General features: G+C 34.1%; 57 protein-coding genes and 1 riboswitch (1 of these 58 running past the window's edge). Of the genes, 19 read left to right on the plus strand and 38 right to left on the minus strand.

What is annotated here, in order from left to right; genetic code table 11:
• Nucleotides 1-111: 111 nt before the first annotated feature.
• From LC076_RS16620 to LC076_RS16660, 9 genes are all read right to left on the minus strand, one after another.
• Entirely contained in the window at nucleotides 112-1,311 is a 1,200-nt protein-coding gene (locus LC076_RS16620) for an MDR family MFS transporter (protein WP_226670230.1), read from the minus strand.
• 170 nt (nucleotides 1,312-1,481) lie between these two features.
• Nucleotides 1,482-1,964 carry a GNAT family N-acetyltransferase gene (locus LC076_RS16625; protein ID WP_226670231.1) on the minus strand — a complete coding sequence of 161 codons (483 nt, stop codon included), beginning with the start codon at nucleotides 1,962-1,964 and terminating at the stop codon, nucleotides 1,482-1,484.
• A gap of 193 nt (nucleotides 1,965-2,157) precedes the next feature.
• Nucleotides 2,158-3,507 carry an ABC transporter permease gene (locus LC076_RS16630; protein ID WP_226670232.1) on the minus strand — a complete coding sequence of 450 codons (1,350 nt, stop codon included), beginning with the start codon at nucleotides 3,505-3,507 and terminating at the stop codon, nucleotides 2,158-2,160.
• Nucleotides 3,494-4,195 carry an ABC transporter ATP-binding protein gene (locus LC076_RS16635; protein ID WP_226670233.1) on the minus strand — a complete coding sequence of 234 codons (702 nt, stop codon included), beginning with the start codon at nucleotides 4,193-4,195 and terminating at the stop codon, nucleotides 3,494-3,496. Before LC076_RS16635 ends, LC076_RS16630 begins: the two co-directional genes overlap by 14 nt.
• A 25-nt stretch (nucleotides 4,196-4,220) precedes the next feature.
• The gene (locus tag LC076_RS16640) at nucleotides 4,221-5,174 is read right to left on the minus strand and encodes an ABC transporter permease subunit (protein ID WP_226670234.1); all 954 of its coding nucleotides are present in this window, start codon (nucleotides 5,172-5,174) and stop codon (nucleotides 4,221-4,223) included.
• Entirely contained in the window at nucleotides 5,168-6,046 is an 879-nt protein-coding gene (locus LC076_RS16645) for an ABC transporter ATP-binding protein (protein ID WP_226670235.1), read from the minus strand. The genes LC076_RS16640 and LC076_RS16645 overlap by 7 nt, the downstream gene beginning before the upstream one ends.
• A complete protein-coding gene (locus LC076_RS16650; protein WP_226670236.1) occupies nucleotides 6,012-6,428 on the minus strand; it encodes a GntR family transcriptional regulator in 417 nt (138 codons plus the stop codon). The genes LC076_RS16645 and LC076_RS16650 overlap by 35 nt, the downstream gene beginning before the upstream one ends.
• Nucleotides 6,429-6,856: 428 nt before the next feature.
• The gene (locus LC076_RS16655) at nucleotides 6,857-7,024 is read right to left on the minus strand and encodes a glycogen biosynthesis protein GlgD (RefSeq protein ID WP_226670237.1); all 168 of its coding nucleotides are present in this window, start codon (nucleotides 7,022-7,024) and stop codon (nucleotides 6,857-6,859) included.
• The gene (locus LC076_RS16660; RefSeq protein WP_226670238.1) at nucleotides 7,021-7,293 is read right to left on the minus strand and encodes a YtzC family protein; all 273 of its coding nucleotides are present in this window, start codon (nucleotides 7,291-7,293) and stop codon (nucleotides 7,021-7,023) included. The genes LC076_RS16655 and LC076_RS16660 overlap by 4 nt, the downstream gene beginning before the upstream one ends.
• A gap of 178 nt (nucleotides 7,294-7,471) precedes the next feature.
• Here LC076_RS16660 and LC076_RS16665 point away from each other — a divergent pair, with 178 nt between their 5' ends.
• Together LC076_RS16665 and LC076_RS16670 are read left to right on the plus strand one after the other, a co-directional pair.
• Nucleotides 7,472-8,437 (plus strand): TIGR01212 family radical SAM protein, encoded by a 966-nt coding sequence (locus LC076_RS16665; protein WP_226670239.1) that lies wholly within the window; start codon nucleotides 7,472-7,474, stop codon nucleotides 8,435-8,437.
• The gene (locus tag LC076_RS16670; RefSeq protein WP_226670240.1) at nucleotides 8,434-9,006 is read left to right on the plus strand and encodes a class I SAM-dependent methyltransferase; all 573 of its coding nucleotides are present in this window, start codon (nucleotides 8,434-8,436) and stop codon (nucleotides 9,004-9,006) included. Before LC076_RS16665 ends, LC076_RS16670 begins: the two co-directional genes overlap by 4 nt.
• Nucleotides 9,007-9,088: 82 nt before the next feature.
• Here the strand turns inward: LC076_RS16670 and LC076_RS16675 are convergent, their stop codons facing one another.
• Together LC076_RS16675 and LC076_RS16680 are read right to left on the minus strand one after the other, a co-directional pair.
• Entirely contained in the window at nucleotides 9,089-10,168 is a 1,080-nt protein-coding gene (locus tag LC076_RS16675) for a tetraprenyl-beta-curcumene synthase family protein (protein WP_226670241.1), read from the minus strand.
• A 42-nt stretch (nucleotides 10,169-10,210) separates the two neighbouring features.
• Entirely contained in the window at nucleotides 10,211-11,017 is an 807-nt protein-coding gene (locus tag LC076_RS16680; protein WP_226670242.1) for an alpha/beta hydrolase, read from the minus strand.
• Between the two features lie 178 nt (nucleotides 11,018-11,195).
• On the opposite strand from LC076_RS16680, the gene LC076_RS16685 reads away from it, so the two are divergent.
• The 3 genes from LC076_RS16685 (at nucleotide 11,196) to LC076_RS16695 (ending at nucleotide 14,123) form a co-directional block, all read left to right on the plus strand.
• Nucleotides 11,196-11,720: a gamma carbonic anhydrase family protein gene (locus LC076_RS16685; RefSeq protein WP_226670243.1), complete on the plus strand. Its 525-nt coding sequence runs from the start codon at nucleotides 11,196-11,198 to the stop codon at nucleotides 11,718-11,720.
• A 611-nt stretch (nucleotides 11,721-12,331) separates the two neighbouring features.
• Entirely contained in the window at nucleotides 12,332-12,886 is a 555-nt protein-coding gene (locus LC076_RS16690; RefSeq protein WP_226670244.1) for a phosphatase PAP2 family protein, read from the plus strand.
• A gap of 94 nt (nucleotides 12,887-12,980) precedes the next feature.
• Nucleotides 12,981-14,123, plus strand: coding sequence for a glycosyltransferase family 4 protein (locus LC076_RS16695; RefSeq protein WP_226670245.1), 1,143 nt, complete (start codon nucleotides 12,981-12,983; stop codon nucleotides 14,121-14,123).
• A gap of 568 nt (nucleotides 14,124-14,691) precedes the next feature.
• Here the strand turns inward: LC076_RS16695 and LC076_RS16700 are convergent.
• Entirely contained in the window at nucleotides 14,692-15,498 is an 807-nt protein-coding gene (locus LC076_RS16700; RefSeq protein WP_226670246.1) for an RDD family protein, read from the minus strand.
• Between the two features lie 155 nt (nucleotides 15,499-15,653).
• Here LC076_RS16700 and LC076_RS16705 point away from each other — a divergent pair, with 155 nt between their 5' ends.
• Nucleotides 15,654-16,625: a stage II sporulation protein M gene (locus LC076_RS16705; protein ID WP_226670247.1), complete on the plus strand. Its 972-nt coding sequence runs from the start codon at nucleotides 15,654-15,656 to the stop codon at nucleotides 16,623-16,625.
• On the opposite strand, the gene LC076_RS16710 is transcribed toward LC076_RS16705, so the two are convergent.
• The 7 genes from LC076_RS16710 to metK all read right to left on the minus strand — a co-directional run bounded on the left by LC076_RS16710 (nucleotide 16,620) and on the right by metK (nucleotide 24,633).
• The gene (locus tag LC076_RS16710; protein WP_226670248.1) at nucleotides 16,620-17,978 is read right to left on the minus strand and encodes a DUF58 domain-containing protein; all 1,359 of its coding nucleotides are present in this window, start codon (nucleotides 17,976-17,978) and stop codon (nucleotides 16,620-16,622) included. The genes LC076_RS16705 and LC076_RS16710 overlap by 6 nt on opposite strands.
• On the minus strand, nucleotides 17,929-18,855 hold the full coding sequence (locus LC076_RS16715; RefSeq protein WP_226670249.1) for an AAA family ATPase: 927 nt from the start codon (nucleotides 18,853-18,855) through the stop codon (nucleotides 17,929-17,931). The genes LC076_RS16710 and LC076_RS16715 overlap by 50 nt, the downstream gene beginning before the upstream one ends.
• Nucleotides 18,852-19,994 (minus strand): DUF4350 domain-containing protein, encoded by a 1,143-nt coding sequence (locus tag LC076_RS16720; protein WP_226670250.1) that lies wholly within the window; start codon nucleotides 19,992-19,994, stop codon nucleotides 18,852-18,854. Before LC076_RS16720 ends, LC076_RS16715 begins: the two co-directional genes overlap by 4 nt.
• Nucleotides 19,995-19,996: 2 nt before the next feature.
• Entirely contained in the window at nucleotides 19,997-20,668 is a 672-nt protein-coding gene (locus tag LC076_RS16725; protein WP_226670251.1) for a DUF4129 domain-containing protein, read from the minus strand.
• Nucleotides 20,669-20,720: 52 nt separating this feature from the next.
• A complete protein-coding gene (locus LC076_RS16730) occupies nucleotides 20,721-21,644 on the minus strand; it encodes a hypothetical protein (RefSeq protein WP_226670252.1) in 924 nt (307 codons plus the stop codon).
• 760 nt (nucleotides 21,645-22,404) lie between these two features.
• Nucleotides 22,405-23,178, minus strand: coding sequence for a FixH family protein (locus LC076_RS16735; RefSeq protein ID WP_226670253.1), 774 nt, complete (start codon nucleotides 23,176-23,178; stop codon nucleotides 22,405-22,407).
• 258 nt (nucleotides 23,179-23,436) lie between these two features.
• Nucleotides 23,437-24,633, minus strand: a complete 1,197-nt coding sequence (gene metK / locus LC076_RS16740; RefSeq protein WP_226670254.1) for a methionine adenosyltransferase — start codon at nucleotides 24,631-24,633, stop codon at nucleotides 23,437-23,439.
• A gap of 260 nt (nucleotides 24,634-24,893) precedes the next feature.
• Nucleotides 24,894-25,074, minus strand: a riboswitch (SAM riboswitch).
• A gap of 274 nt (nucleotides 25,075-25,348) precedes the next feature.
• Between metK and pckA the strand changes: the two genes are divergently transcribed.
• A complete protein-coding gene (pckA, locus tag LC076_RS16745) occupies nucleotides 25,349-26,932 on the plus strand; it encodes a phosphoenolpyruvate carboxykinase (ATP) (RefSeq protein WP_226670255.1) in 1,584 nt (527 codons plus the stop codon).
• A 300-nt stretch (nucleotides 26,933-27,232) separates the two neighbouring features.
• Here the strand turns inward: pckA and LC076_RS16750 are convergent, their stop codons facing one another.
• Together LC076_RS16750 and LC076_RS16755 are read right to left on the minus strand one after the other, a co-directional pair.
• Nucleotides 27,233-27,475 (minus strand): DUF2584 domain-containing protein, encoded by a 243-nt coding sequence (locus LC076_RS16750; protein ID WP_226670256.1) that lies wholly within the window; start codon nucleotides 27,473-27,475, stop codon nucleotides 27,233-27,235.
• A gap of 219 nt (nucleotides 27,476-27,694) precedes the next feature.
• Nucleotides 27,695-28,474: an alpha/beta hydrolase family protein gene (locus LC076_RS16755; RefSeq protein WP_226670292.1), complete on the minus strand. Its 780-nt coding sequence runs from the start codon at nucleotides 28,472-28,474 to the stop codon at nucleotides 27,695-27,697.
• 219 nt (nucleotides 28,475-28,693) lie between these two features.
• Here LC076_RS16755 and LC076_RS16760 point away from each other — a divergent pair, with 219 nt between their 5' ends.
• The 3 genes from LC076_RS16760 to LC076_RS16770 are packed head-to-tail and all read left to right on the plus strand — an operon-like array spanning nucleotide 28,694 to nucleotide 31,268.
• Complete coding sequence (locus LC076_RS16760; RefSeq protein ID WP_226670257.1) at nucleotides 28,694-29,683, plus strand: ABC transporter substrate-binding protein; 990 nt, start codon at nucleotides 28,694-28,696, stop codon at nucleotides 29,681-29,683.
• Between the two features lie 12 nt (nucleotides 29,684-29,695).
• Entirely contained in the window at nucleotides 29,696-30,466 is a 771-nt protein-coding gene (locus LC076_RS16765) for an ABC transporter ATP-binding protein (protein WP_226670258.1), read from the plus strand.
• Complete coding sequence (locus LC076_RS16770; protein WP_226670259.1) at nucleotides 30,444-31,268, plus strand: ABC transporter permease; 825 nt, start codon at nucleotides 30,444-30,446, stop codon at nucleotides 31,266-31,268. Before LC076_RS16765 ends, LC076_RS16770 begins: the two co-directional genes overlap by 23 nt.
• 223 nt (nucleotides 31,269-31,491) lie before the next feature.
• Here the strand turns inward: LC076_RS16770 and ytkD are convergent, their stop codons facing one another.
• Nucleotides 31,492-31,965, minus strand: coding sequence for an RNA deprotection pyrophosphohydrolase (gene ytkD / locus LC076_RS16775; protein ID WP_226670260.1), 474 nt, complete (start codon nucleotides 31,963-31,965; stop codon nucleotides 31,492-31,494).
• Nucleotides 31,966-32,033: 68 nt separating this feature from the next.
• Nucleotides 32,034-32,366 carry a hydrolase gene (locus tag LC076_RS16780; protein WP_226670261.1) on the minus strand — a complete coding sequence of 111 codons (333 nt, stop codon included), beginning with the start codon at nucleotides 32,364-32,366 and terminating at the stop codon, nucleotides 32,034-32,036.
• 151 nt (nucleotides 32,367-32,517) lie between these two features.
• Here LC076_RS16780 and LC076_RS16785 point away from each other — a divergent pair, with 151 nt between their 5' ends.
• Nucleotides 32,518-32,730 (plus strand): hypothetical protein, encoded by a 213-nt coding sequence (locus tag LC076_RS16785; RefSeq protein WP_226670262.1) that lies wholly within the window; start codon nucleotides 32,518-32,520, stop codon nucleotides 32,728-32,730.
• A 223-nt stretch (nucleotides 32,731-32,953) separates the two neighbouring features.
• On the opposite strand, the gene LC076_RS16790 is transcribed toward LC076_RS16785, so the two are convergent.
• Nucleotides 32,954-33,394: a Dps family protein gene (locus LC076_RS16790; protein WP_226670263.1), complete on the minus strand. Its 441-nt coding sequence runs from the start codon at nucleotides 33,392-33,394 to the stop codon at nucleotides 32,954-32,956.
• Nucleotides 33,395-33,590: 196 nt separating this feature from the next.
• Here LC076_RS16790 and ytzI point away from each other — a divergent pair, with 196 nt between their 5' ends.
• Nucleotides 33,591-33,776: a YtzI protein gene (gene ytzI, locus LC076_RS16795; protein ID WP_226670264.1), complete on the plus strand. Its 186-nt coding sequence runs from the start codon at nucleotides 33,591-33,593 to the stop codon at nucleotides 33,774-33,776.
• A gap of 20 nt (nucleotides 33,777-33,796) precedes the next feature.
• On the opposite strand, the gene LC076_RS16800 is transcribed toward ytzI, so the two are convergent.
• Both LC076_RS16800 and LC076_RS16805 read right to left on the minus strand, forming a co-directional pair.
• Nucleotides 33,797-34,762 (minus strand): TIGR03943 family putative permease subunit, encoded by a 966-nt coding sequence (locus tag LC076_RS16800; RefSeq protein ID WP_226670265.1) that lies wholly within the window; start codon nucleotides 34,760-34,762, stop codon nucleotides 33,797-33,799.
• A gap of 16 nt (nucleotides 34,763-34,778) precedes the next feature.
• Nucleotides 34,779-35,786 (minus strand): permease, encoded by a 1,008-nt coding sequence (locus tag LC076_RS16805; protein WP_226670266.1) that lies wholly within the window; start codon nucleotides 35,784-35,786, stop codon nucleotides 34,779-34,781.
• Nucleotides 35,787-36,010: 224 nt separating this feature from the next.
• On the opposite strand from LC076_RS16805, the gene folE2 reads away from it, so the two are divergent.
• Nucleotides 36,011-36,913, plus strand: a complete 903-nt coding sequence (folE2, locus tag LC076_RS16810; protein ID WP_226670267.1) for a GTP cyclohydrolase FolE2 — start codon at nucleotides 36,011-36,013, stop codon at nucleotides 36,911-36,913.
• A gap of 330 nt (nucleotides 36,914-37,243) precedes the next feature.
• Here the strand turns inward: folE2 and LC076_RS16815 are convergent, their stop codons facing one another.
• Nucleotides 37,244-37,717 carry an S-ribosylhomocysteine lyase gene (locus LC076_RS16815; protein ID WP_226670268.1) on the minus strand — a complete coding sequence of 158 codons (474 nt, stop codon included), beginning with the start codon at nucleotides 37,715-37,717 and terminating at the stop codon, nucleotides 37,244-37,246.
• 189 nt (nucleotides 37,718-37,906) lie between these two features.
• Here LC076_RS16815 and yidD point away from each other — a divergent pair, with 189 nt between their 5' ends.
• Nucleotides 37,907-38,140, plus strand: a complete 234-nt coding sequence (gene yidD / locus LC076_RS16820; protein ID WP_226670269.1) for a membrane protein insertion efficiency factor YidD — start codon at nucleotides 37,907-37,909, stop codon at nucleotides 38,138-38,140.
• 17 nt (nucleotides 38,141-38,157) lie between these two features.
• On the opposite strand, the gene LC076_RS16825 is transcribed toward yidD, so the two are convergent.
• Nucleotides 38,158-38,718 carry a beta-class carbonic anhydrase gene (locus tag LC076_RS16825; RefSeq protein ID WP_226670270.1) on the minus strand — a complete coding sequence of 187 codons (561 nt, stop codon included), beginning with the start codon at nucleotides 38,716-38,718 and terminating at the stop codon, nucleotides 38,158-38,160.
• A 467-nt stretch (nucleotides 38,719-39,185) separates the two neighbouring features.
• On the opposite strand from LC076_RS16825, the gene LC076_RS16830 reads away from it, so the two are divergent.
• The 4 genes from LC076_RS16830 to LC076_RS16845 all read left to right on the plus strand — a co-directional run bounded on the left by LC076_RS16830 (nucleotide 39,186) and on the right by LC076_RS16845 (nucleotide 43,325).
• A complete protein-coding gene (locus LC076_RS16830; RefSeq protein WP_226670271.1) occupies nucleotides 39,186-40,235 on the plus strand; it encodes a metal ABC transporter solute-binding protein, Zn/Mn family in 1,050 nt (349 codons plus the stop codon).
• A 262-nt stretch (nucleotides 40,236-40,497) separates the two neighbouring features.
• Nucleotides 40,498-41,853: a cytochrome ubiquinol oxidase subunit I gene (locus LC076_RS16835; protein WP_226670272.1), complete on the plus strand. Its 1,356-nt coding sequence runs from the start codon at nucleotides 40,498-40,500 to the stop codon at nucleotides 41,851-41,853.
• A 22-nt stretch (nucleotides 41,854-41,875) separates the two neighbouring features.
• The gene (locus LC076_RS16840) at nucleotides 41,876-42,916 is read left to right on the plus strand and encodes a cytochrome d ubiquinol oxidase subunit II (RefSeq protein WP_226670273.1); all 1,041 of its coding nucleotides are present in this window, start codon (nucleotides 41,876-41,878) and stop codon (nucleotides 42,914-42,916) included.
• 223 nt (nucleotides 42,917-43,139) lie between these two features.
• Nucleotides 43,140-43,325: a hypothetical protein gene (locus LC076_RS16845; RefSeq protein WP_226670274.1), complete on the plus strand. Its 186-nt coding sequence runs from the start codon at nucleotides 43,140-43,142 to the stop codon at nucleotides 43,323-43,325.
• A 215-nt stretch (nucleotides 43,326-43,540) separates the two neighbouring features.
• Here LC076_RS16845 and LC076_RS16850 read toward each other — a convergent pair whose 3' ends face one another.
• The 10 genes from LC076_RS16850 to LC076_RS16895 form a co-directional block, all read right to left on the minus strand.
• Nucleotides 43,541-44,449, minus strand: a complete 909-nt coding sequence (locus LC076_RS16850; protein WP_226670275.1) for a metal ABC transporter permease — start codon at nucleotides 44,447-44,449, stop codon at nucleotides 43,541-43,543.
• Nucleotides 44,449-45,756, minus strand: a complete 1,308-nt coding sequence (locus LC076_RS16855; protein ID WP_226670276.1) for a metal ABC transporter permease — start codon at nucleotides 45,754-45,756, stop codon at nucleotides 44,449-44,451. The genes LC076_RS16850 and LC076_RS16855 overlap by 1 nt, the downstream gene beginning before the upstream one ends.
• 85 nt (nucleotides 45,757-45,841) lie before the next feature.
• Complete coding sequence (locus LC076_RS16860) at nucleotides 45,842-46,597, minus strand: metal ABC transporter ATP-binding protein (RefSeq protein WP_226670277.1); 756 nt, start codon at nucleotides 46,595-46,597, stop codon at nucleotides 45,842-45,844.
• A 234-nt stretch (nucleotides 46,598-46,831) separates the two neighbouring features.
• Nucleotides 46,832-47,758 (minus strand): metal ABC transporter solute-binding protein, Zn/Mn family, encoded by a 927-nt coding sequence (locus LC076_RS16865; protein ID WP_226670278.1) that lies wholly within the window; start codon nucleotides 47,756-47,758, stop codon nucleotides 46,832-46,834.
• Between the two features lie 1,159 nt (nucleotides 47,759-48,917).
• Nucleotides 48,918-50,042, minus strand: a complete 1,125-nt coding sequence (gene menC / locus LC076_RS16870; protein ID WP_226670279.1) for an o-succinylbenzoate synthase — start codon at nucleotides 50,040-50,042, stop codon at nucleotides 48,918-48,920.
• Nucleotides 50,029-51,516: an o-succinylbenzoate--CoA ligase gene (locus LC076_RS16875; RefSeq protein ID WP_226670280.1), complete on the minus strand. Its 1,488-nt coding sequence runs from the start codon at nucleotides 51,514-51,516 to the stop codon at nucleotides 50,029-50,031. The genes menC and LC076_RS16875 overlap by 14 nt, the downstream gene beginning before the upstream one ends.
• A 164-nt stretch (nucleotides 51,517-51,680) precedes the next feature.
• On the minus strand, nucleotides 51,681-52,499 hold the full coding sequence (gene menB / locus LC076_RS16880; RefSeq protein WP_146950797.1) for a 1,4-dihydroxy-2-naphthoyl-CoA synthase: 819 nt from the start codon (nucleotides 52,497-52,499) through the stop codon (nucleotides 51,681-51,683).
• Nucleotides 52,500-52,511: 12 nt separating this feature from the next.
• Nucleotides 52,512-53,336 carry a 2-succinyl-6-hydroxy-2,4-cyclohexadiene-1-carboxylate synthase gene (gene menH / locus LC076_RS16885; protein WP_226670281.1) on the minus strand — a complete coding sequence of 275 codons (825 nt, stop codon included), beginning with the start codon at nucleotides 53,334-53,336 and terminating at the stop codon, nucleotides 52,512-52,514.
• Nucleotides 53,326-55,080 carry a 2-succinyl-5-enolpyruvyl-6-hydroxy-3-cyclohexene-1-carboxylic-acid synthase gene (menD, locus tag LC076_RS16890; RefSeq protein WP_226670282.1) on the minus strand — a complete coding sequence of 585 codons (1,755 nt, stop codon included), beginning with the start codon at nucleotides 55,078-55,080 and terminating at the stop codon, nucleotides 53,326-53,328. Before menD ends, menH begins: the two co-directional genes overlap by 11 nt.
• Nucleotides 55,073-56,485, minus strand: coding sequence for an isochorismate synthase MenF (locus LC076_RS16895; protein ID WP_226670283.1), 1,413 nt, complete (start codon nucleotides 56,483-56,485; stop codon nucleotides 55,073-55,075). Before LC076_RS16895 ends, menD begins: the two co-directional genes overlap by 8 nt.
• A 475-nt stretch (nucleotides 56,486-56,960) precedes the next feature.
• Between LC076_RS16895 and LC076_RS16900 the strand changes: the two genes are divergently transcribed.
• Nucleotides 56,961-57,671, plus strand: the 5' portion of a protein-coding gene (locus LC076_RS16900; RefSeq protein WP_226670284.1) for a 1,4-dihydroxy-2-naphthoate polyprenyltransferase. Its footprint extends 222 nt past the window's final position; 711 of the gene's 933 nt are visible here — the first part of the coding sequence; the start codon lies at nucleotides 56,961-56,963; its stop codon lies off the right edge, out of view.

The raw sequence follows: 57,671 nt of genomic DNA on the forward strand, positions 1-57,671 counted from the left end.
TGAAGTTAATCGTTCAACTTTCATGTATAATCCATCATTCGACAGATTTTGCAATACAGCAACAACCAACCATCTCCGCCCCACACATTTGCTGAACAAAGCAAAAAGGGGTCAGACCCCAACTTCGCTTGGTGTTTGATCCCCTTTTACAGCTACATTCAGTTTTTTGTCATAAAGGATGGTTGTGAAAATGCCGATTGTTAAGAGACCGATAATAATGTAGAAAAGCAGATTCATATTGTAATAATCTACAACAAAGCCTCCAAGAATTGGTCCGATCATTCTGCCACCAGTTGCAGTACTGTTTACAAAGCCTTGATAAAAACCCTGTCTTCCTTTCGGAGCTAAATCATTGGCAATCGTTGGGACTGCTGGCCAAACAAGCATTTCACCAATTGTTAAGATCACCATTGCAACTAAAAATCCTGAAAATTGTTCTGCATATGATGCGACGATAAAAGATCCGATAAAAATAACAAATCCGATGACCATTTGTTTTTTAATCGTTTTTGCAAAACGTTTAACAAATAAGGAAATAAGTGGCTGACCACATACAATTAATGCACCATTAATTGTCCATAACAAGCTATATTGATGTAGAGGAATATTTAAATTTTGTGTATGAGAAGAAATTGTTGAAGGCCATTGCACATATCCAACCCAGCATAACAAATATCCGATACATAAAATAATTAGAGCTGTAAATTTAGTGCGATTTTTAACAACACCTTTTTGATCTAATATTGACGTTTGGCTACCTTGGGCTCCATCAATATTTCGATACCCGAAGAATGCAATTAAGAAAAAGACAGCATACAGTGCTGCATTTGCTATAAATATATAATTAAATGATACAGAAGCAACAATTCCACCTAAAGAGGCTCCCGCTGCTACACCGACATTTTGTGCAACATATATGGCATTAAATGATTTTCGACCACCTTCTGGCCAAACTGTACCTGCAAGTGCATAAGTGGCAGGAAATACAATCCCAGATCCAAAACCAATTAGTATAAGTAAATACATGTACACAGGCCATTGGTGAAAAAACATAAGGGTGATAACGGACATAAGGGTGATGACAATTCCTAATAATATCGATTTAAAACCACCGATTTTATCAAACAAAATACCGCCAACTAAGTTACCAATCACACTAGCCGCAGCATTTAGCATTAACACAAAGCCAGCAACTGTTAATGATTTCCCGAGATGTTCATGAATATAAATTGTATTAAGTGGCCATAAAAAAGAGGCTCCGGTCACATTAATCATCATTCCAATTATAAGCAACCAAAGGGAACGTGGCATACTTCTCCTCCTCTAGAAAAGATATCGTATAAAAATAACGATTTTGATTAATACCGTACATTTTTATTATCCTTCTGAGAATATTAGCCTCTTTTCTTTTGTTTTGCAATGAAGAAACGTAATGTTGTAATAATGTGAATTTACCGACTTTTCAACGCTGTATTTACTTACTATTCTACTAATTTGTACATAAGCAGATCATCAACAAATTCACCATCAATTAGAAACTCTTTTACTAATCTTCCTTGTTCAATAAAGCCGCATTTTTTATAGAAATCAATCGCTCCCTCATTTGAAGAAAGAACACGTAGAGCTAATTTGTGTATTGATTTTTCCTTCGCTATTTTCATCAATTCATTAAGAAGCATTCTACCGATTCCTTTTCCTTGATAATGTTGATCAACAGCAATATCTATTTCTAGCACATGCTGATTTGTTTTTAATGGTGTAGGATGATGAAACCCTAAATAGCCAACAACTCTTTCTTCTAAAATAGCTACAAGCTGACTTCCCTCAGGGTTTTTCTCACAAAATTCAATAAGAGAGCCCCACTTTATAACTGTAGGTGTTGTTTTCATCGTCCAAACTTTATGGTCTATGTCAATTAATTGTTCAAAGTCGCTTTCTTTAGAAAACCTAATTTTGATTGTCATGTTGATTCCTCTTTTTCATTTTATTATCTAAAAAATAGAGGCCGTTAGCAACGATAATAATCATTAAATTCCTTTACTAATGCAAAATGACAATCAGACCAAATTACTTGTTCGATTTGGTCTAATCGTCATTTTCATATTACGTATGTTTTTCTATCAATTAACAATTTCCTAAACAATGACCAACATACCTTTACATCTCTCTTCTTAAAGCAGATAAAACATTAATATTGGTTGCTTTAGCTGCAGGTCTAAATCCAGAGATCATGGCTACACCAATGCTTATAGCAGATGCTATTAAAACTAAACTCAATGGAATGTATGAGAAAACAAATTCAGTATTATTTTCTCCACCTAGAGCTGTATTTAAAATGATTGGCAATAACATGTTAGCCGCAAAGCTTATCGCATAAGAAATAGCCACACCTATTAATGCTCCCATTATCCCGATATAAGCACTTTCCATTAAGAAGATTCGTCGTATAGTACTTGGTTGAGCACCTAATGCTTTCATAATTCCTATTTCCTGTGTTCGTTCAGTTACTGCCATTGTCATTGTGTTAAAAATACCAATGGAAGCAATAATAATGGCAATTGTTCCGACAAACACTAGACCTGCTTTAAAAACAGTAAAGAATAAATTTACACTATCCAATTCTTCTGTTATTGAAAACACATTGTAGCCTTTATCTTTTAAATCATTTGTTACTTGTTCAACATTTTCTAAGCTTTTCGCATAAACTAATACTTGACTATATGGAATTTCTTCTACCTTTGTTTCTTCTTCACCTACAAAAGTAAATTCTAAAATTTCTTCACGAAGAGAATCATTTATATAAATACTTTGGTCTGTTAACCAATCTCTTGATGGCTCTTTCCCTATCCCTGATATTTTAAAGGTAAACGATTTTTCTTCGCTTTCTTCTTCATTCTTTTCTTCGGTATATTTCGTCACTTTGACAGTTAACTCTTTACCAATCAAATCGCCTTCAAACCCGACAGGCTCTTCAATCATTTCTCCTTCAGTAGCAGCTTCTTGCTTCTTATCATATTCCTCCCTTTCCTTTTCAGTAAGCAATGCTTGTGCAAAATGATACCCAACAATGACTTCATTTTCTTCTTTAGGAATTTCACCCTTTGATAGTGATAAATTAGCCTTTAGTTCTTCTTCCATGTTCGTTATGTAAATTGGCCAAGTACTTCCAGTATGATCATCAACCGCAACTTCTGCTTCAATGTCGATTGTATTTCGACGCACAACAGCTGTCACATTTTCCACATCAGCTAGTTCTTCTAAGTCTTCGCTGTTTAAAAATGCTGACTCGTCTGGTTCTGTTTCAGCTTTACCATAGACAGTTACTTCAGTTATCATTTGTTGTGATTTAATTTCTTCCGTTATACTTTTTTGAATACCAAAACCAACAGATGCTAAGACAATTAAAAAAGCACAAGCCATTGTTGTGGCTAATATTGTCATAAATACCCTTAAGCGATTTTTCTTCATATTTCTAAACATGAATTTAATTTGATCATTTAACTTCAACAAAAGCACCCCCTTTGATTAACACACCATCTTGTAAGTGAAATTGATGATTGCTTATACTAGCCACCTCGTCATCATGTGTAATAATGAAAAACGTAATTCCTTGTTCTTTATTTAATTGTTTTATCAAATCTAAAATTTCTTTTTCGGTTTCAGAATCGAGACTTCCTGTTGGTTCATCCGCAAAAATGATACTCGGCTTAGTAATTAAAGCTCTAGCAATACTTACACGTTGCTGCTGTCCTCCAGATAATTCATTTGGATAGTGTTCTGCATGTTCATGTAAACCTACATTTTCGAGTAATGTCATTACCTGTTTTTTCCGTTCAGCTGAATCAATCCCTTTTAATGTTAAAGGTAATTCAACATTTTCAAAAGTTGTCAAACTTGAGATGAGCTGAAAACTTTGAAAAATAAAGCCAAGGTTATCTAAACGAAACTTCGCCCACTTTTTCTCATTAAAAGCAGTTACATTCGTATCATGAATCAAGATGTCGCCTGCTGTTGGTGAAATATAGCCAGAAAGCAGATTAAGTAAAGTTGATTTACCAGAGCCACTGCGTCCAACGATTGATGCAATTTCTCCTTTGTTAATTTTTAAGGAAACATCCTTAAGAACGGGTATTTCTTTTTCGCTTCCCTTTTTTCCAACTTTAAATGAATGGCTTAAATGTTGAACCTCTATCATCGTTTTCTCCTCCTATTATTTATCTCTATTTTTTCTTTTTAAAAATCAAATAATAACTAACAATAAATCCGATAAGAGCACCAATTCCACCACCGATAAAATATCCTACCATTCCGTCTTCTGTTAGATAGCCAAATGCACTAAAACCAATAATACCTAAAAGTATGACAATCACTTGTACAGGTCTGTCCATTTCTTTCCACGTAAAAAACGCACCATTTCGTTCCATAGGATGTTTCATGAATGCAAAATAACCTACTGTAAAAAATACACCTGATAAAATAAACGAGACATAAATATCATTAAGTGAGAAATATTGATCATTAAGGAACAGATAAGAAATAGGTGAAATAGTGTATAAAGTTGATAAATGCTCAGAATTTGGAGGTAGTTCAACATTAAATACAATTTCTAATTGAACAACACTTAGCAAAATTAATAGAAAAGGAAGGATACTAACTGTCAATGTCACTAACCCTTGAGCAAATGGTGTACCAGTAAACGCTCCTGCTGAAACAGTCATTGTATAAAATAACATTAAAGTTCCTAATTCATAAAAGAAATACCCTGTAAAATAATTAGTTTGAATCTCGTTTATTTCTATGATCAGTCCAGTTAAAGTAAAGGAAACAATCCAGCTTATTAAAATAACACTAAACCCAATAAAGAATTTCGTTAGATAGATTTGGGCCCTTGAATAAGGCATTGAACAAGTCAGTTCTAATGTTCCATTACTACGTTCACTACCAATCTGAATAATGCCTAATGTAATCATGAAAACGACAAAAATAAATATGTTGTTCATATGTTGAAAATCAACAACAAATCTTCCTAACTCTTCTACATTTTCATAGCTTTTAACATTCAGATAATCAGACCAGATCGTTATTGGCGTGAATAAGGAAAGAACTAAAACGCTAATTAACAATTGCAACCAATGTCTTCTTACCTCAATTTTCACTAACTCTATCGCTACCATCTTCGCTTTCCTCCAAACTTAGCAATGAATACTTCCTCTAAAGAAACAGGAAGCTCATTCCAAATTCTTGGTGCAAGAAGGTTTAAAAATTCTTGACTATCTTCATCATCACGTTTAATGATCACCGTATAAAAAACACCTGTTGATTCCAATATTGGAATTCCTCTTTTTCGTATTTGTAAATCAACATCATTGTCATATGCAAGCTGAACTTTCATATAACTTTCCTTTAAATCTTCAACCTCTAATACACCTGACATTTGATTTTGCTCTAAAAAGGCTATTCGGTTACAAATACGCTCAATATCTTCTAATCGATGTGAAGTAATTAAAATAGTTGTACCTTTATTAGCTACTTCATCAATCATTAGTTGAAGTAAATCATGTCTTGTCACTGCATCGATTCCATCAGTTGGTTCATCTAGCATAATAACAGCTGGTCTAATTGAGAATGATAAAATCAATGACAACTGCTTTTTTAAGCCTGTTGATAATTCTCTGTATTTTTTATTTTCTGGTAAATCATATCGATTCACTAATTCATTCGCATAAGTGACATCAAAATCCGGATAAATTGTTCGTAACATTCTCACTAATTGCTTATATGTATAGCGATCAAAAGCTGGATTTTGCACAGGCATATAAATCACTTTACGTTTGATAAGAGGGTGATCTGAGATTGAAACATTCTCGAATAATATCTCACCAGAATCCACTCTTAAAATTTGTTGAATACAACGTAACAGAGTTGTTTTTCCCGATCCATTTCGTCCAAGCAGACCAAAAATTTCACCAGGCTCTAGTTTAAGATTAATTTCATTAAGAATCTTATTATTTTCAATTGTTTTCGTCAGATTTTTTATTTCTAGCATGGGATTCCCTCCCTACTTCTTTCTTGATTTCATCAATCCACATATGAATGTGATTAAAATCAATACCTGCGTAAAATGCATCAATTATCAAAGGTTTTAACTGCTCCTTTATCACTTCCATCTTCCTCTCATCAAGTGATTCTCTTGCATTTTCTGATACAAACGTACCACGTCCACGTAACGTCTCAATAATACCTTGTCTTTCTAATTCTTTATAAGCTTTACTAACAGTATTTGGGTTAGCAATAATCATCGTTGATAATTCCCTAACTGATGGTAGCTTTTCACCAGACTTTAGTAACCCTTTAAAACAAAGTTCCTTCATTTGCTGAATGATTTGTTCATAAATGGGAGTAGAACTTCTCGGATCTATTTGGATCATCGTTTCTCCCTACTTTCTTTAAGATCTATCACATTACTTCTTTTTTGTACTAAGTGTACTACATTACACAGTACACTTAGTACAATATAGATTTCCCATCTTTTTGTCAATGGTTTTTTGAATATGGTTTGCTGTTTTTTTTATGGCTCTGTTTCCTTGGTGTTATTTTAATCTCATAAGCTCTGTTAAACTTTGTTGTTGATTTCCGTTACAGGCATTCGCTTTCCCGGGAAAAAATGCAGTTCGTTTTTTCCTAGGTCCGGGAGCCTCCTCGGCGCAAGCGTCTGTGGGGTCTCCCCTTGACACGCTTCTCCCGCAGGAGTCTCATGCCTTTCACTCCAATCAACAGGGTGCTAAAAATCACATTAAGATTTAACATAGCCATTTCAAAAAAAAGAACCATCCTAAAATGGTCCCTTCACTAATTTTTATTTATTTTCTACTCTTTGCTTAGATTTTATTGGTTGACCTTTTTTTGCATTTTTAGCTTTTGTTTCGATAACAGGATCAAAGTCTTTTCCTAACTCTAGATCATTATTATTGATTCCATTTTTTGTTTTTTGCTCTGGGTTATTTTGCTTTGAACGTTTTTTCATCGTTCTGCATCTCCCTTTAAAATCATTTTATTTTGTATTTGTTGTAATTGAAGTCTCATGCGATAAAGCTGATCTTGTTGTTGATCATTAGAACTTAATGAAAGATGATTAATGTCGTTTACCGCATTTTCTAATTGTTGTAGTGCTTTTGTGTATTCTGTTTCATTATAATGCTCTTGTTGGCTACCTGTTTGGTATTGGTCTTGAGCATATTCAAGTGCTTCTGTACATCGTTGTAAATATTCGTCAACAGATTGTCTTGTTGCCATCTTTATCTCCTCCAAACGATATGAAGTTAATGAAAGCTTCATCATCTTTTATTATTAACAGAAGCAATAGAATCTTGAGGATAAAATAATGGTAATATTGATGTGCTCTATTTTTTTAAAAAACATCATGATAAGATATTTAGATGAAAACCTGAATCGTACAAGGAGGATATTTTAGTTGAATCAAAAGTCTCCATTTACATATGCCACAGATAATAAACGATACCACACATGGAATTATCATTTACGACAGCATTTTGGTCACAAAGTATTTAAAGTCGCTTTAGATGGTGGATTTGATTGTCCAAATCGAGATGGTACTGTTGCTCACGGAGGTTGTACCTTCTGTAGTGCTGCAGGTTCTGGTGATTTTGCTGGAAATCGTGCGGATGATCTTATTACTCAATTTAATGAAGGTAAAGAAAAAATGCACCATAAATGGAAAGATGGAAAGTATATGGTGTACTTTCAAGCTTATACAAATACACACGCTCCAGTAGAGGTCCTAAGACAAAAATTCGAATCTGTTTTAAACCAAGATGGTGTTGTTGGAATTTCCATCGCTACACGACCTGATTGTTTACCAGATGATGTTATTGAATATTTAGCTGAATTAAACGAACGAACTTATTTATGGGTAGAGTTAGGGTTACAAACTGTTCACGAACGTACAGCGCTTTTAATCAATCGAGCACATGACTTTCAATGCTATGTAGAAGGTGTAAATAAATTAAGGAAGCATGGAATTCGTATTTGTTCTCATATTATTAACGGATTACCTTTAGAAAATGAACAAATGATGATGGAAACAGCAAAAGCTGTTTCACAATTGGATGTTCAAGGAATTAAGATTCATTTGTTACATTTATTAAAAGGAACACCAATGGTCAAGCAATATGAAAAAGGGAAGCTAGAGTTTTTATCACAAGAGGAGTATGTAAATCTTGTATGTGATCAATTAGAAATTATTCCACCAGAAATGATTGTTCACCGTATTACAGGTGATGGTCCCATTGATTTAATGATTGGACCGATGTGGAGTGTTAATAAATGGGATGTTCTAAACTCAATTGATGCTGAATTAAAAAGACGTAACAGTTACCAAGGAAAATACTATAAACAACCTGAGGGAAAGATAATATGAAGCTACAGAGAATATTACCGTTTGCCAAACAGCTTTTACAAACCTCCGTTAATAGCGGGGATATTGTTGTAGATGCAACAGTTGGAAATGGACACGATACTGCTTTTTTAGCGAAAATAGTAGGCGAAAATGGACATGTTTATGGATTCGACATACAAAAGCAGGCAATTATTAATACGATTGATCGACTAAAAACGGAGAACCTTGAAGAACGAGTCACTCTTGTACACCAAGGTCACGAAACAGTTTCATCAGTTATACCACATCACCTTGCAGGGGAAGTTGCAGGAGCAATCTTCAACCTAGGATATTTACCAGGTGGTGATCCCTCTATCGTTACATTACCAGATACAACTAAATCAGCTATCGAACAATTATTAAAGCTTATGAAGCGAGAGGGCATCATTGTGATCGTTATTTATCATGGTCATACTGAAGGAAAGCTTGAACGAGATGAACTGATGAATTTCGTTACTTCAATTGATCCACAAGTTGCCCATGTTATTCAATATCAATTTATTAACAAGCAGAATAATCCTCCATATATCGTGGCTATAGAAAAATGTTAATCTTCATATTTCGAAAAACACCCCAAAAATCAACTCTGATTCATTGGGGTGTTTTGATAAAAAACACAAAACAATTTATCTTTTAAGAGCTTTTTTTCCAATTTAACTTTTGGAATGCTCTGTAGGCTCTTCCGTTAAAATAAAAGAAATAAGTTGTCATTCCACCGAGTCTAATTAGCTTTTTAGCAAGCTTGTTGCGATCCTTGTGTGTAGCTACTTTATCGTCTGATAAATAAACACCCAATAATCCTCGATTAATCAACTTGTGGAAATTTTCATGTGGTATACCTTTTAAGTGATCATCAGCGCTTTCTACAAAATGCTCTAGCCTATTCATCATTGATGCTTCAGAGGAATAATAACTACAGAAATTCAAGTCACCACCAATTTCATCCTCATCTTGATCAATTAAATAATCCAGTAAAATATGTAATCCTTGTATATAAGGAAAGTAGCTGTTTCGAATTTGTAATGCCTGCTTTTCCTCAAATTCATCTTGGAAAGCATACGCAACTAAACAGAATATACCTAATGTTGAACCAGTACATGCTGAAAATTCATACCATTCCATATCAGGAAGATTAGATTTATGTTTTTGAAACCAGTTTTCGAGTCGTGGTACACGTTCTTCTTCTTTTACATGTTTATGTACTTGAAGATCACAATAATAGCTTGATAATTCAATAAGATGTTTCGAAATAATAGGGTAATGCTTTAAATCTGCTAAAACATTTTGGCAAGTTTGTACAAGGCTATGTAAATATCCTCCATCATTTTGATCTTCTCTAAATTGATAATAATCTTTACATGATGCTCCACATGATAATGCATCAAGCATAGATTGGTGCAGCATTCTAAAATCTTCTGGATCTAATGATGTACTTCGGTCACACAAATTATCTAAATAATCACTAATTGTTTGATAAGCAACAATAAATTCAATGCACTGTTGCTTATGCGGTCCAGATATGATCGCTAATATTCCTCCACCCTCACAGTGGAATTCTTTTTCATTTATACTATTTAACGCTTGATTCCTTAACTCTTCATTAGGAATATTTTCTGCACGCTCTCGCCATTGACCAAGATAAAAATGGACAATAGGAAAAATCTCACGATACACTTTAGTCATTAATCTTAATGGATGCTGCGGAACTGTCAAAGGGGGTGTCACCTCGTATTAATATTATTTTATCATTATAAATCAGGTAGATTCTAGGTTTGCATCAGTCAAGCAGTGAGCATCAAAAAAGCGTTTTGCTGTTTCAAATACTTGCTCTCGTTCTGGCTCACTAAAAATTTCATGGTATAGACCTTTCCATTCTTTATAGCTTTTCTCTAGAAGATCAACTTTGTTAAACCACTCCTTTACTAGTGATTTATCAACAATTTTATCTTCTCCACCCTGCATAAGAAGTAAAGGTACTTCCTGGAATTTATTGGTTTGCTTTTGTGCTTCTTCCATAGCATGTATTAATTCACGATACCATCTAACCGAAACTTTTGTCACATATAAAGAATCATTTTCATCAGTATCTTGTACAGATTTGTTTCTTGTAGCGATTGCAACATTTAAATTTGATTCAACCTTAAAGGTAGGTGCAATAATATTTAGTCCTTTTGAAGCGAACTCTAATGCTTTATTTGGTTTATATAAGATTCCCAAACAGGGTGAAGATAATATAACAGCTTTCACTTCTTGATGTTTCTCTTGTAGAGATCGTATAACAACTAGTCCACCCATACTATGTCCTATTAAAAATAAGGGAAGACCGAATTTTTTTGCTTCTTTAATCCATTCATTAACCTCTTTAATATATTCGTCAAAGGATTGAATATGTCCTCTTCTTCTCGTTGATGTTCCTTGACCAGGTAAATCCCCCATCACAACATGGTAACCAGATAGTCTCCACATTTCAACGAGCCATTTGTAACGTCCATGATGTTCAGCAGCTCCATGAACAATGACAATAACACCCTTTGGTTCAACCTCAGCTTCCCATTTCCACATGTTTGCTGCCTCTCCTTTCGCCCATTAAAATCGTTTATTTTTCTGATATATTACTGCCCCCATACAAGAAGGAGATTGTTCACTTCTATAGTATGAACAGTGTAGTTTACTTAAGCCTTTGTTATAATAAACATGTTTATAAAAAATATATTATCTCCATAAGAAAGGACTGACAAACATGATCTACCCTTACAAAGATAAAAGCCCACAAATTTCAGATTCAGCTTTTATTGCTGATTATGTCACGATCACAGGAGACGTTATGATTGGTGATGAAACAAGCATTTGGTTTCAATCTGTGATAAGAGGTGATGTATCACCTACAATTATAGGTAACCGAGTGAATATTCAAGACCTATGTTGTCTCCATCAAAGTCCCAATAAACCTCTTATTATTGAAGATGATGTAACTGTTGGTCATAGTGTAATCTTACATAGTTCAATTATTCGCCAAAATGCATTAATTGGGATGGGTTCTATTATTTTAGATGGAGCCGAAATTGGAGAAAGTGCCTTTATAGGGGCTGGTAGTCTCGTTCCTCCGGGTAAAAAAATTCCTCCAAATTCCCTCGCATTAGGCAGACCAGCAAAAGTGGTTAGAACTTTAACAAGTGATGATTTACATGACATGGATCGTATTCGTCAAGAATATGTTGAAAAAGGGCAGTATTATAAATCAATGCAACAATCATCAAACAAATAAATATCATATATTCAGACTGTTGACGAACGCTCGTTTTCTTCGTTACTCACCTTGCTGCGGTGCTTATTACCAACAAAGGTAACTCCGCTCCTCACAAGGCTTCGCGCCTCGAAACTCAAGCGTTTTCAATCAACCTGAAGGGGTTGAAAGTATACTTTAACTACAAACAGATCATATATTATCATCTTAGGCAATTGGATTATCCAGTTGCCTTTCATGTAAAAATTACAATATTCATCGTTCTCAATTATCGTAACATCCTCTGAACTAACATACACGCTATAGTCGATATGTTTATGAAATTGTCATATTTTACTTCTCAGCACTCTATAAATATTCCCTCTTAGTTATTATCGTAGCGCTGTGGAAACTCCCAAACCACCCAAGGAAAAAAAGGGTTATTTTTTTCTTGGGGATGCAGTCCGTCTTTTTCTTAACAACAAGTTTATCTGTATCTATCTCAATACTCCTTGTTACCTATCTTACTTTGTTTAGAAAACATTAATTTTGTGAAAATTATGTGAAGGAATATTTTACAATTTCTTATTATTAACTAAATATTTCTGAACTAAAATAGTATAAAAGGGGCAAAAAAAGGAGCGTTCTAAATAATGAAAACAAAGCTTATTTCTAACATGTATGATTTTGAGTGCAAACTTTTTCGATGTGTGAATCAACTGTATGACAAAAAACTGTTAAACTTTTATTTTCGTCACATTACACATCTTGGAGGAGCAATTGCGACAATCGCAGTGACTTTATGTATCATCATTTTCTCAAAGGGTCTTATTCAAGCAACAAGTATTGCCAGTGCTGCAGCACTTCTTATAAGTCACCTTCCTGTTGCACTTGTCAAAAAACTATATCCACGTAAAAGACCGTATATCTCGCTTATTGAAACAAAAGTTCCAGCTAATCCATTGGAAGATCACTCATTTCCGTCTGGTCATACGACAGCTATTTTTTCAGTTATTATACCATTTATCTTATATATGCCTTCTTTAGCTATGATATTAATTCCGCTTGGTATAAGCATTGGTTTATCTAGAATGTATTTGGGTCTCCATTACCCTTCTGATGTTTTAGCAGGCTGTTTATTAGGAAGTTCTTCAGGCTTCTTAACATACACTATACTAAATGAACTTTTCTATACTTCTCCATTATGAATGAATGGTGGTGCTAGTTAAAAATCAGAGTATCATTTCGTCCTAAAGTCATATTTGCAAGTACGTTTCACTTACAAGTAACTGGGGGGATTCGATGAAAATAGCCATTTTTACAGATACTTATGCACCTGATGTAAATGGAGTTGCACGCACATTAAAACGACTTACTGACCATCTTGAAAAAAACAAGTATGAATTTCGAGTTTTTGCGCCCGAGAGTACGAAAGAATCCATGTTTTCAAGTCATATTCATCGCTTCACTAGTTTACCTTTTTTCTTGTATCCTGAATGTAGGCTCGCGCTCCCAAATATGCTTCACGTGAAAGCAGAACTTCAAAGCTTTAAGCCTGATTTAATTCATGTAGCTACTCCATTCAACATTGGGTTATGTGGTTTGCATTATGCTAAAAAGTTTAACATACCTGTTGTAGGATCTTATCATACAGATTTCGATCAATACCTAGAATATTATGATCTACAATTTTTATCAAAAGTTCTTTGGAAATATATGCACTGGTTTCATAAGCCACATCGTAAAACATTTGTTCCTTCTAAAGAAACATTGGAACAATTAAAAAGAAAAGGTTTTTCAAACTTACGTATATGGGGTAGAGGTGTAGATTGCCAGTTATTTCATCCCCATTATTCACAGCAAGATGTTCGCAGTCAATATCAAATAAAAGAAAAATTCCTTTTATCATATGTAGGAAGATTAGCTCCAGAAAAGGATATCGATACACTCATGAGAATCACAAGTGAACTTCCTGATTGTATTAGAAATGATGTACATTGGTTAATTGTTGGTGATGGACCTTCAAAAGACGAAATGAAAAAAAACGCTCCAAATAACATGACATTTGCAGGTTACTTAAACGGTGTTGATCTTGCAAACGTATATGCAGCATCCGATTTGTTCGTTTTTCCTTCACCAACAGAAACTTTCGGAAATGTTGTGCTCGAAGCTTTAGCATCTGGTACACCTGTTATTGGTGCAAATTCAGGTGGAGTTAAAAACATCATCAAACAAGCGGAAACTGGGTTTCTATGTGAACCTAAAAATGTGAGCGAATTTCAGGAAGCTATTACAACGTTACTTCTTAGTGACACACTACGAGTAAAAATAGGGAATGAAGCAAGACAGTATGCTCTTACCCAAACGTGGGACAGCATTTTCGAGGGATTACTTAGGGAATACGAAGATGCATTAACAGAGAAAAATCAATTTAGATATGCATAAGCTCCTGCTTAGAGGTGCTTGACAAAGGGAGACCCACACTTGTTAATAGTGACGGGGCTCCCTAATCAATCTAAAACAAATGGAGTTTTCAAATAGGCTATTTTCGTATACTTTTTTGCTTTTATAACATGAAGAAAACATCTCTGTATCAATCATTCTGGCACCTTTTATGAGATAAAGCATTGGCTACAACAGATAAAAATGTAAATAAGTAACAATTTTTTTAAAAAAAGACTTAAAAAAATCATGGAAGAAATAAAAATCGCAAGTACCTTGATCAAACTCATTCTTTACAGTGATTAGTTGCTACAACTTGACTCCAAAAATTAGTGAAGAACTTATCTTTCAAACCATTCAAAAAAGAACAATACACTCATGTTTAAGATGCATTGTTCTTTGTTCAAAGATCAGAAAGTATAAAATTCTGTACTTAGTTTTGATGTCTAGCTCCAGGCGCCATCTGCTCGAGGTCATAAGCCAATCCGTCAAGAAGGTTAAAGAACAACCTTCCAGCCGGATCGTCTTATGCTTGTCGCCGATAGGCGGGCGCCTTGCGCTTTTCTTAATATCACAATTCATACTCCCATTCATCCTTTAAGATAAGATAAAGGATAAACAGATTTTTTTCTATTTCTTCCACCGATTTTCCTTCCAGGTCATAACCAATCTTAGGGAAAACTATTTTTCCTATTTTTTCTGTTAATGGCGATTTTTCATGTTCTGGTAATTGAAGAACACGATCACTATAGGTTTTAATTAATTCCCAATCCTTAGCGGTTAACGATTTTAAGGCCCAATCCTCGATCACCAGATCTTCTTTCTTAATGCCTTTTCTTTCTATTTCTTTTTCAATTGGTGAACGTTTCTTACTGTTTTTTGCTTTTCTTTCATGAATTACTATTGTTCCTGCGACTAAATCACCAACTCTTTTATGTTTAGAATGAAAAAAGATCATAATCATTCCTAATAAGTAGTTTGCTGGTAACGTATCTATTATTCTCAACAAATTTCTGATAAAACTTGATAATAGCGTTATGCTATGTCCATTATCTTGAATCACACGAATTCCGATGATTTTTTTCCCAATTGTTTTACCACCATAAAAAAATTCTAGCGCAAAAAAGTATCCCCAATTTAAAACAAACAGAACAATTATCGTAATAGCAATGGGATAGGAGTAGAATTCATACATTAAAAAAAGCTCAAAAGGCATATCATACATCAATAGAAATAGACTGATTAACACTAATACATTAATAATCGTTAAAATAAGGTGATCAATTAATAATGCAGCAGTCCTACTCCCTAACCCAGCAGGTTGAAATTTTAATGATACAAATTCAGGTGTTTTTATATCCACATGCTGTTGATTCAAGTAACTCACTACTTTCTTGGTTATTTTTTCCTAATATGGTTTCTATTTTTCTAGAAAATTACTATAATTAAATGGAAGAAAAGACATTCTTTGTCTCTTGCGAAAAAAGATTACCTAAACAAAAACACACATTTAAATAAGAAAAAGGTGGAACTATGAATATCAAGCAGTTTATTCGACAACATCGAGATGATTGGAAGCAACTTGAACAGCTTATCACTTCCTTAAGTAAAAAAAGACGTTCAATAACAGGTGATGATATCGAGCAATTCAATCGCCTATATCAAAAAGCCGCTCAGAACTTATCGTACAGCCAAACTTATTTTCCTAAAGAAGATGTTACACCTTACTTAAATGGGCTTGTATCGAAAGCGCATAATTTATTGTACAAAGACCAAACATCAAGTATGAAACAATTTCGTTACTTTTTTAGCACTAAATTTATTGGACTTTTTTTAGAGCAGTGGAAGTTTATTGTCATTGCCATGCTATTATTTGCACTCGGAGCTTTAGGTAGCTATTTTTCAGTTTTGAATGACACTTTAAATGTTTATTCAGTATTGCCCTCTGAGATCGCTCAAGGTGTAGATCCAGAAAGCTTAGGTGAACATGAAGGTGAAGTAGATTCACCTTTCATGTCTGCAACAATTATGACAAACAATATTCAGGTTGCCGTTTTAGCCTTTGCTGGAGGGATAACCTTTGGAATTTTAACTGTTTATCTATTAATCTACAATGGAATAATTATTGGTGCATTAGCCGCTTTATTTTGGCAGCATGATAAGGCATATGACTTTTGGGCATATATTGTGCCACATGGTATGATAGAGCTTACTGCCATTTTTATTGCAGGAGGAGCAGGGTTATTAATGGGATATAAACTTTTTGTACCAGGACCTTATACTAGAGCATATCAACTTAAACAACAAGCTAAACGTTCTGTACAATTACTGCTTGGTACGATTCCCTTATTTGTCATCGCAGGAATTATTGAAGGATATATCACACCTGCTCCAATTTCGTTGGAAGCAAAATATATTGTTGCGCTTTCAACTGTTTTTGGACTCATCTTTTATGTTTCCTTAGGTAAAGCCCGACTAAACCGTAGAAAAATGACAAGTCTATAAAATCCCTTGATTCATCATTGAAATATAGTAGGAAACTGCTACAGTAGCAAGTTTATCTTCTCTGGCCTCCACCATTTGGAGGCCTTGTTTTTCCCACTTAATTTTCTCTCGTTTTTTAAACAATTGTTGCTGTTGGGCTATGCTTTTTTTCATTGCTTTTTGTACATCGCTAGGCTCAGCTTTCACTTCATTCAAGAGAAATTCATCCTCAATACCTAACATTAAAAATAAATGACGTTTACGTAGTCTTTTTAAATAGACGAGTGCACTTTCCTCATGGAGAAAAGTGTGAACATCACTAAATAAAAGTAATAAGCTCCTTTTCTTTTGGACCATTTGTAAGTATGTTAAAACATCAGCATAATTTGATTCTGCAGCATCCACCTCAAGGTTATAAATTGCCTTAAGAATCGTTTGCAAGTGTGCCATCCCTTTGGCAGGTGGAACATAAACCTTTACATTTTTAGAAAAAGCTAATACCGATACATAGTCTCCTTTTTGAAGCGCTGCTGCCGTAAGAGTTAATGCTGCTTCTAACACTTTTTCTAATCTGTTGCTTTTAGAAAGCTCAGCACCCATCATTCTGCCGCAATCAATCAACACGGTAATATATTTTCCATGTTCAGGTTCATACTCATTTGTCATGACTTCTTGTAATTTTGCTGTTTGTCGCCAATTTATTTTTCGAGGATCATCACCAACTACAAAGCTTCTAATCTTCGTAAATTCCCCACTACCTGATTTGTGTTTACGAATTTTCATTCCTTCGTGCAATAGAAATTTCTGAGCACTTTCCAAGTAGTTTCTAGTAGAAGTTAAATCTGGTATTACCTTAACTGTATGTTCTTGGATTGTTTTTGCTTGCTTTTCCCATAAACCTAGAAAGCTTTTATATCTAATAAACAGTTCCTTCACTTCATATTTGCCTCTTTCCTTTGCTATGGTCTCGTATGAAGTTATAGTGGAACTTTCACCTTGAACAACCCCTGTAATGGGAAAACTTCTTTGAAAGGTTTGTGGAATTCCATCAATTATTCTGAACTTAGCTTTATATTTAGAATTATTTTTTATTGAAATTTCGATTTTATAAGAAATTCCCCTCTCCATCTCAATAGGTAAAGTTCGCTCAAAAGCAAGCTCGTTTTTCGTTGGAGTTAGAAATACATCAATTAAACTTATCAATAAAAAAAGACAATTGATTAAAATAAGATAAATCCAAGAAATATCCCACAGTGATATGATGAACAATCCTGTAGACATACTCAAGAAAAGAGCAACCAATTTCTTGGTTGGTAGAATTCCTTTATCTCGGAACAGGAGTCGCCCCCACAAGTTCTTCAATGATTTGGTCAACGGTTGCTCCCTCCAATTCTACATGTGGAGATAATTGTATACGATGCCTTAAACTCGGCTTTGCCACGATTTTAATATCATCTGGTGTAACATAATCACGCCCAGATAAGTAAGCCCATGCTCTTCCTGCTCTTCCTATTGAGATCGCAGCTCTGGTACTAGCTCCAAACTGGATTGAATCAGTTTCTCGTGTTCTTCTTACAAGTTGCATAATGTAATCTAGAACACTATCACTTAAAGTGATTTTTTCAATTTCATGTCTGATCTGTAAAAACGTTTCTCTATCAAGTATTTGTTCTAAGCTAGAATTCATTTCATTTTCTAACACTTGCTTTAAAACTTGTTTTTCATCCTCAAATGTTGGGAAATCAATCAATAATTTAAATAAAAATCGATCCTGTTGAGCCTCTGGTAAAGGATATGTGCCTTCAAATTCAATTGGATTTTGTGTAGCTACAACGAAAAACATATCTGATAATGGATATGTTTCACCTTGGATGGTGACTTGTTTTTCTTCCATTGCTTCTAATAAGGCTGCTTGTGTTTTAGCTGGCGTTCGATTAATTTCATCGGCTAAAAGAACATTTGTAAAAATCGGCCCTTTTAATGTTTGAAAAGAACCTTCTTTCATGTTGTAAATTGTACTTCCAGTAATATCACTAGGAAGTAAATCGGGAGTAAATTGAATTCGATTGTACTCACCACCTAAAAGGCTTGCAAGTGTCTTGACCATCTGGGTTTTCCCTGTTCCAGGTACTCCTTCTATTAACACATGACCGCCTGCTAGAATCGAAGATAACAACAGTTTGAGATTAAAACTTTGTCCTACGATTCGTTGTTCATACTTTTCAAATAAGGATGCTAATTTCGAATTCATCCTTCCTCCACCTCTTTCCTTAAATGCTCAAGCTTTTTAGACCAAAATAAATACTCTTGTTTCGTAACCTTTTCTTTAGTTAGTACGTTTGTTAGTCCATCAAGAAAGTTCGCTATTTCATCTTTAGTAAACGAATTTTTCCATTTTTTCTCTAAATCGTTATTTATATCTTCCCATGCTCTACTGTATGGAATACTCCAATTCTCTTGAAGAAGCAACTTAACATAATCTGCTTGAATCATTAGAGAATCACGGAAATTTCTACTTCTTATATACCATGCGGCGATGGCTTTAATACGCTCATCACTAAATCTAACTGTCTCTTCTCTAGCAACAAGTATAGGACCAAATCGCTTTCCACGATACCAGAGATAAAGAATAGTTATGATCATCCCTTGTAAAAGTAAAACTAAAAACCACCTTGGATAAATTGAGAAAAATGATGATGAATTTTGCTGCCCATGAACATATTCATCAAAAAGATAAGAATTACCATCGACCTTATTGAATAATGTCAATAGAAGTGATGTATGATCACCTTTCGTAATTTCTCCGTTCATTAACCATTCAGGGGTATTTGCAACTAGTAGCTCTCCATCTCCATAAGATCGTTTTAAAGCCAATACGCCATCATATTCACTATGTAATAAAATCTCATCTCCACTATATGATTCAAGAGTAATACTAGAATTGACTTCTGCACTGTACTTGTTGCCTTTTTCGTCAAGGATCGTACCATCTGGAAATAATGATTCATCATTCTTCACATTGATGTCAAAAAAACCTTTTGGATTTTTACTAAATAAAATAATTGAATTGCCTCTTTCAATAAAATTCATGTAAGCTTCCATCTCTTCTGTACTAGGTACAAATGTTGGCTCAATCATAATAAGCACTTGATTATGATTATCTGTTTTAGGTAGTAAATTAGGTGGTTGAGACCACCTAGCAACAGATGTCATTTCGTTTTCCAAATACGTATAAAATGCCTTTGTACCATTAGGAGCAGGGGAATTTGACACATAATTAGGATAATACTTTGGCTTTTCTGAAGAAAGGAAATAGCTACTTAAAAAGAAAATGAGCAAAAGAATAGGTATCAAAATCCATTTTTTCAGATCTAAAGATTTACTCGACAAGATTACACCCCTTTTCTCTCACCCTTCTCAATAATACGATCATAAGATTCTTCATACTCAAGCAAATTCATGACAATATTTTTAAAACCAAGATATTCTTTTTCTTCAACGGTTCTTTCTCCATAAGTCACTTCATCAAATAGCTGAGCTAGATCATAAAATTGATGTGCCCATTCTTTATTTACTTTCATGAGTTCATCATAATACTCCCAATTTGTTTTCCAGATTCTCGCTTTCAGCCATTCCTTTTCATGAAAATAAAGCAATAGTGCTAAAAACAAATGACGGGTTGATAAATTGTACTCTCCTTGTAATTCTCGTGTCTGTGCCTCTCCAAGATGCTTTTGGTACGACCATTGCAATTCACCAATTGATTGTAGTGGTTGATATTGCTTTAAAGCACGCTTTCGTTTACCACTTCGAGTGATTGAGAGAATGACAAATACTAAAAGCACTAAAATGACAACAACAATTAATATCATTAATGCTTCTCCAGCAAATCCACTTGATGGTTCTATGGAAGGAAACAAATCCTCTAACCATTCAGCAAACCATGCTTCAACTGAGTCCCACCATTTCTCAATAAAACCAGGAGATTTTTCCTCATATACCTTATATTCTCGTTTTGTTAAGATTTCCTGGAGTTCTTGTTTTGCTTTTTCTTCATTAAGCATCCAACTCCCCCCTAAGGTATTAGACCTACATTGTTACTTAGTAGGCTTTCTATTATTTTTGTTCGTCGTATTCCTCGATCAAATCTTTTAAGTCATCTGCATCATGTCTAATTTTTAGATCAAAATAAATAACAGCAAAACCAACATAGAATAGTAGAGTTGTAAATAAAGAAACTGCATTTACAATCATTCCTAATAAAACACTGTTTCCTAATAAAACAGAGAATGATAACTGAATAGCTCCACTAATTGATGTAGTAATAAGTGTAAAAACGATATAAAGACCAATGACAGACCATGTACGTTTTCTTGTTAACCGCCAGCTTCTTGTAAATCCAGGTGATCCTTCCTTTAATGTGACAGATCCAAAATAAAAGCTCCATCTAGTCAATAAATAAGCAATTCCAACAGCAAACCCTAAAAATAGAATAATCCCTAATAAAATTCCTACTATTGGGTCTATAACCCCTGAAGCAAATCCAGCCATAAAAGTGATAACGAGTGGAATGACCACCATAAAAAACACGATTAAGAAAAATAAAATACTGCTACCGATAAGTGGCCAAAATCTAGAAAAAGCACCTTTAATAACAGAACTTACTGTGTATTCCTCTTCTTTTCGAATATGATTGATTGCTAGTATAATAGCTGCCTGAGCAACAGGTAAAAATATCAAACTAAGTAAACTAACTGCAATTAACCCAATATCAGCACCTAAATTTCCTGCTGTTTCCGTATATTCATATGCACCTTCTTCAAAACTAGAGAGCACTTGTTCAAACCAATTAGATCCAGTGCCTGTTTCTCTAAAAAAACTTGTACCTGTTAATAATTGAACAATAGCTTGAATAACATAAATCGGTCCAACTAGAATAAGTAAAATGAGAAAAAAATCTGAAAAGCGTTGCTTACTCAAGCGAAAAGTATGATCGAGAATTTCACCAAAGCCTTTTGGTTTATTAAAAAATGAGTTCATGTACTGTTTCCTCCTACAGCTAATTAATTTTTTCAATATCACCTATTTTATCATTTTTTGCTATTGATTGAGTAAAGAATTTGTAAACAAGGGTAATTAACCCATTTTTACAATTAAATAGGAATAATTAGATTGTGCTTTTTTTTTGAAAGATTGTTGCTAATTGACGTTTTATATATTAGAACAATTGTACTATTGGATAAAAGGTCCAATCTGTAGAAGACGTTATACAGAGGTGTTTCCATTAGTATTCTATAAACAATAGAGCTTACGAAACAGCCTTTAATTAAAAGGCTCTGATAAACTTTGTTGTTGATTTCCGTTACAGGCATTCGCTTTCCCGGGAAAAAAGTACCTTTTTTCCTAGGGAAGAATAATGAAAAAGCCCAACTACCGGCTTTTTCAAAGTGCAATTCTTCCTAGGTCCGGGAGCCTCCTCGGCGCACGCGCCTGTGGGGTCTCCCTTTGACACGCTTCTCCCGCAGGAGTCTCATGCCTTTCACTCCAATCAACAAAGTGCTAAATATCAATATTAAGCTTTAACATAGCCAATTAAAAAAGAAACACACTTGTCTCTAAATTAGCTTTTGCAGAAAACAAATAAAGACCCGAACGTTTAGGCGAAAGATTAATTGAACGATCACCTACTTATTCGGGTCTATCTTAGCTTAAATACTTATGTCCAAGTCTCTTTTGATTTAAATAGAGTATTTAAGCTTAACTTTTTATTAATCACCATGTTGTCAGAATGACTTAATATCTATTTAACATCTGCAACGATTTCGACATGATCATGGACTTCGGCTTTTTCGACATGAACGATAATATGATATGCTCCAACTTCTTCAAAAGTAAATTTGGAGAGATATGTACCTTTTGACGAAGATTCATTTGCATCAATAAAATGATGATGGTCATTTCCTTCCTTCCAAATCTCAAAGCGAACTTTAGCATCCGTAAATGGAGTATCATTTTTATTAATAATTGTTCTTAATTCTTCTTCACTATTCACAGTAAATTCCCTTAATTCTTCTGTGGTGATATTTACTGTGCTTTGATGATGTTCATCTGCATGATCATGATTTTCATTACTAGTATTTTCATGATGTGTAGATTCCTTTGAAGTACCTTCACCAACTTGTATCGTCTTCGTAGGCATCGTATGATAGCTTTTCACATTTGTATGTGCAGTCACATCATAAAGACCATCTTCTTTAAATTGATAGCTAATTTTATATTGACCATCATCTATAAATTCCGCATCAATTTTTTCAGATTCTTTCGTTTCACTTTTTATTTCAAAGGTAACTTCTGCATCATCAACTAAGTTACCACCATAATAAACTTTTGCAACAATTGATACCTCTTCATTTTTATTAACATGTTCGTCAGCAATGATTTCAACTTTCGGAGCTTTCACTTCTAATTCTTCTGTTTCCGTTTTAGCATCTTCACTTTGTCCATTATTTTCAGCTGATTCTTGACATCCACTTAATAAAACAACTAAAGAGCTAACAATCAAGAGTTTTTTCATATTTGTCATCCTCCATTATTCATGCTTACTATGATAACGCATAAGTGTGAGATTGTTATAGATGAGCTTGTAAACGTCATTAATTATTCACAATGTACCTAATAGATAAACATGTTAATGTCTTGAACAGTTCTAGAGTAAAGGCTATTTTTCGTTATGCTAATTAATTGAGTAGGTATGAGACTAAGGAAGTTCAAGTAGAAAAACGAGAAAAAGGTCTGATGCAACTAATTGCAATCAGACCTTTTATTATCGTTATTATTGTAAAGCTTGTTTGCTTAAGATTTCTGCTTTGTCTGTTCTTTCCCATGGAAGATCTAGATCATTACGACCAAAGTGTCCGTATGCAGCTGTTTGTTTGTAAATTGGACGTCTTAAGTCAAGCATTTTAATGATTCCAGCAGGACGTAGATCAAAGTTTTTGCTAACAACATCTACTAAAACATCTTCAGAAACTTTTCCGGTTCCAAATGTATCAACTGAAATTGAAACTGGCTGTGCTACTCCGATTGCATAAGCTAATTGAACTTCACACTTGTCAGCTAAACCAGAAGCAACGATGTTTTTCGCAACATAACGAGCTGCGTATGCAGCAGAACGGTCAACCTTTGTTGCATCTTTACCAGAGAATGCACCACCACCATGGCGAGCGTATCCACCATACGTGTCAACAATGATTTTACGACCTGTTAATCCTGCATCACCTTGAGGTCCACCAATAACAAAACGACCAGTTGGGTTAATAAAGTATTTTGTGTTTTCATCAATTAATTCTGTTGGAACAACAGGATTAATTACATGTTCTTTCAAATTACGTTGAATTTGTTCAAGTGAGATTTCTGGGTGATGCTGTGTAGAAATAACAATCGTATCAATTCTTACAGGCTTATTATTTTCATCATATTCAACAGTTACTTGTGTTTTACCATCAGGACGTAGGTATGGAAGAATATCCTCTTTACGAACCTCTGTTAAACGGCGAGAAAGCTTGTGTGCTAATGAAATCGGTAAAGGCATTAACTCTTTTGTTTCATTACAAGCGAATCCGAACATAAGACCTTGGTCACCCGCACCAATTGCATCAATTTCTTCGTCAGACATTTGACCTTCACGAGCTTCTAGTGCTTGGTCAACACCCATTGCAATATCTGCTGATTGTTCATCAATTGATGTTAATACAGCACAAGTTTCTGCATCAAACCCATATTTTGCACGTGTATAGCCAATTTCTTTAATGGTTTCACGAACAATTTTTGGAATATCTACATATGTACTAGTTGTGATTTCTCCAGCAACTAATACTAAACCTGTTGTTACAGATGTTTCACACGCAACTCGTGCGTTAGGATCTTTAGAAATAATAGCATCTAGAATAGAATCTGAAATTTGATCACAAATTTTATCTGGATGGCCTTCTGTTACAGACTCTGAAGTAAAAAGACGTTTTTTAGTCATAATTAATGCTTCCTCCTCATAATTCTTTTTCATGTTTTGATCCGGAACTCTTTCCTAAGTATGTTCTCACCAAATAAGTAGGTTGTTCATGGTTGAACACTATCTTTAAAGAATCACGTTGGCATGTTTTGTGAACAGAAGTATTATGTACCTTTACCACATGCTTGTCCTGGTAAAACTCTAATGAAGAAGTACTGTTTCTGTTATCAAAAAAACCTTTCCCACATGAGGAAAGGTTTGTAATCGTTCATCGCCTTTCGCTCTTATCGATCAAGGGTTTTCACCTTGCTTCAGGTTAGCACCTTTGCATCGGAAAATATAATAAGTTGACTGCGCATCTTAATTTGAAGCATTTCTATTAATCGCGCACTCATCGCTTTCCTTTGATAGCAGGTTGCTGGGTTTCATCGGGCCTGTCCCTCCACCAGCTCGGGATAAGAGAATCCGTTCAAGGACATATCATAGCGTACTAACCTACTGGTGTCAACAAAAAACGACAAGCTCTACATACATTAACAAATAAAGAATTGTTCAAACTGTAACTGACTTATATCCTTCCCAATTTTGATATAAATTATAGTAATTAAAAATATAAAAACTCTTTCATAAAACATTCACGATTAGTATGTTTTAATAATATTAATGTGTTATACTATTAAAAACTGAACTATAAACTAATAGCTTTTGATTATTTAGAAAAAGGTAGGTAATGGGGATGAATATTGCAGAGACTATCAATGAGCTTGAGATGCTTATTAAAGGAGAGAATGCAAAGCATGATTTATCAGTATCTCAACTAGTCGAAAAAGTATTAGAGCGAAAAGAAGGTATTCTAACTTCAACTGGGGCAATTCGCGCAACTACTGGTGCCTACACAGGTAGATCTCCTCAAGACAAATTTATAGTGAAAGAACGTTCAGTAGCAAATAAAATTAACTGGGGAGCTACTAATCAACCTATTTCTGAAGAAGATTTTGATCGCTTATATAGCAAGGTAATCAACTATTTAAAAAGTCGCAATGAATTTTTTATTTTTAACGGCTTTGCTGGAGCAGATAAACGTTTTCAGCTTCCACTAAAAGTAATCAATGAGTTTGCATGGCATAATCTATTTGCAGGTCAGTTGTTTATTGATGAAAGCAACCAGACCACTGAAACAACAGAAAAACCATTTACTATCATATCTGCTCCAAATTTTAAAGCAGATCCTGAAGTTGATGGTACACATTCAGAAACGTTTATTATTATTTCCTTTGAAAAAAGAACAATCCTTATTGGTGGTACTGAATATGCGGGAGAAATGAAAAAATCTGTTTTTTCAGTGATGAATTTATTATTACCAGAAAACAATATTCTACCAATGCATTGCTCTGCAAATGTTGGTTTTGAAGGTGATGTAGCTTTATTTTTCGGTTTATCTGGAACAGGAAAAACTACTTTATCTGCTGATCCTAATCGTCGGTTAATTGGTGATGATGAGCATGGTTGGTCCACCTCTGGGATATTCAACATAGAAGGTGGCTGTTATGCTAAATGCATTAATCTAACAGAAGAAAAAGAGCCACAAATTTATAATGCCATTCGTTATGGATCAGTACTTGAAAATGTTGTAGTTGATCAGGATACGAGAGAAGCGGATTATAGTAACTCTCTATACACAGAAAACACACGTGCGGCTTACTCATTATCTGCAATAGATAAAGTCATTATTCCAAGTATTGCTGGTCATCCACAAACGATTATTTTTTTAACAGCTGATGCCTTTGGAGTTATCCCTCCTATAAGTAAATTATCAAGAGAGCAAGCCATGTATCACTTTTTAAGTGGTTATACTAGTAAATTAGCAGGAACAGAACGGGGTGTAACGGCACCAGAAGCAACCTTTTCGACATGCTTTGGTTCTCCTTTTTTACCACTTCCTGCAACAGTGTATGCGAATATGCTAGGACAAAAAATCGATGAACATGAGGTTCAGGTATTTCTTGTTAATACGGGTTGGACCGGTGGTGAATATGGTGTAGGAAAACGAATGAAACTATCATTTACAAGAGCAATGGTTCAAGCGGCTGTAGAAGGTGACCTTGATCATATTGAAACAATAAAAGATGAGGTTTTTGGTCTTAATATTCCAATTCATGTTCCAGGCGTCCCTGACGATGTTCTACAACCACAGCTTACTTGGAACTCTCATCAAGATTATACTAAAAAAGCAAAAGAATTAGCTTTAGAGTTTAAAACGAATTTCAAAAAGTTCAAACACGTTCCGCGATCAATCGAAAAATTAGGTGGACCCAATTAAAATACCTAAGGAGCTAACAAAATGAATGTTAGCTCCTTTTCTATGTCATCTTCTTCTAGGTATTTCACAAGAACAGGAAGTAAAAAACTGTTAATCACTGGATTTGTTTCACGCACTATGTAATACCGTAAAATTTTAAGAGAAGCGTGTAAAGAGAACCAATTTACTCTTACAATTTAAGTCCTACTTTTTAAAAAATTTGAGTGACCCATAATAAAAGCGTGAACTCGTATGTAAATCCACGCGAGAGTCTTATAGTCATTCGAGTCAGACCCTGTAAATCCACTTTATTTTTAAAACTTAGTTTGTAGAATTCAAGTTAATTAATTTATACGTAATCGTTGTCTGATTTTCTGATAACTGAAGCTTTTCCACAATTGCTTCACCAGTCATTTCTCCTGATTTCGTTTTACGAACTTCAATCGGTATATCAATTGGATAAATTCTAAATCCTTCTTTCGTCAATTGAAAAGTATTTTCTGATATTCTTTCTTCTTTTCCTTTTGTTACAATCATCGTATTAAATTCAACAGGCATTCCCATAAAGAAACCTCCCTTTTATAACAAGTTTAGTATATTCTCATCATACCACCCTTGTCTTATTTAAGAAAAGAATGTTTTCGTAACCATTGTAACTATTAGAGGTCTCATTGTATCAGACACTGTTTATCTGAATTACTTCCTTGTAAATGTGAAGCAACTATTTATAAAAAACATTAACCGTAATTTTAGAAAGAGCCTTACAGAAAGACTTTAAAAATATTATTGCTTTTTCATCCACACACATAAATTATGTACTGTGTCACGATTAATATGTGGGGGGAAATAATGGGTAAAATCATTAAAGTACCAACTTTCAACAGGCTTTTTTAGTTCTTTCAATCTTTTTTCAAGTCGATATGCATGTTCAACAGATACATTCTTATCTTTTACTCCATGAATTATTAATACAGGTGAATTTAGTTTTTCTAACTCATATAAAGGTGTTCTCCACACATATCGTTTCGGGAACTTGGTTGGTGGTCCACCTATTACTCTTTTCATCATTCTCCGTAAGTCTTCTCTCTCTACATACGTTAAGAACATATCTGAAACTCCACCCCAGGTGACAATTGATTTCACTTCACTTGAAGCAATTCCCGCTAATAAGGCCATAACTCCTCCTCTCGAAAAACCAAATACATGAATTCGGTGAGGATTGACCATTGGGTGTTTTCGCAGGATTCCAATGGCTCCGATGGCATCATAGCGATCATCACCTGCAAAATCTTCATTTCCTTCTCCCCCCTGATTTCCACGATAAAAAGGGGCCATAACAACAAATCCTTCTGATGCAAATTGAACGATTCGTCCAACCCTTACTTTTCCAACATTTTTGATTCCACCCCGTAGATATAAAAATCCATCATAACTTCCCTCCCCTTTGGGTTCAGCTAATAATCCTTTCACTTTTAACTTATTTGATAGATAGGTTATAACCCACAGCTGGACATTGGGATTTGGAGACGGAAATTTCATCTTAGTTATTATTTCTCCATTCATTACTTCATTCACTCTCTCTTTATTAGCATTTATCATTACTTTACCCATTTCTAGAATTGATACGGGATGAATTCTTTATAGGCATTCACACATTTTTAGCAATGAACATAAATTAACTTAGATCAAATATAATTTTCTTTTCATATTATCAAAGTATTACATGTTTCATTAAATTTTTACAAATAAATTAAGGTGCTATGCATCTAGGAGGTTAAGGTAATGAAAAAATGGTTGTTTATATTATGTGTAACTCTTCTTGTTGTTCTACCCCTTTCAGCTTGCAATCAAAACAAGGTAGAAAAAATTAAACTAGCAGAAGTCACACATTCTATTTTTTACGCCCCTTTATATGTAGCTATGGCGGAGGGTTTTTTTGAAGAAGAAGGACTTGAAGTAGAATTAACAACAACTTGGGGTGGAGATAAGACAATGACTGCTCTTCTATCAGACGGTGCAGATATTGCCCTCGTTGGATCTGAAACATCCATTTATGTTGAAGCTCAAGGTTCTAGTGACCCTATTATTAACTTTGCGCAATTAACACAGACTGATGGCACTTTTCTAGTTAGTCGCGAGAAAATCGATAATTTTGAGTGGGATCAGTTAAAGGGTAGTACATTCTTAGGTCAACGAAAAGGCGGCATGCCTCAAATGGCTGGAGAATTTGTTTTAAAGAAACATAATATTGATCCACAAAGTGATTTAGAGCTTATTCAAAATGTTGACTTCGCTAATATTCCGAGTGCCTTTGCTTCTGGTACTGGTGATTTTGTTCAACTGTTTGAACCAACTGCTAGTATTTTTGAAAAAGAAGGAACAGGACATATTGTCGCTTCTTTCGGAAGTGAATCTGGGAAAATTCCATACACCACATTTATGAGTAAAGATAGCTTTCTAACAGAAAATGAAGAAACGGCAAAAAAATTCACAGCTGCTATTTATAAAGCACAACAATGGGTCGAGGAAAAGGATATCTCAGAAATAGCTAAATCGATTTCTCCTCAGTTTGAAGACACCGACATCGAACTAATTGAAACAGTTGTTGAGCGTTACAAAGAACAAGGCTCTTTTGCAACTGATCCCATTCTAGACGAAGAAGAGTGGAACAATCTACAGAATATAATGGATGAGGCTGGAGAACTACCGAAACGAATTGATTATAACACACTTGTTAATACAACTTTCGCCGAAGATGTGATTGAAAAATAGGGAGGAGCACCTATGTCATTTTTAACAGTTGAAAATATCCATCATATTTATTTAACAAAGGAATCAGCAACTGTAGCATTAGAGGATGTTCATCTTGCAGTAGAGGAAGGAGAGTTTGTTTCCTTTCTCGGCCCTAGTGGTTGTGGAAAAACAACTCTATTGTCAATTATTGCAGGTTTAATTAAACCGATTGAGGGAGTAGTAAAGATAGCTGATAAACAAATTACAAAACCAGATACGATGATTGGTTATATGCTGCAGCAAGATTATTTATTTCCTTGGAAAACAATTGATGAAAATGTCACTTTAGGTTTAAAAATTACCGGTCAAAAAAATCCTGTGACGATTGAGAAAACTTTAAGAATGTTGAAGGATATGGGTTTAGATAATGTAGAAAAACAGTACCCTAGTCAATTATCCGGAGGGATGAGACAAAGAGCTGCTTTAGTTAGGACACTAGCAACAAACCCAAAGATTCTATTACTTGATGAGCCATTTTCTGCATTAGATTATCAAACAAAATTAAAATTAGAGGATTTAGTTGTTCAAACTTTAAAAGAATACAAAAAAACCGCTCTTTTAGTAACACATGATATCGGTGAGGCGATTGCAATGAGTGATCGAATTTTTGTATTCTCCGCGAGCCCAGGAAAAGTAAATAGAACATATCTAGTGCCAACGGAAATAAGGGAGCTCACACCATTTAAAGCAAGACAACACCCTCTATATACAACACTCTTTCAACAAATTTGGAAGGAGGTTGACCAATATGAAACAAACTGAAGCCATTGATCTCCTTCATAAGCAATATAAACGTGGTTTAGACCGTGAAAAATACTGGGTTCGATTTTATCAAATTTTAATCTTCATTAGTTTTTTTGGATTGTGGGAAATTGCAGGACAAAAAGCGTGGATTGATCCATTGCTTTTTAGTTCTCCATCGAAGATATGGAACCTACTAATCACGAAATTAAGTGATGGTACTTTACTTTCGCATATTGGAGTAACATTATTTGAAACTGTATTAGGATTTATTTTAGGTACACTACTCGGGGCAATGCTTGCTGCGATATTGTGGTGGTCATTTAGATTATCAAAAATTTTAGATCCTTATCTTGTTATCTTAAATGCTATGCCCAAAGTAGCTCTTGGACCTATTTTAATTGTAGCGTTAGGACCTGGTTTTGTATCCATTATCGCAATGGGAACCATTATTTCTGTTATCATCACAACCATTGTCGTTTACACTGCCTTTAGAGAGGTGGATTTCAATTACATTAAGGTTCTTCATACATTCGATGCGAAGAAAACTCAAATTTTCAAGGAAGTTGTTCTCCCTGCCTCATATCCAACGATTGTATCAACATTAAAAGTTAATGTTGGGTTATCATGGGTAGGTGTTATCGTCGGAGAATTCCTTGTTTCGGCAAATGGTCTAGGTTACATGATTATATATGGTTTTCAAGTTTTTAATTTTACGTTAGTGCTACTTAGTTTAATCATCATCGCCTTTTTTGCAACAATTATGTATAAAGGGGTAGAATTGTTGGAAAAAAGACTTGTTAAAACAGAAAAAAGAGGTTAACATCACATACCCTCAACTTTTCTTTGAGGGTATAAAGTGATGGCCTCTTTTTATTAAGAGCTCTTTTCTGAAAGATTGTTGCTAATTGCCCTAATATTGCAGTTTAAACATTGTTCTCATTGCATAATAAGTACTATTCTAATAAGAAAAGATGCCACCATGCTTGATAAAGTGCTGTTTACTTGAAGTTGTTTAGTAGCAACAAAGTGTAAAATACAGCTAATTAAATGTTCCACTTTTTATTAATCTCTACTAAACTGCGTTGTAAAACATCGTCCTTCATAATAAAACTATATTTTTTATCAGATTTGATGTTTTGAGGTATTTCTTTAAGTAACACAGGTCCATATGTTTCAAAATATTGTTCTTGTTTTTCAAGAAGCTGAATCGTAGCATAATATATATTTTTCACGATCACCTTTTCTTTCCCTTGAACTCGATATTGACCTATATACGTTAATTCTTTAACAACCCCGCCTGTTTCTTCTTTAACCTCTCTAATTGCAGCTTCATCGGCCGTTTCACCTAATTCAACCTTACCACCAGGAAACTCGTAACCACGGTCAGAATGCTCTGTTAATAACCATTGATCACCATATCGACAAACAACCCAAACATGTTTAGGATCATTTGAAAATGGATAACTCTCAAAAGATAATGTGACTTCATTGTGATAAAAATCAATAAATCGGTACATAATTAATCCCTCAATCTTCTTCCTAATCTAATAAAATCTTATCACAATGTTCAAGCTCTGTATAAGGTTTATTCTTGCTCGTCTATTCTAGAGATTAATCCTTGAGTGCGTATATGGTTTTTTGCCTCTTCATCACCAAGCTCATAGATCATGTTATATATTTTTTTGTTAGTCTCATCTATTGCATCGTTTTCACGATCATAATGGTATTGAACATAAGGGGTATGTGACCGAAGGAAACCTTGTATGTCTGAAGAATATACTTGATCAAAATATTCTCTTAACGTAATAATTTCATCATCAGTTGCTTCTATTTTAAAATGCCATGTTGATGCTGTACTCAGCTGAGATATTTCACCACTTCCAACATTTATATAATAAGTCTTTTTTCCATTCTCCATAAAGACAACTCCTTCACTACATCCTTTTTTTATCGTTTGCTTATAGTATTTGAATTATGCACGAAGTTATAATTGGAATATTTCCTTAAATGATCGCAGAAAATATAGTATCAATACGAAAAAATGTACGTAAATCGGAGGAATGAAGAAGATGGACTACAATTCATTTATTAATGAAGAAATTAGTAGGTTTCGAGCAGATGAAGAAGATGTCTTAGCTTATGTTCAATCAATACTTCGGCAAACTAACAAAAATCAAATTCTAGAATGGATGCAAAGTATGACAAGTTCTGAATTACAAGAAATAGTTGCTCCATATATTTCTGATAAAATATCTGAAGAACTAGGTGAAAGAGAACTCTAGGATTTAAATTTATTTAAATATAGCTTTGTTAACGCTCCATATTGTCGACCATTTCCTCCCTCCACGTTGTATTTAATGTGTGATTAAAAAATTCGTTTCAATATCATGAATTCAAGATCAAAATCGGAATGAAACGCGCTTATAAATATGCATGAATTTATCATTTCCTAACGATAAAAAAGCGGGTGAGAGATTGATCATCTCACCCGCTTCATACAGTATCTTATTTACCTAAGAAAGACTTTAACATCCAATTATGCTTTTCGAGTCCTTGGTGAATAGCCAATAACATATCACCAGTTGTTTCATCTCCTACTTCTGCTGCTAAATCCATACCTTCCTTAAGCTCGTCTGCTAATAAGCTAAAGTCGTCATATACATTTTGCACCATTTCTTCAGCTGTTTCATTACCTTTAGCTTCGTTAACAGATGTCAATTCCAAACACTCTTTCATTGTAGCAACTGGTTTTCCTTCAAGTGCTAGAAGACGTTCAGCTAATTCATCAATGTGAACATTTGCTTCATTATAAAATTCTTCAAATTTTTCATGTAAAGTAAAGAAGTTTTTCCCTTTTACAAACCAATGATAATTATGTAGTTTTACATAAAGTACAGTCCAGTTCGCAACCTGCTTATTTACTGTTGCTATTAATTTTTCTGACATGATAAATTCCTCCTTTATCTTCTATTATTCTTTACCCTATATAGTTTGTTACAAAACACTCTTTTTTATCGCATACTTTTTAAACAGTAATTAATATACTCATGATAAGATAGAAGAATCGAAGGATGTAATGTATAGGTGTGTTTAGATTAAGAATGGAGACCATAATAAGTATAGGAAAAAAGGAGACATAGAGATGAAAGTCGTTTTTATAATATCCATTATCATTGTCATGATTGTTTTAGTACTAAGTGTTCTTACAACCAGTAAAGCTTATCAATACAAACATACAGTGGATCCTGTTAAAAAGCCTGATGAAAAGGCAAATGATCAAGATCATTCGGAAGACAGATCATTTGAACAAAATGAAAGGAATGACTGATCTTGTCATTCCTTTCCTAATTAATAAGACTCATAAACATATGGAGTTTTCGGTTGTTCAACGGTTTCAATGAATGAGACTGTAATCGATGGAAGAGTCCAATCTTGATAAGCGGTCGTTGTTAATGTCCCCCTTAACTTGATCCACTGATCATCACCATATTGCTTCGCATCAGGTAGTGTTGCAAGAGTTCCAAAAACAGAGGCATCTGCTACACAACAAGATAACCCAAATCTCGCGATGACAAATTGATTTTCTTCGAAATCTTCTTCTCTAAAAATAAAACCTGTTAATTCAACAGTTTTCCCCGCAAATTTCTCTGGATCTTGATCAAGGATGGTTGTCATAGCAATATAATTTTCCTCTGTAAACACAATTGTTTCCATTTCAAGCATCTCTGCTTTTAATTGAGCATAAAATTCCTCAGGCTGCTCTTGGATTTCAAATCCTTCTGGATGTTCTAAAGGAACGTCAGGAATATTTGATGATTGTGCCACCTTATCCCCAACACTTTCTTCAAGCTCGCTCATATATGCTTCAGGATCCTTTAAATATTCCTCAGCTTCATTTACTTCTTCTTCATTTCCTTTAGCTTTTTCCTCGTTTACAGCCATTGATTTAAAGCCTCTTTTCGCCACAACTGAGCTATCTAACACAACTTCGGGAAACAGAAAGCCAGTAATAACTGGGAATACAAAAAGAGAATAAATAAGAATTGTTTTTATAGGAGAACTTGAACTTGTATGATCTACACCACAATCACAATATAACTCTGCCCTTTTCTTTGAACCACTTCTCCAAATTTGAATCACACCTAGCAACAAAAATACAATGATTGCAAAATAGATAAACGGCATCATCTTTGGGGCAATAAAATAGAGCATGTTACCTGTGACAACTAATTTGATCATTAATAATGTAAACCCGATTAAAATAATCCCTCTAATATAGATATGAAACCGATAGTGACTATTTTGGTTTTCCACTCTGGTTAACCTCCCTTTACAATAAGAGTTGTTGATAAATAATAATACTTGCATAAACAACAATTGTTACGACGACTATAAAAATCAGCACAAATCTAGCTTTAAAGAAAGCAAAAAGCATAATAGTATTTTTTAAATCAAGCATCGGTCCGTAAACTAAAAATGCTAAAAGTGAACCTGCAGTAAACGAACTCCCAAATGAAGCAGCAACAAAAGCATCTGCTTCTGAGCATAAAGATAAAATATACCCAAATGCCATCATAACAGCTGGTGATAACAAAACACTCGAACCGATCTCTGTTAAAAGTGTTCGATCTAAAAACGTTTGAAACAGGCTAGCAATAAACGCACCAATAATTAGAAATTTTCCCATTTCAAAAAATTCATCACTGGCATGAAAAATAGTTGATTTTATCTTACCTACTTTTTCTTTTTCATCATCAGGTGTTGTGGTTACTAAATCTTCTTTTGTCCACTTTAACTGATCTTGTTGTTTTCTAAAAATAAGATAAATAATAAATCCTATGACGATTGAAAGAACAAAAGCTAGCCCTATTCTTGAATAAGCAATATAATGTTGTGAACCAAACGCATAATAAGTAGATGCAAACACGACGGGATTTAAGATTGGTGCCCCTACTAGAAAAACAACTCCTAAATGTAATGGCATTCCTTTTTTCATTAATCGTCTAACAATTGGTACAATTGCACATTCACAGATTGGAAATAGTGCTCCGAGAAGGGCAGCTGGTAAAATCGCAACAATTGCATTCTTTGGTAAGGTACGTTTAATGAAGTCTTCTGAAACAAAGGTTTGAATGAGAGCTGAAACAAATACTCCCAATATAATAAACGGAATAGCTTCTAGTAAAATACTTAAAAACATTGTATTAACAGTCAAAAATTCAGAAGGGATATTTAACGAAATATCCTCGAAATCAACAAATAAAAACAAATAGAAAAACAACCCTAGTAATCCTAGTCCTATAAACTCTCTTAAAAAGGGTGATATCGATTTATTCATCTATTTTTCTCCTATCTTTTTAATTCATCTTGTACTACATCATACTAGTTTTAGTACTAGATTATGACTATCATATTCAAACTGTTTTTTTTAATACATTTCAATTTTTTAACACAATTTTACCAACATCTACAAATATCAACACATTGGAAAGAGATAATCGTTGAAGTTATCTATCATATTAAAGTATACTCTCAATATCGAGTAAGTGGAGGGAGAACATTATGACAAGAAAGATAAACTTACCACCAAAAAAAGAACGTCATCTTCTATTTGGTTCAGTTGAGCCGGGCGAAAAATTAAAGCCTACAGAAAAAGACCAAATGCCAGATTTACAAAACTCTAAAAAAGATTTTCTTTTTACTATAGATGCTGTTGGAATTAGCAATGTAAAACACCCAATTATTATAGAATCTGATTTAAGTCCAAAACAACAAACAACTATTGCTAGTTTTAAAATGACTAGTAAAATCTCTCATGATTCAAAAGGTACGAATATGAGTAGATTTACAGAGCAGCTTGAACAATATCGCCAAAATGGAGGATTTGTCCTTTCTATTAAAAACCTATATGACTTCACAAAAGAGCTAGCCGCACGATTAAAACAAAAAGACGCTAGTATCGAAGTAACATTCCCTTGGTTTTATGAAAGAAAAGGACCAAGCTCTGAGTTAATTGGTCTAAATCATGCTGAAGCTACGATTTCTGTAACGTATGAAGAATCTGTTGGTTTTACAACAGCTGCTTCATTAACATGTGCAGTTACAACTCTTTGTCCATGTTCTAAAGAAATTAGTGAATATAGTGCCCATAACCAGCGTGGATTTATTACAATGGATATCGAGTTTACAGAAGACTATCATGAAGAAATAGATTGGAAAGCTGCATTATTAGAAGCAGCTGAAACAAATGCTAGTGCAATGATTCACCCAGTTCTTAAACGTCCAGATGAAAAAATGGTTACAGAAACTGCTTATGAAAATCCCCGATTTGTTGAGGATATGGTAAGACTAGTAGCTGCAGATTTATATGAACTTTCATTCGTCCAAGCCTTTACTGTTAATTGCCGTAACGAAGAATCGATTCATTTACATGATGCAATTGCTAGTTTAAGTTATCGTAAATAAGCTTAATTATTAAAAAGCCACAAATCAAATTATGATTTGTGGCTTTTTATTGGATGAAAACTTAATAATTCTTCTGCGTTAAATTTGTCGAAAGTTGTCAGTTGATGGATTGTTTATGAAAGTTGAATGATTATCTATGAAAGTTGAACGATTATCTGCAAAAGTTGAACGATTATCCGCAAAAGTTGAATGATTATCTACGAAAGTTGAACGATTAACTTTTTGAATTACTTGATTTCAACCAACTTGAGTGAGTAAAACAGCTTCAAATAGCAAAAGAGGCAATTGATTAAAAATCAATTGCCTCTTTTTTAGAAATAACTATTCATTTTATCCAAAAACTTTTGCTAAATCTTCTTTATCTTGTTCAAGCCAAAAGCGCATTAATCTTTTTGCTCCTTCAAGATCATGTAACTTTGCTTGTCCGCATTGTTTTTCATTTGCAGCTGGTATTTCTGTTATTTCAACAGCTGCTTTTAATGTATCTTCTAGTAAATCAATAATTTCTGTTACTTCTGGGTTTCCACTTACAACTAAATAATACCCTGTTTGGCATCCCATTGGTGAAATATCAATAATCTCAAAATGGTCATACTTTTCAGCATGTTCGCGAATATTAAATGCCAACAGATGTTCAAGCGTGTGTATTGTATCTGGTTTCATTGCTTGTTTATTTGGCTGACAAAAGCGAATATCAAATTTGTTAACTTCCCCATCACTACCAACCTTATGAACTCCACAGTGACGAACATAAGGAGCTTTAACTGCGTTATGATCTAAATCAAAACTTTCTACTGAAGGCATTTATTTCACTCCTAATTAATAATTGTTTCTACAATTTCATTATCTAAGGTAAGTCTAAAAATAGCGCATATAGATCTATTTTTAGTATGATAGATAAGAGTAACAATAACGATCGATTTTAGATGCATTAATGTAAATAGCTAATAAAAAGGAATATTGAAAAAATTCAAAATAAAAGAAGGTACTGTAATGAAACATGTCTTTATAGCTCTTATTCGCTTTTATCAGAAATTCATCTCTCCATTAACACCGCCCACCTGCCGCTTTTACCCTACATGCTCACATTATGGATTAGAAGCATTTAGGCGTTTCGGTTTTTGGAAAGGATTTTATCTCACATTTCTACGAATTACTAAATGTCATCCATTTCATCCAGGTGGTTTTGATCCCGTTCCTGAAAAAAAGAATCGAGATCAAGAGTAAAAATAAAAAAACAAATATTATTCGTAACCATTCACTACAACATCTAGCTTACCTGTTGCAGGATCGATCACAAGACCGTGTACTGGAATGTTTTCTGCTAAAAGTGGATGGTTTTTTATTTTATCAACACTGTCTCGAACACTATCTTCAACCTTATCAAAACCTTCTAGCCATTTATGTAAATCTACACCAGAATATTTTAATACATCAATTTTTTCTTGTGAAATTCCTTTTTCCGTCGCTTTTGATAAAAAGGATTCTGCATTAAGTTTACTCATCCCACAATCATGATGACCAACAACACAAATTTCATCAGCATTTAATTCATAAACAGCCACTAATATACTGCGCATGATACTACCAAATGGATGAGCAACAATAGCACCAGCACTTTTAACGATTTTAACATCACCATTCTTAAAGTTCATTGCCTGTGGTAATAGTTCCACTAATCTAGTGTCCATACAGGATAAGATAACAAGCTTCTTCTCCGGAAATTTTGTCGTCTCAAACTTTTCGAACTCTTTATCAGTTACAAATTTTTCATTATGAACTAAAATTTCTTCAACAATTCTCATTTCTGAATCCTCCACTATTTTATTTTCTATGTTAAAACTCAATGTTGATTTTTTATCCTCTGTTCATTTGGTCTGAATAGATAAAGCGCCAACTTAGATACACTCTTTACTTCCTCAACGAAAGTAATACCTATAAGGAAAATCAACAACAAAGTTTAACAAAGCTTATTAAATAAATATATCATAACTCTTGTATTTTAACTATTAATCAGGTATTATATCAATTGTACAAATCGTAATTATTACTATTTAATTCTTCAACACTCATAAAATTTAGAAAACAGTGATACATTGAGAATCACTGTTAGGTCTTGGACCAATCTCAGAGAGCGTTCATTTCTTGCTGAATTTTATAGTACATTTTAAATCAATCAATTTTTTAAAAATTTGGTTCTCAAATCGGAATGATTAAGATATAATAAGTTAGTCTTAATCGTAATCATACTGATTTGTTGAAAGGAGAAAAAATGAAAAATCGAATATTATTTTCAAGCTTTATCTTTCTTATGTCTGTTTTATTAGTTGCATGTAATTCAGATAATCAACAGTCTACGAATAGTAACTCTGAGAAAGAAACTGAATCTAACAAAATCAAAGTCTATACAACGATTTTCCCACTTGAAGACTTCACAAAAAAAATAGGTGGCGATTTAATTGAGGTTGAAAGTGTGTTACCACCAGGAGTTGATGGTCACACATATGAGCCAACAACAAAAACAATGGTTGACATTGCCAAGTCTGATGGTTTTATTTATTCCGGTGTAGGCATTGAAAGCTTCGCTGAAAAAGTACAAAAATCCCTTCAAAAAGAAGATGTAGCATTTATAAATGCCGGTGAAGGTATTGAACTTTCAGATATCGAACACTTGGGGGAAGAAGCTGCACATGAAGATGAGCATGCTGACGAAGAAGACACACACGACGATGAACATGCCGACGAAGAAGCCGCACATGAAGATGAGCATGCTAATGAAGAAGCTGAACATAATCACGGTGACTTAGATCCCCATGTTTGGTTAGATCCAATCCTAGCTATCCAACTAGCTGAAAATATTAAAAATGCTCTAATCGAGATAGATCCATCTGGAAAAGATACATTTGAAGATAATTTCCAAGATTTAAAAACACAACTTGAAGAATTAGATCACTCTTTTGAGGAATTAGTTGCTAATTCTAATAAAAAAGAAATACTTGTGTCACATGCAGCTTATGGTTACTGGGAAACAAGATATGGTATTGAACAAATTAGTGTTTTAGGACTTTCACCAACAGAAGAGCCTTCTCAAAAAGAATTACAGAACATCATAGAAACAGCAAAAGAACATGACATTAAGTATATAATTTTCGAAACAAATGTAAGCAGTAATGTGACTGATATTGTTCAAACAGAAATAGGTGCTGAAGCTCTTACTTTAAATAATCTAGAATCGATTACAGAAGAAGATTCAAAAAACAACGAAGATTATTTCAGTCTAATGTCTAGAAACTTAAAAACTTTAGAGCAAGCATTAAATTAATAGCTAAAAAGATGAGCAGAAACGATGCTCATCTTTTTTTATTACATCAATTATGTGTTACAGGATCACAATGCTGAAATCAGCCGTCTTACTATTCATTACAATCGTGGATATGAAAAAGCCAATGTTTCTAAACACCTCCCTCCTTCATTCACTAAAGAATCACATCTCCCAATCAATCATTTTTTATAAGAATATTATTTAGAAAATAGTGGACACTATGGTTGTTTAAGACAAGGAAGGAAAAGAAAGGCGGATCTTGATGGATGATTTAGTATTGGCACGATCATTGTTTGGAACAACGATGGGATTTCACATTATCTTTGCTACATTGGGTGTTGGTCTTCCATTAATGATACTTTGTGCAGAGCTCCTTTTTCAAAAAACAAAGGATCAGGACTATGCAATTATGGCAAGACGTTGGACTAAGGGTCAGGCAGTACTTCTGGGTGTTGCCATTCCCACAGGAACTATTGCCGGTGTCCAACTTGCTTTATTATGGCCTGGTTTCATGGAGGTAATTGGAAAGGTAATGGCTCTACCATTTCAGATTGAAATTTATGCTTTCTTTATTGAAGCTTTGTTTATGTCTATTTATGTTTACGCTGCTGATCGAATTTCTCCTAAAATGAGAATTATAAGTGTATCACTAGTGCTTCTAGGTGCTAGTGCCTCAGCTGTCTTAATTACAAATGTACATGCCTTTGAAGGAACACCTGCTGGATTTCGGATAGATAACGGTGAAATTACAGATGTTGATCCATGGGCAGCATTTTTTAATCCTAGCTTTTTTATTTCCGCTGCACATGTCGCTGTTTCCGCATATATGACAGGCGCTTTTATGATTAGTACAATTGCTGCATTTAAAATGTTAAAAAGTAGAAAAAACGAACGCGTATATCAATTCCATCGAAAAGCTTTGATTCTTAGCCTTGTCATTGGAGGGATTTTTTCTTTTCTAACGGCTATTAATGGTCATGAATCAGCACAAATGTTACATGAATATCAACCAGAAAAGCTTGCAGCTGCTGAAGGACTTTTCGAAACACAAGATTATGCACCTCTAGCCATCGGAGGTTTTACAGATCGTGAATCACAAGAAATTAAATATGGAATTGAAATTCCGTGGGCTCTTAGTTTCTTAGCAGGAAATAGCTTTGATACTGTTGTTGTTGGCTTAAATGATTTTCCAGAAGAATATTGGCCTCCATTGTTTGTTCACACATTATTTAATGCCATGGTCCTGATTGGAAGCTTTTTAATCTTTTTGTCAATTGCTGGGTTTGCATGGTACAAGTTATTAAAAAAACAACATTTCCCCAAACTTTTTATGTATGCGTTTGTTTTAGCAGGTCCTTTATCGATATTATCAATTGAATTTGGTTGGATATTTGCGTGTACTGGTAGACAACCTTGGGTGATCTATCGAATATTAGCTACAGAGGATGTTGTCACAGGATCTACTCAAATTGGCTTATTATTTATCCTGTTTTCTCTCATTTACCTCATTTTAGGTATAGCTGTTTTAGCTGTCTTAAAATATTACTTTAAAAGACATCCTGTTGAAGACGAACTTGATGGTGGTGTACCAAACAACAATAGCGTAAGTATTTACTAATATGAGAAAAGGGTGAATCATCATGACAGCAGATTCATTACTAGCTATAACAGTTCTATGGGGCTTTGTGTTCATCTATGCCGTTATGGCAACAATGGATTTTGGCGCAGGATTTTGGTCAATGATTTATATTAATAAAGAAAAAACAAATGCAACAAATATTGCGAACCGCTACCTTTCTCCTACATGGGAGGTTACAAATGTATTTATAGTAGCCATTGTTATAGCATTAGTCAGTTTTTTTCCAGGAGCAACTTTCATCCTAGGAACCGTCTTGCTTTTACCTGGAAGTTTTATTTTAATACTTCTTGCATTACGAAGTGGATTTTTAGTATTTTCGCATGTAGCAAAAGATTATGAAAAAGCATTAACATATGTTTCTGGAATTTCAGGATTTATTATTCCCGCTTTGCTTATGCTTGTTCTACCAATCACACATGGTGAATATATCGAAGTTGTTAATGGAGTACATCAACTTCAATTTGGAGCTATGTTTACAAGTCCTAATATCTATGCTTTCATGGCTTTTGCCATAAGCAGTACCCTTTTTCTTTCCTCCTTATTACTTGCTGATTATTCTAATGTGGCTGGTGAACCGGAAGCATATCGCGTCTATCGTCGTGATGCCATCATACTTGGTCCAATTTCTTTGCTCATGGCATTTTTGATCATGTTCACATTAAAAACAGAAGCAAATTGGCTTTACACAAATATGCTTGAATATACACCTTTCTTAATTGGCTCTGTTTCCTTTTTTGTTATTGCTGGAGCAGCTATGTTTCTACCGTCTAAAAAGCATAAGCTTGCAATAGGAAGACCTCGTTTAGCAGTAGTTGCTGTGACGATTCAATATTTATTGGCAAGCTTGGCCTATGGTAGAGCACATCTTCCATATATGATTTACCCTGATGTGACAATCCTGTCTGGGTTTACACATCCTAATACGTTTAGAACGTTAATTATTACTTATCTTGTAGGCTTTTTAATCCTTTTTCCTGGCTTTATTTACTTTTGGAAATTATTTATGAAAGATAAACGCTATTTAAAGCAAAATGAATCTTAACTAGTAATTTCTTGGCTTTGTTAAACTTCATTGTTGATTTTCGTACCATACATTCGATTTCATGAGATTAAAACAACTTCTTCCTAGAACCACTTACCTAAGTCATATATTCACCTCTAGCTAAGTGCTGAAAATGAATATTCAGCTTTATAATATTCAAAGCATAAATATTTTTCACAGTTATAACAAATGCTACTATAGTAAATTTTAAGGGGGAATCATGATGAGAGAAGATTTAATCGAAGCGTTTCGTAATGATGTAAAAAACTCTAGTGCTGATTCATTTCCAATGTTTGTTGATTCATTTACAAACATTTGGGATTATGAATTTGGTTCTTTAGATGATCTTCCACATGATGTAGATCAACTTGTTGCTAATAGAGCCGTTGAATATGGGTTAATGGAATAAACAAAAGAGGCGAACTCATAATTAGAGTTTGCCTCTTTTGTTAAAGCTGTTTTCGTATACTTTGTTGCTTTTTAATACTTGTTGGAAACAGCACGATATAAAGTCTAGCGGCATCTTTTCTTCATAAAATAGTACCCTTATAGTGGAAAAACTCTGTTTTTACTCCAAATTTTGGTTACATAGCAACAATCGTTCAGAAAAGAGCCTTTGTTAAACTACATTGTTGTTGTGGTTGAAGTAGTAGATGTTGTTTTTCTAAGTTTTTTCTGTGCTTGTTTTTTAGCAATGATTCCATGCTTTGGCGAAAACAAGAAGGCTAAAGCAAAAAGTACCCCTGTTGATGACGCCATCGCACCTGCAATAGACACATTTAATAATGTAGCAACATAATACCCTGAAATGGCGGAAAACACACCTATCCCCGCACTTATAAACAACATATTCAGGAGTTTATCTGTTAATAAATAAGCTGTTGAAGCAGGAACAATTAACATCGCAACAACTAAAATCGCTCCAACACTGTCAAAGGAAGCAACAGTAGTAATAGAAAGCATTCCCATCTGTAGGTAATGGATGAATAAAACAGGAATTCCTATTGCTACCGCCATTTCTGGATCAAAAGAGCTAATCTTAAATTCTTTATAAAAAAAGATGATGATCAGTAGGTTTACAAGAAATACAAATGAAAGTAGCCATACTGCTTTAGGACCTAAATCCATCCCAAACATCTCTACAGTATCCCATGGTATAAACGTAATTTCCCCCATTAAGGCGTGATCTACATCTAAGTGGATATTGCCTGCAAAAAGAGATAGCAAAACAACACCAACCGCAAATAAAGAAGTGAACACTATACCAATAGCTGCGTCTGCTTGAACTCCTTTTCCATTTAACACTTGAACTAGCAATGCTGTTAAAAGACCAACGACAACGGCCCCAATCAGTAACGCAGGCCCATCTAAGCTGCGACTTACCAAATAGCCACCGACAATTCCTAACAAAACAGTGTGTGATATAGCGTCAGCAAGCATGGCCATCTTTCTCAACACTAGGAAACATCCTATCATGGCACAAGTAATGCCCACTAACGAACCAGTAACGATTATCCATGCATCATATGACATTACACCATCAGCCTCCTATTACTAATGTTAGCTGATCTTGGTATTAAAAGTGGTGATCTGTTGTGTGTGCGTAATAATTTCAAAAGTTGTTCTTTTGTTTCCTTTGAAATATTTTGGAGATTAAGATCATCACGTGTTTTTAATTCTAAATGTGCAAATTCCATTTCATGCATTAAATACATTTCAAACAATCGTTGTCGTAAGACAAGTTCATATCCTGCTTCAATCCCTTTATCTGTCAGCATCCACGTATTATTTTCTTCTTTTTTAATAAAACCTTTTTTATTTAATTCATTGTTAGAATGTTGAAAAAGACGAAGTGGTACCTTTCTTTTCTGTAGAATTTCTTCATCAGTAATTCCTCGTAAATTTCCACCTTCTGCAATATCATATATACTAAGAAGCACTTGATCTACAGCTGTTTTTTTACGCAAAGATATTTGTTTCACTGCTTTAGCCAGTAATCCTCGATTTGGTGCAAATATTAGAGAAAGTAAAAACATAATTGTTGCAGCAATAATGATAAGAGGTCCTGTAGCCATGCCCTTCATAATTGTGCTTAATAAAGTCCCTGCTACACCTGATAATCCACCAATTAATCCAGATATAATGATCATATAACTCAGTTTATCTGTCCAATAACGTGCACTAATGGCAGGAGTGATTAACATGGCTGCCATCAAAACTACCCCAACTGTTTGTAATCCTATGACCACTGAGCAAACGATGAGCATTAATAGCAATCCATTAAAGAAACTAACAGGAATCCCAAGACCTTTGGCAAACTGAGGATCAAAGGTTAATAATTTAAATTCTTTATAAAAGATCGCAGTGATCACTAATAAAATGAAAGAGATAATCGAGATTAGTTGGACATCTGCTCCTACCATAGAAGCTGCCTGACCAAAGATAAAATCATCTAACCCACTTTGATTTCCTGAACCATTGTGTTGAATATAGGTTAATAACACAATGCCAAAACCAAAGAAGACTGAAATAATAATTCCCAATGCTGAGTCTTCTTTTATCCTTGAATGATTAATAATCATTTGAATAATAAAAGAAGAGATTAATGCTGCTATCGCAGCACCAACTAAAAACCAGATAAGCGACTTTGATCCATATATGAGAAAGGCAATACATACACCTGGCAATGCAGCATGTGCCATCGCATCTCCAATTAAACTTTGCTTTCTTAATAAGGTAAAACTTCCAACAACACCACTAGTTATTCCAAGAAGCATTGTTCCTAGTAAAACCCATTGTGTATTAGGGTTTTGTAGTTGTAATAATATGGATTCAATCATTTTGCTTCACTCCTATTTTTTTTATGAAGCAGATGTGAAGGAACTCCACATCCTTTGAGGATTTTTTTAAAAAAACTTTATAGCCTTAACTATTTTTTTCATCAACTAACAGGGATTTATCTTGTAAAAACGTTAATTTCCCACCATAAGTTTTTTGTAAATTATCTATTGTAAATGTTTCTTTTGTTGTTCCAAAGGCAACTGTTCTCATATTCAACAGCAGCACCCAATCAAAATATTCATCAACAGTTTGTAAATCATGATGAACAACAAGTACTGTTTTTCCTTTTGCTTTTAATTCATTAAGAAGAGCAATAATCGCTTTCTCAGTTGCAGCATCAACACCAACAAAAGGTTCATCCATAAAATACACATCAGCATCTTGAGCTAATGCTCTCGCTAAAAATACTCGCTGCTGTTGACCACCTGATAATTGACTAATTTGTCGATTTTCATATTCAAGCATACCTACTTTATTTAGACAATCTCTTGCAAATTCTACATCCTTTTTGCTAGGTCGTTTAAACCAACCAACATGACCATACCTTCCCATCAGAACTACATCTAGTGCATTTGTTGGGAAATCCCAATCAACTGATCCTCTTTGCGGTACATAACCCACTCGCTTCCGACTTTTTTTGTAGTCATTTCCATAGATCTTTACCTCACCAGAAGCAGAAGGAATCAATCCCAGGATACCTTTAATTAACGTTGATTTACCTGCGCCATTCGGACCAATAATGCCAATTAACTTTCCTTCTGGAACTTCAAAACTTACCTCCTGAAGAACAGGCTTTTGATGATATGCGATTGTTAAATTCTCAACTTGGACAGGAAACATCTATAAACACCAACCTTATTTTCTGTTTAGTGAAGACTCTGTTTCAGTAAAATTATTGCATTAAAATCGAACTTATATTAACGTCACAGAACTTAAATATCCTGATCGCTATGGTATAAATTAAATCAATGCAACAAATTACTTAGAATTGGTCTTTGGATAACATAAAGCTTTAGTAGAAAATGCAATTTCTCTAAAGCTTTATATTTATACATTTGTAAATATATATTTAACTTATTTAAGAGACCCAACAATTGTGTCAACATTATGTTTAAACATCCCAAGATACGTTCCTTCTTCAGTGCCATCTTTACCCATTGCGTCAGAGAAAAGTTCCCCACCAATGACTACATCATGATTTTGTTTTTGAGCACCTTCGACTACAGCACTAATAGAATTTTCTGAAATACTACTTTCTACAAATACAGCTTTTATCTTCCGATCGACCAAGGTATCTACTAAAACTTGAACATCTCTCAAGCCATAGTCAGAATCCGTGCTCAGCCCCTGTAATCCCATAACCTCTAAGCCATAAGCGTGACCAAAGTATTTAAACGCATCATGAGCAGTAACTAACACACGACTTTCATCAGGAATTGTCTGGATTTGTTTCTTTGCATACTCATCCAACTCTTCTAGCTCTTTCTTGTAGTTTGTAGCATTTTCCTTAAAAAGCTCCTTATGATCTGGAGATAGCTTAGAAAGTTCCTGTTCAACAGCATCAACAACAACAATCCATGCTTGAATATCAAACCAAATATGTGGATCATGAGCATCTGAATCATCTGCTCCTAATAACATTTCTTCTGGGACAGAATCACCTACTGCAACAGTTGGTTTATCTTTTGACATCTTTTGAAAGATGGTATCCATTTTCCCTTCTAAATGAAGGCCATTATAAAAGATAATATCTGCTTCATCTAATTTTTTAATATCTCCTTGTGAAGCTTGATAAAGATGAGGATCAACACCAGGTCCCATTAATGACTCCACTTTTACCTTATCTCCGCCTACATTTTTGACAACATCTGCAACTTGACCTGTTGTAGCTGTAACATTGATTTCATCTAAATCTTCAGTTGTTGTATCCTCACTATTACATCCTGCCAAAAGCCCTATTGCAACTATTGCTACAACTACACTCGTTAACCATTTTTTCATCTCTAATTCCTCCACTCATTTTTATTTAGCTTTGTTAGTTTTTTGTTGAATAGTCTACTTACAGGATAGATAACTAGACTTATTTATCCACTTTGGTCATTAACATAGCTATTTTTTAAGGTGTGAACTGTACTAGATAGACAATAAATCTGTCTCTTTTTACAAGGCTAATTGTTAAACTTTTAGTATCGATTTCTGTTTCAATCAAATTCTCTTTCCGCTTGTAGAATAGACCCCCACTTAAAATGTTTAAGTATTCATTGGTTTTCAATCTCTAAACAAGCGTCACATGTCCTAAGCTACGACAAATAAATATCCCTTGTTTTAGAAATTGTTCAGGCTGTTTAGTTAACAGAACCTATAACAAAAGTAGTTTATGATCTATATGTAGGATATGTGCCAATGTTTTAGTTTATATCACTTTTTGTTTATCAAACTAAAAAAGTTTCCTTAGTACAAAAATAATGGATCGATCCATACTTGTCAACTTTATATTTTAATAATTTCATAACATAGTCACTTTTTAAGGTTCTTTCAAAGTTTATGGCTCGAATCATTCAATTGATGGTTCTTTCCTATAAGCAAAAGCTTTCACAAAGTAATCTTTAAAACAAGGTTATGTTAAAGCTCAATAATGTTTTTTAGTCCTTTGTGAAAGGCTCTTTTCTGAATGATTGTTGCTAATTGACGTATTTCTCTGTTAGAAACAGTGTTTTCATTGCATAAATAGTACTATTCTAAAGAAAAGATGCCACTAGACTTTATATAGTGCTTTTTCCAAAGTATTAAAAAGCAACAAAGTATACGAAAACAGCCTTGTGAAATGAAACTCCATCATCACATTGGGAAACTTTCAGCCGCACAGCTAGCAAGAAGTCTCGCCATCCTAGGAATTTTTGAAGAGTTATGCAAAAAAAAGAGTCTAGCTCAAGTACGTGTTTATCCAAACACATACATGAGTTAGACTCAGGAAATAGGAGCAGAAAGAGAAACTTATTTCATTATTTTTGAAAAAGATTCTTCTTCCTACTCATTATAATTCGCTGTAAGGGAAACTTACTAATCGATAAAAACGAGTTTTGGTCAGAAATATATAATATAAAATTCAATTTTGGTTTTAAAGAAAATTCAATTTTATAAGCAATTTTTCAGCCAAAAATCATTTTTCTATATCATCAGGATCAATGATTATCAAAGATTTCCGAAGTTTCTTAATAACTTCCATATTCACCTTAAATCCAATACCTATTTGTTTTGGGACATTTATCATCCCGTTTTCTGCTTTGATTTCTGGTTGAACAAGATCTTCTTCCCAATACCTTGTGGAAGAAGAAATATCCCCAGGAATTGTGAAATTAGCTAATGATGCTAAAGCAATATTATGGGCACGAGATATACCTGTTTCTAACATCCCACCACACCAAACAGGAATACTTCTTTTTTGACATAGATCATGTATTTTCTTGGACTCAGTTAATCCACCTACTCTGCCTGGTTTTATATTAATCACTCTACAACTTCCTAATTCAATTGCCTGTTTTGCATCTTCACTACTCACAATACTTTCATCAAGACAAATTGGCGTTTTTAGTTTTTCTTGAAGCTTAGCATGATCAATAATATCATCTGATCCAAGTGGCTGTTCGATCATCATCAACTGAAATTGATCAAGCTCTTTTAGTCTATCAACATCTTTTAATGTATAAGCAGAATTAGCATCTGCCATTAAAGGTAAGTTAGGAAAATGTTTTTTGATATCCTCAATGATCTTAATATCCTGTTTTGGAGAAATTTTAATTTTAAAACGTTTATATCCTTCCTCAACATAACAACTAATTTGCTCAATCATGTTTGGTGTTGAGGAAATTCCAATAACTACGCCACAATCAATGACTTCTTTTGTGCCGCCCAAAGCCATTGATAGTGATATTTTCTGTTTTTTGGCATAAAGATCCCAAATTGCTGCTTCAATAGATGCTTTAGCCATATTATTACGTTTTATTTTCTTGAAAATATTCTGTAAATCATCTGGGTGATTTATAGTCTGTTTCACAATTAAAGGAATTAATATATCTTTTAAAAGATGGAGGCTAGTAAAAATTGTTTCCTCTGTATACCATGGTGTAGAAAAGGCAACTACCTCACCCCATCCTGTAAATCCTTCTTCGTCAATTACTTCAACAAGTATGCTTTCACGATTTGTGACATGGCCAATACTCGAAGTAAATGGAGTTTTTAAGTTTTGAGTAATCGTATGTAATATGACTTGTTTAATTTTTATCATATCTCATATCCTTTAATGATTCTTTTAGCATTCTACGAAGTAATTTATTTGAAGAATTCCTAGGAAGCTCATTCATCCTTGTGATCTCTTTAGGTATTTTATATGATGCCAAATGTTTAGAGCAATGATTCTGTAATTCTTCCTTGCTAATTTGCTCCTTCAAAACAACAAATGCATGAGGAACCTCTCCCCATTTATTATCGATCATCCCTATTACACCTGCATCAGTGACATAGGGATGTGACAACAAAACAGCTTCAATTTCTGCAGGATACACATTTTCTCCACCAGAAATAATTAAATCGGATCGCCGATCTAGAACAAATAAAAAACCATCTTTATCTTTAAATCCTATATCACCCGTATGAAGCCAGTTGTTTGATAGCGAATCAGCTGTAGCTTCTTGTCTATTCCAATAGCCTTTTGTCACATTTGGTCCTTTAACAAGAATTTCTCCTTCTTCATTTGCCCTACATTCCTTACCATTTTTCTCGATTTTGATTTCACATGAAAATAACGGCTTACCAGCTGATCCTAATTTTTCAAGACTATATTCAGGTGACAATGTTGCAATTTGTGAAGCCGTTTCCGTCATACCATATGTTTGAAAAACTGGTATCTCTCGGTCAATACATTGAGTCAGAATTGATTTAGGAACAGGACCGCCTCCAGCTAACATACACCGAAAGCTTGATGGGTATTTTTTGGAGCCTAGATGTTCTAGCATTTGTTGCAGCATCGTTGTTACAACTGATACAATAGTTACTTTTTCGTTTAATATGGCTTCATTCATACTCTTCGCATCAAAACGTTCATGTAATACAATACTTGTACCATATATCACACTTCGAATGGTGATGGATAGACCACTAATATGAAAAAGAGGTACTGCTAATAACCATCGATCATTCATCTGCAAACCTAGATTTAACGCAGATCCTATTGCACTAGACCAGTGATTACCAAAGGTTTGCAATACCCCCTTTGGATTACCTGTTGTTCCAGAAGTATACATAATTGTTGCGACCTGATTAAATGTATAGTCTTGAACAGCATTTACATTACCTACTGATTTTTCTTTAGTAGATCGTTGCTCACTTATAATAATTGGTAAAGCCCGATCAATTTCTTCAACTTTATGTTTTAAATCTTCATTACATATTAAGTGGGTAGCTTCTGCATCAGTAACTTGCCATGCTAATTCTTGATTAGATAGGCGTGTATTCAATAAAACAGCAGTTGCACCTATTGCAAAAAGCGCATGAATTGTTTCGATCATTTCAATACTATTCTTCATTAATACCGCAACATGTTGTCCTTTTTGAATATGTATAGATAAAAAGTAATTAACTCGTTGTTGAACATTTTCATAAAGTTGTCCGTATGTAATTTCTTTTGTTTTTGTTTTAATTGCTAATCTCTTGGGTGTTAATTCTGCTCGTTGTTTTAACCAATTAGGCATAGATTGATCCATTATTAGCCCTCCAAACATGAATAAAAACAGCCTGATGAGTTTGTATCATCAAGCTGTTTTTTGTTGTCTTTGGTTATGCTTACTCACCTGTTGATTGGTTATCTTTAAAAGCTTTACCAATTGACTAACAGCAAGTTACCACGTGCTTTACCAATGACATATTTTTAAGGAAAACGTGGGAATTGCTTAAAGTCTGGATCACGTTTGTCTTTAAATGCATCGCGTCCCTCTTTAGCTTCATCTGTTGTGTAATAGAGCAATGTAGCATCTCCAGCAAATTGCTGAATACCAGCAAGACCATCTGTATCAGCATTAAATGCTGCTTTTAAGAAGCGAATAGCTGTTGGACTTTTTTCTAGGATTTCTTCACACCATTGAACCGTTTCTTCTTCTAATTTTTCTAATGGTACAACTGTATTAACTAATCCCATGTCCAATGCTTCTTGTGCATTATATTGTCTACATAAGAACCAAATTTCACGCGCTTTTTTATGGCCTACGATACGCGCTAGATATCCTGAACCATAACCAGCATCAAAGCTACCAACCTTTGGACCAGTTTGTCCAAACACTGCATTATCTGCTGCAATTGTTAGATCACAAACAATGTGAAGAACATGACCGCCACCAATAGCATATCCTGCAACCATAGCAATAACAGGCTTTGGAATAACACGAATTAATCTTTGTAAATCTAGAACATTTAATCGTGGAATTTGATCGTCTCCAACATATCCACCATGACCTCTAACCTTTTGATCTCCACCTGAACAAAACGCTTTTCCACCTTCACCTGTTAAAATGATTACGCCTACGTTTTGATCATCTCTAGCATAAGCAAATGCATCAATTAATTCCATTACCGTTTTTGGAGTAAATGCATTATGTACATGAGGACGATTAATTGAGATTTTTGCTATACCATTATATGTTTGATAAAGAATTTCTTCATACTTTCTTTCTGAAACCCATTCAATTGCCATTTCTATTTCCTCCTATTCAAAAAGATCATTTCTACTACTTAGAAACTCATTTACTATTTTACCAAAAAAATGAGGTTGTTCTACATGAATTGCATGACCTGTAGAATTTATTTCTTTAATTATAGAATTTTCTAGTAGATTTTGCATCTTTTTTGCTATTTCACAAAACTTTTTATCTTGCTCTCCACATAGTATGAGTACAGGTATTTTCAAACATGAAAGCTTAGTCCATAAAGACGGTTGAGTGCCTGTTCCCATACCCATTAAGCTATTAGACAAACCTACGGGTGAATTTTTTAATCTTTGCTTTCTTATTCTTTCCCTTTTTTCAGCAGGCAGTCGCTTTTGTGATAAAAACAGGGGAATGTTTTCCCACTTGTTCACAAATTCTACTATACCTTTTCTAGTAATTTCTTCTGCTAGCTTCTGATCTGCATGCTTACGATCTTCTCTTAAGACAGAATCATCGATTCCTGGAGAACTGCTCTCAAGAATCAATCTTTTTACTCGCTTTGGGTAGGCTGTAGCAAATGATAGCGCTAATCTTCCTCCCATTGAATAGCCTAACATATATACGCGATCAAGGTGAAGATTATCCAATATCGTTACTATATCTTCAACCACTTCCTTCATAGTATACCTTGAGGAATCAAGAGGACTCTCAGTTTCCCCATGACCGATAATATCAATTAGTAAAATGTTGTAAGATGGAAATTCTTTCACCACTTCTATCCAGCTTTTTGTTGATCCTGTAAATCCATGAAGAAGAACAAGGGTATCAGCATCCTCGTTGTTTGTTGTCACTTCAACATGATATTCGATACCTCTAATTTTCATCGTTCAACACTTTTCTTATTTCCTGGGAAACATGATCTAACAATTCCCGATGAACTTTGACACGAGTGTTTCGGTTTGTTTGAACTTCGAGAACTTTCAACCCTTTATTAGACCACGTTTGTTCAAAATAAGATTGGAATTCTTCCCAACTGTTAATTTTTTTAAAATCTCCACCGTACATGTCAACAACTTTTGAATAATCTAATTCAGTTGGCGTTCCATATAGTCTTTCAAAATGTTTTTCTTCAGATGATTGCGGTAAAAATGAGAAAATACCTCCTCCATCATTATTCACTAAAATAATGGTAAGATTCAGCTTGTTCATTTTTGCTGCTAACAGTCCATTTAAATCATGATAAAAAGACAAATCTCCTATTAAAAGAAAGGTAGGTTTACTTTGATCTGCACTAATACCCAATGCAGTTGAAATGACCCCATCAATTCCATTAGCACCTCTATTACAGTAAAATTCAATATCCTTTAATGTATTCCTAAAAAAGGTATCAAGATCACGTATTGGCATACTGTTTCCAACAACCAATTTACATTGATTAGGAAGAGCTTTTTGCAGAGCTTGTACAACTTTCCCTTCAAAGAGTTCTGTGATATTTTCTAGACTTTCTTCTATTGTATGATCATGAATTGACTGAGATAAAACCCATTTTTCATAATAGCTTGATGTATTCCGTTTAGGGAGTACTTTAATCAACTCTTTACAAAATAACTCTTCTTCATAGGAAATTAAGTGTGAAGAATTTAAAGTTGGATCTCGATATTCACCACTAGAATCAACAACAATTTGCTTAATATCAGGATTATTTTTCAGCATTTTCATTAAAGGTTTTGACACTGGCATAGCACCAAATCGAATAACAATCGTAGGTTTTAAAGTGTCTACAATAGCTGGATACTTTAACAATGTATCATAGCTATCAATGATTCCATTTTTATTATGTTTCCCTCCGCGCATCTGTGATAGTGGATCCGCTAATATTGGGTAACTTAAACATTTTGAAAGTAGAAGCACTTCTTCTGTATATGATGTTTTTTGATTATCACCACATATGATGATTCCTTTTTGTTCACTTTCAAAGAGTTCAACGATTGATTGAATATCTTCTTCTCTCAATGAAGTTATTCCAGCAGTTGTATGTAAGTAATTCTTTCTATTTTCATGTGTGTCCCATAAGTTTTGCAACTTAAGATTAGGAATTAGTGGTTCTCTAAACGGAAAATTCAAATGAACAACACCTTGAGGATTTGTACTTGATATTCCAACGGCTCTTCCTGCTATTGTCCGAGAATATCTAAGCATGTCATCATTACTCTCTGGTAATGAAAGATCAACAAACCATTTTGAATAGTTTCCATACATATTAATTTGATTTATCGCCTGTGGAGCTCCGACATCTCTTAACTCATGAGGTCGATCTGCAGTTAAGATTAATAATGGAACTCTTGAATAATGTGCTTCAACGATAGCTGGATAATAATTTGCAGCAGCTGTACCTGATGTGCATAGTAAGGCTACAGGCTTTTTCCCTGACTTGGCCAAGCCAAGAGCAAAAAAGCCTGCTGATCTTTCATCTATGTTAATATATGATGTTAAATCTGGATGTTCTAACATTAACATTGCAAGAGGAGTAGACCGAGACCCAGGACTTATCACAATCTGCTTAACTCCTGCTCGTGAAAGTTCATCAACAAAACTGGCTACATAGCGTGTAAATGAATCCTCACTCATTATCTATCCCTCCTAGCGCAGACATCATTGGTTTTAGTTTCATTTTTGTTTCAAGGTATTCAGATTTCGGATTAGATTCTTCGACAATTCCACAGCCAGCAAATAGCGCTACATTATGACCTTCGATTAAACCTGAGCGGATAGCCACAACGAATTCTCCGTTATCTTCATCGTCTAGCCAACCTATAGGGGCAGCATACCAGCCTCTATGCATTGGTTCTAGCTCTCTAATCTTTTCAATTGCTTTTTCTTTTGGAAAACCACCAAGAGCAGGTGTAGGATGAAGCTTTTCCACTATTGAAAGCAATGAATAGCCTTTTTGAACATAGCCCTTAACAGGAGTATAAAGATGTTGAATGTTCTTTGTTTTAAAAAGTGTTGGCAATTTTGGTGAAATCACCTCATAGCAACAATTCGTTAATGCTTTTTTAATCATCTTTACAACAATATCATGTTCAATTAAATTTTTAGCATCACTTAACAGTTGTTCTCCTAGTTCGATATCAAGTTCTTTTGTTTTACCTCTTTTAATTGATCCGGCCAAACATGTAGAAAGCACTTCATTGTCTTGCTTCTTAATTAAACGTTCAGGTGTAGCCCCAACAAAATGCTGCAAGCCATTTTCAAAACCAAAAACAAAACTTGTCGGCTGTTCTTTCTGCAGTCGACTTAACACTTGATAAGGATTTACCTTATCAGTAAATTTCAAGTGAACTTCTCTGGCTAAAACAACTTTATCCATTTCTTTCAAACGAATATCATTTGTAGCCTTTTCAACCGCTTTAAGCCATTGTGATGTTTTATATTCAATTGTTGAAAATTCGTTAACCTTTTCACAATCTATTTGATAATGAGATATGTTTAGAGAATATGACTGCTCAAAGTGTTTTAAACAAGATAATAAATCATCATGTGGTGTGACCAATTTATTCACTGTAAGAAACGTTTTATTATTTACTATTGTCACCATCATTGTTGGTAACATGAATTTTGCCTCAGAAAAAGCGTCCCATAATGGATCTTTTTCTTTTATAGGATCAAATGAAAATCCACCAAAAAGAAGTGGACCTGTTCCATTTTGTCTTTCTTTGTCTTTATCATGTATAACTCTTTTATTAAAACGCTTCCATTCTTTTTCAATTGCCGAAAAGCGTTCAGTTGTAGAATAGTTATTTTCTAAAATAAGTTCATTTCCAACACCTACTAATGTAAAGTCACGTTCAGGTGTTGACCAAATAAACCGTTCTCCCAAAAAAAGTTCTTCACAAGAAGCTAAGAAATGTAGGGGGTCAATTGCATCCACTTCTCTTATGCGACTTACGATGACCGACTGATTCGTTTGCTTTGCCTCTTCCAATGATTGTTGTATTAATTCTTTTATTGTATGATCCAAAGTTGTTATCAAGCTTATCCCCCCGACACCGAAAAATTGCTTTTATAAAGATACACCTAGCAAGAAGGCGTGTCAATAGTATCTATTTTTAAGTCTCTATTTTGAAAAGTTTTTCACTGTTTGACACTAATTATGTGTTAAGAACTATTTATTATCACATAAAAGAGACCATAATATTTAAGAAAGTTATGACTAGACTTTATGCATTACTGTTAACTTCTAATATAAAATGCAGCAAGGTTTAAGAAAACAGTCATTTTAAATAAATAAGACTAAAAATCGTTTTATATCCTTATTATATATCTTGAAGAACAGGATTAAAATGAAAACGTATCGAACAATTACTGATTTTATAGGAACAACTGGTAATAATAAGCTAAAATGACAATATGAAAAAACATTGACACCCTTAGGTTATTTTTCTAAACTATGTTATGGAGTCGTTTCTATGAACTTTTTGTTTTTCGCTAAAAAAAGGAGAGATCGTATGCAACCTCAAACATCGCCGCACCTTTCCTCTGTTAACAAGGAAACAGGCTGGAAAGTTTGGTGGATGCTTCTTCGTCCACATACTTTATCAGCAGCTTTTATTCCTGTTACAATTGGAACTGTGATCGCTTTGCATGAAGGATCCATAAAGCTCTCATTATTCATCGCAATGCTTATTGCTTCTATTTTAATACAAGCAGCGACAAATATGTTTAATGAGTACTTTGATTATAAACGTGGTTTAGATACAGAAGCATCTGTTGGAATTGGTGGTGCGATTGTACGAAATGGAATTAAAGCAAAAACAGTTTTGAAATTAGCTTTTGCCTTTTTTCTTGTCGCAACATTAATTGGAATTTATATATGTTTCATGTCATCTTGGTGGATAGCAGCTGTTGGTGTTATTTGTATGTTAGCCGGTTACTTTTATACAGGTGGACCTATTCCCATTGCTTACACACCATTTGGTGAGATTGTAGCTGGATTTTTCATGGGTAATGTTATTGTATTAATAGCCTACTATATCCAAACTCAAACCATTACAGGGAAAGTTTTCTTGATCTCAATTCCAATCGCCATATTAGTTGGAGCAATCTTAACAGCCAACAATATTCGTGATCTTGATGGTGATAAAGAAAACGGTAGAAAAACGTTAGCAATATTGTTAGGAAAAAGAAACTCAATTATTTTCCTAGCAGGAATGTTTATC

It is taken from the genome of Metabacillus litoralis (assembly GCF_020524045.1).
GTDB lineage: Bacteria > Bacillota > Bacilli > Bacillales > Bacillaceae > Metabacillus > Metabacillus litoralis_C.

Coding starts and splice junctions, on each gene's coding strand:
- LC076_RS16620 (WP_226670230.1), bottom strand. CDS start 1,311: ATGCCACGTTCCCTTTGGTTGCTTATAATTGGAATGATGATTAATGTG.
- LC076_RS16625 (WP_226670231.1), bottom strand. CDS start 1,964: ATGACAATCAAAATTAGGTTTTCTAAAGAAAGCGACTTTGAACAATTA.
- LC076_RS16635 (WP_226670233.1), bottom strand. CDS start 4,195: ATGATAGAGGTTCAACATTTAAGCCATTCATTTAAAGTTGGAAAAAAG.
- LC076_RS16640 (WP_226670234.1), bottom strand. CDS start 5,174: ATGGTAGCGATAGAGTTAGTGAAAATTGAGGTAAGAAGACATTGGTTG.
- LC076_RS16645 (WP_226670235.1), bottom strand. CDS start 6,046: ATGCTAGAAATAAAAAATCTGACGAAAACAATTGAAAATAATAAGATT.
- LC076_RS16650 (WP_226670236.1), bottom strand. CDS start 6,428: ATGATCCAAATAGATCCGAGAAGTTCTACTCCCATTTATGAACAAATC.
- LC076_RS16655 (WP_226670237.1), bottom strand. CDS start 7,024: ATGAAAAAACGTTCAAAGCAAAATAACCCAGAGCAAAAAACAAAAAAT.
- LC076_RS16660 (WP_226670238.1), bottom strand. CDS start 7,293: ATGGCAACAAGACAATCTGTTGACGAATATTTACAACGATGTACAGAA.
- LC076_RS16670 (WP_226670240.1), top strand. CDS start 8,434: ATGAAGCTACAGAGAATATTACCGTTTGCCAAACAGCTTTTACAAACC.
- LC076_RS16680 (WP_226670242.1), bottom strand. CDS start 11,017: ATGTGGAAATGGGAAGCTGAGGTTGAACCAAAGGGTGTTATTGTCATT.
- LC076_RS16685 (WP_226670243.1), top strand. CDS start 11,196: ATGATCTACCCTTACAAAGATAAAAGCCCACAAATTTCAGATTCAGCT.
- LC076_RS16690 (WP_226670244.1), top strand. CDS start 12,332: ATGAAAACAAAGCTTATTTCTAACATGTATGATTTTGAGTGCAAACTT.
- LC076_RS16695 (WP_226670245.1), top strand. CDS start 12,981: ATGAAAATAGCCATTTTTACAGATACTTATGCACCTGATGTAAATGGA.
- LC076_RS16705 (WP_226670247.1), top strand. CDS start 15,654: ATGAATATCAAGCAGTTTATTCGACAACATCGAGATGATTGGAAGCAA.
- LC076_RS16715 (WP_226670249.1), bottom strand. CDS start 18,855: ATGAATTCGAAATTAGCATCCTTATTTGAAAAGTATGAACAACGAATC.
- LC076_RS16725 (WP_226670251.1), bottom strand. CDS start 20,668: ATGCTTAATGAAGAAAAAGCAAAACAAGAACTCCAGGAAATCTTAACA.
- LC076_RS16730 (WP_226670252.1), bottom strand. CDS start 21,644: ATGAACTCATTTTTTAATAAACCAAAAGGCTTTGGTGAAATTCTCGAT.
- LC076_RS16735 (WP_226670253.1), bottom strand. CDS start 23,178: ATGAAAAAACTCTTGATTGTTAGCTCTTTAGTTGTTTTATTAAGTGGA.
- metK (WP_226670254.1), bottom strand. CDS start 24,633: ATGACTAAAAAACGTCTTTTTACTTCAGAGTCTGTAACAGAAGGCCAT.
- pckA (WP_226670255.1), top strand. CDS start 25,349: ATGAATATTGCAGAGACTATCAATGAGCTTGAGATGCTTATTAAAGGA.
- LC076_RS16750 (WP_226670256.1), bottom strand. CDS start 27,475: ATGGGAATGCCTGTTGAATTTAATACGATGATTGTAACAAAAGGAAAA.
- LC076_RS16755 (WP_226670292.1), bottom strand. CDS start 28,474: ATGAATGGAGAAATAATAACTAAGATGAAATTTCCGTCTCCAAATCCC.
- LC076_RS16760 (WP_226670257.1), top strand. CDS start 28,694: ATGAAAAAATGGTTGTTTATATTATGTGTAACTCTTCTTGTTGTTCTA.
- LC076_RS16765 (WP_226670258.1), top strand. CDS start 29,696: ATGTCATTTTTAACAGTTGAAAATATCCATCATATTTATTTAACAAAG.
- ytkD (WP_226670260.1), bottom strand. CDS start 31,965: ATGTACCGATTTATTGATTTTTATCACAATGAAGTCACATTATCTTTT.
- LC076_RS16780 (WP_226670261.1), bottom strand. CDS start 32,366: ATGGAGAATGGAAAAAAGACTTATTATATAAATGTTGGAAGTGGTGAA.
- LC076_RS16785 (WP_226670262.1), top strand. CDS start 32,518: ATGGACTACAATTCATTTATTAATGAAGAAATTAGTAGGTTTCGAGCA.
- LC076_RS16790 (WP_226670263.1), bottom strand. CDS start 33,394: ATGTCAGAAAAATTAATAGCAACAGTAAATAAGCAGGTTGCGAACTGG.
- ytzI (WP_226670264.1), top strand. CDS start 33,591: ATGAAAGTCGTTTTTATAATATCCATTATCATTGTCATGATTGTTTTA.
- LC076_RS16805 (WP_226670266.1), bottom strand. CDS start 35,786: ATGAATAAATCGATATCACCCTTTTTAAGAGAGTTTATAGGACTAGGA.
- folE2 (WP_226670267.1), top strand. CDS start 36,011: ATGACAAGAAAGATAAACTTACCACCAAAAAAAGAACGTCATCTTCTA.
- LC076_RS16815 (WP_226670268.1), bottom strand. CDS start 37,717: ATGCCTTCAGTAGAAAGTTTTGATTTAGATCATAACGCAGTTAAAGCT.
- yidD (WP_226670269.1), top strand. CDS start 37,907: ATGAAACATGTCTTTATAGCTCTTATTCGCTTTTATCAGAAATTCATC.
- LC076_RS16825 (WP_226670270.1), bottom strand. CDS start 38,718: ATGAGAATTGTTGAAGAAATTTTAGTTCATAATGAAAAATTTGTAACT.
- LC076_RS16830 (WP_226670271.1), top strand. CDS start 39,186: ATGAAAAATCGAATATTATTTTCAAGCTTTATCTTTCTTATGTCTGTT.
- LC076_RS16835 (WP_226670272.1), top strand. CDS start 40,498: ATGGATGATTTAGTATTGGCACGATCATTGTTTGGAACAACGATGGGA.
- LC076_RS16840 (WP_226670273.1), top strand. CDS start 41,876: ATGACAGCAGATTCATTACTAGCTATAACAGTTCTATGGGGCTTTGTG.
- LC076_RS16845 (WP_226670274.1), top strand. CDS start 43,140: ATGAGAGAAGATTTAATCGAAGCGTTTCGTAATGATGTAAAAAACTCT.
- LC076_RS16850 (WP_226670275.1), bottom strand. CDS start 44,449: ATGTCATATGATGCATGGATAATCGTTACTGGTTCGTTAGTGGGCATT.
- LC076_RS16855 (WP_226670276.1), bottom strand. CDS start 45,756: ATGATTGAATCCATATTATTACAACTACAAAACCCTAATACACAATGG.
- LC076_RS16860 (WP_226670277.1), bottom strand. CDS start 46,597: ATGTTTCCTGTCCAAGTTGAGAATTTAACAATCGCATATCATCAAAAG.
- LC076_RS16865 (WP_226670278.1), bottom strand. CDS start 47,758: ATGAAAAAATGGTTAACGAGTGTAGTTGTAGCAATAGTTGCAATAGGG.
- menC (WP_226670279.1), bottom strand. CDS start 50,042: ATGATAAAAATTAAACAAGTCATATTACATACGATTACTCAAAACTTA.
- LC076_RS16875 (WP_226670280.1), bottom strand. CDS start 51,516: ATGGATCAATCTATGCCTAATTGGTTAAAACAACGAGCAGAATTAACA.
- menB (WP_146950797.1), bottom strand. CDS start 52,499: ATGGCAATTGAATGGGTTTCAGAAAGAAAGTATGAAGAAATTCTTTAT.
- menH (WP_226670281.1), bottom strand. CDS start 53,336: ATGAAAATTAGAGGTATCGAATATCATGTTGAAGTGACAACAAACAAC.
- menD (WP_226670282.1), bottom strand. CDS start 55,080: ATGAGTGAGGATTCATTTACACGCTATGTAGCCAGTTTTGTTGATGAA.